Source organism: Pseudomonas sp. CG7, from assembly GCF_023701885.1.
Lineage (GTDB): Bacteria > Pseudomonadota > Gammaproteobacteria > Pseudomonadales > Pseudomonadaceae > Aquipseudomonas > Aquipseudomonas zanjanensis.
On record NZ_JABAEE010000022.1, the window covers coordinates 28,616 to 84,161 of the forward strand.

Below are 55,546 nucleotides of genomic sequence, written 5' to 3' on the forward strand. Positions count from 1 at the left end.
CACAACGTGCTGCGCCTGTTCGAGGCCACCGAACCCTGGTTCAACTTCGGCGCGCAGGATGTCTGGAGCCTGTTCCATTCCTACGCGTTCGACTTCTCGGTCTGGGAAATCTTTGGCGCACTGCTCCACGGTGGCGAGTTGCTGATCGTGCCGTATGACATCAGCCGCTCACCGCAGCAGTTCCATGAACTGCTGTGCGACGCCGGGGGGACTGTGCTCAACCACAGACCGTCGGCGTTCAAGCAACTGATGCACGAAGCTTGCGCCGATGACCGGGCCAACGCCTTGCGCTACGTGGTGTTCGGCGGCGAGGCGCTGGACGTCAAGTCCTTGCGCCCCTGGTTCGAGCGCTTCGGCGATGCCGCGCCGCAACTGATCAACATGTACGGCATCACCGAAACCACCGTGCACGTGACCTACCGTCCGCTGTCGATAGCGGACCTGGAACAGGACGCCAGCAGCCCGATTGGCGAGCCGATTGCCGACCTGTCCTGGTATCTATTGGACGGCGATTTGAACCCGGTGCCAAAAGGTTGCATCGGTGAGTTGTACGTCGGTCGCGCAGGCCTGGCCCGGGGCTACCTGAATCGTGGCGACCTTACCGCGTTGCGGTTCATCCCCGACCCGTTCGGCGAAAGCGGCGCACGTTTGTACCGCACCGGCGATCTGGCGCAGTACCGCAGCGACGGCGTGATCGAGTACGTCGGTCGCATCGACCATCAAGTGAAGATCCGCGGTTTCCGCATCGAACTGGGCGAGATCGAAGCGCGCCTGAACGCCTTGGCTTCCGTGCGTGAAGCGTTGGTGCTGGCCCAGGATGGACCGAGCGGCCAGCAACTGGTGGCTTACGTGATCCCGGCCCGCGCCAGCGAAGCCCCAGCCGACCTGCGCGAGCAGATCAAGACTCAACTCAAAGCCGACCTGCCGGACTACATGGTGCCGACGCACCTGTTGTTCCTCGAACAATGGCCACTGACCGCCAACGGCAAGCTCGACCGCAAGGCCTTGCCCACCGCCGACGCCAGCCAGATCCAGCAGGACTACGTGGCGCCGCGAAGCGAGCTGGAACAACAGATCGCCGCGATCTGGCAAGACGTGCTCAAGGTCGAGCGGGTCGGCTTGAGCGATAGCTTCTTCGAACTGGGCGGCCACTCGCTGCTGGCGACGCAGATGGTGTCGCGCATTCGCCAGGCCCTCGGCCTGAACCTGCAACTGCGCCAGTTGTTCGAGAACGCCAGCCTTGAGGCTTGTGTGGCGGCGCTGATAGACGGCGACGTGGCACGGCCGGCGAGCATCCCGCGTCTTTCCCGGGACCAGGCGCCGCTGCCGCTGTCCTACGCCCAGCAGCGCCAGTGGTTCCTCTGGCAGATGGAGCCCGACAGCGCGGCGTACCACATTCCGGCGGCGCTGCGGATTCAGGGCAACCTGGACCTGGAGGCTTTGCAACAGAGTTTCGCCGCCCTGGTGCGGCGCCACGAAAGCCTGCGTACCACCTTCGACCAGGTCGATGAGCAAGCGTTCCAGGTCATTCACCCACAGATGAACCCGGTGGTAATCCCGCAGATGCTCGAGGGCGGCAATGAACAGATCCAGGCCTTCGTCCGCCAGCAGATCGCCCAGCCCTTCGACCTGCAAAACGGCCCGCTGCTGCGGGTCGGCCTGCTGCGGGTGGCGGCCGACGAGCACGTGCTGGTGCTGACCCAGCACCACATCGTCTCCGATGGCTGGTCGATGCAATTGCTGGTGCAGGAACTGATGCAGGGTTATGCCGCGTGCCGCCAGGGTGAGTCCCTGGCATTGGCCGAGCTGCCGATCCAGTACGCCGATTACGCGGTATGGCAACGTCAGTGGATGGACGCCGGCGAGCGGGAACGGCAACTGGCCTACTGGACCGATGTGCTGGGGGGCGAGCAGCCGTTGCTGGCGCTGCCCACCGACCGGCCGCGCCCGACCCAGCAGAGTTTTGCCGGCGCCCGCCTGGCGATCAACTTGCCGCAGGCCTTGGGCCAACGGCTGCGACAGCTGGCCCAGCGCGAAGGCTGCACGCTGTTCATGGTCTTGCTGGCCTCGTTCCAGGCCTTGCTGCACCGCTACAGTGGCCAGTCGGACATTCGTGTCGGCGTGCCCATCGCCAACCGCAACCGGGTGGAAACCGAAGGCCTGATCGGCTTCTTCGTCAACACCCAGGTGCTCAAGGCCGAGGTCGATCCGCAGCAGCGTTTCAGTGAATTGCTGGCGCAGGTCAAACAAGCGGCCATCGGCGCCGAGGCCCATCAGGACCTGCCGTTCGAACAACTGGTCGAAGCCCTGCGGCCTGAACGCAACCTGAGCCACAGCCCGTTGTTCCAGGTGTTGTACAACCACCAGAGTGTGGCTCGCCAGGCACTGCCGGCGCTGCCCGGTCTGCTGATCAAGGCCCAGGAATGGGAAAGCCAGACTGCCCAGTTCGACCTGACCCTCGACACCCTGGAAGCCGAGGGTGAACTGGGTGCGGCGCTGACTTATGCCACTGACTTGTTCGACGCCAGCACCGTGCAGCGCCTGGCCGAACACTGGCTGAACTTGCTGCACGGCATCGTCGCCAATCCCGGCCAACGTATCAGTGAATTGCCGTTGCTGACGGCCACCGAGCAACAGCAACACATCGCCCAATGGAACCCGACACCGCGCAGCTTCCCGGGCGAGGCCTGCCTGCATCAGCGCATCGCCGAACAGGCGCGCTTGCGTCCCGACGCCATCGCGTTGCGTTTCAACGCCCAAGTCCTGACCTACGGCGAACTCAACGCCCAGGCCAACCGCCGCGCCCATCAGTTGATCGCCCACGGCGTCGGCCCGGATGTGCTGGTGGGATTGGCCGCCGAGCGGGGCTTCGACATGCTGCTGGGCTTGCTGGCGATCCTCAAGGCCGGCGGCGCCTACGTGCCGCTGGACCCGACGTATCCCCAGGATCGTCTGGCCTACATGATGCAGGACAGCGGCATTCGCTTGCTGCTGACCCAAGCGGCCCTGGTCGATCAGTTGCCAGTGCCGGAGGGCGTGCAGACGCTGCTGCTGGATGCCGATGTCAGTGCTTTCACCGACAGCGATCCGCAGGTGGCGATGGACGCCGCGAACCTCGCCTACGTGATCTACACCTCCGGTTCCACCGGTAATCCAAAAGGCACCTTACTGCCGCACCACAACGTGCTGCGCCTGTTCGAGGCCACCGAACCCTGGTTCAACTTCGGCGCGCAGGATGTCTGGAGCCTGTTCCATTCCTACGCGTTCGACTTCTCGGTCTGGGAAATCTTTGGCGCACTGCTGCACGGTGGCGAGTTGTTGATCGTGCCGTATGACGTCAGCCGCTCACCGCAGCAGTTCCATGAACTGCTCTGCGACGCCGGGGTGACGGTGCTCAACCAGACACCGTCGGCGTTCAAGCAACTGATGCACGAAGCCTGCGCCGATGACCGGGCCAACGCCTTGCGCTACGTGGTGTTCGGCGGCGAGGCGCTGGACGTCAAGTCCTTGCGCCCCTGGTTCGAGCGCTTCGGCGATGCCGCGCCGCAACTGATCAACATGTACGGCATCACCGAAACCACCGTGCACGTGACCTACCGTCCGCTGTCGATAGCGGACCTGGAACAGGACGCCAGCAGCCCGATTGGCGAGCCGATTGCCGACCTGTCCTGGTATCTATTGGACGGCGATTTGAACCCGGTGCCAAAAGGTTGCATCGGTGAGTTGTACGTCGGTCGCGCAGGCCTGGCCCGGGGCTACCTGAATCGTGGCGACCTTACCGCGTTGCGGTTCATCCCCGACCCGTTCGGCGAAAGCGGCGCACGTTTGTACCGCACCGGCGATCTGGCGCAGTACCGCAGCGACGGCGTGATCGAGTACGTCGGTCGCATCGACCATCAAGTGAAGATCCGCGGTTTCCGCATCGAACTGGGCGAGATCGAAGCGCGCCTGAACGCCTTGGCTTCCGTGCGTGAAGCGTTGGTGCTGGCCCAGGAAGGACCGAGCGGCCAGCAACTGGTGGCTTACGTGATCCCGGCCCGCGCCAGCGAAGCCCCAGCCGACCTGCGCGAGCAGATCAAGACTCAACTCAAAGCCGACCTGCCGGACTACATGGTGCCGACGCACCTGTTGTTCCTCGAACAATGGCCACTGACCGCCAACGGCAAGCTCGACCGCAAGGCCTTGCCCACCGCCGACGCCAGCCAGATCCAGCAGGACTACGTGGCGCCGCGAAGCGAGCTGGAACAACAGATCGCCGCGATCTGGCAAGACGTGCTCAAGGTCGGGCGGGTCGGCTTGAGCGATAACTTCTTCGAGTTGGGCGGCGACTCGATTGTCTCCATCCAGGTGGTCAGTCGCGCCCGCCAGGCGGGCATCCGCTTTACGCCCAAGGACCTTTTTCAGCATCAGACCGTGCAGGCGCTGGCAGGTGTCGCCCAGACCGGTGGGGAAGCGTCGGCAATCGATCAGGCGCCGGCCGAAGGGTCGACGCCGCTGCTGCCGATTCAACAGGCGTTTTTCGCCGAGGCGATTCCCCAGCGTCATCACTACAACCAGTCGGTGCTGTTGCAACCGGCCAGTGCGCTGCAAGCATCTTTGGTGGAGCAGGCTTTGCAGGCGTTGGTGCTGCACCACGACGCCTTGCGTTTGTCCTTCAGTGAAACCGCCGAAGGTTGGCGCGCCGAGCACCGTGAGGTGGCGGCGCAACAGCAAGCTTGGGCGAACGACGGTTTGCTGTGGCAGCGTGACGTGGCTGATGCCAGCGCGCTGGAAACCCTCGCCAACCAGGCCCAGCGCAGCCTCGACCTGCACGCCGGGCCGCTGTTGCGCGGCGTCCTGGCGACCTTGGCCGATGGCAGCCAGCGCCTGTTGCTGGTGGTCCATCACCTGGCGGTGGACGGTGTGTCGTGGCGAATCCTGTTCGATGACCTGCAAACCGCCTACCAGCAGTTGCTCGCCGGCCAAAGGCTGCAACTGCCGGCCAAGACCAGCTCGGTCAAGGTGTTTGCCGAGCACTTGCAGGCCCACGCCCGCAGCGCGGAACTGCAGCTGCAATTGGCCTACTGGCAAGGGCAACTGCACGACGCCCCGACCGACCTGCCGTGCCTCGACCCCGAGGCGATCGGGCAAAACCATGAGGCCGTCACCGTTCATACACGGCTCGACGCGCACTTGACCCGGCAGTTGCTGCAAGAGGCGCCGGCGGCCTATCGCACCCAGGTCAACGACCTGTTGCTCACGGCCCTGGCCCGGGTGATCTGCCGCTGGACCGGTCATGACAGCCTGTTGCTGCAGCTCGAAGGCCATGGCCGCGAAGAGCTGTTCGCCAATGTCGACCTGACCCGCACGGTGGGGTGGTTCACCAGCCTGTTCCCGGTGCGGTTGTCGCCGGCCGTCGAACTGGCGGACTCGATCAAGTCGATCAAGCAGGGGCGGCGGACGATTCCCGACAAAGGCGTGGGGTTCGGTGCGCTGCGTTACCTGGGCGACGACGCCAGCCGGGCGGCCCTGGAAGCACTGCCGGTGCCGCGCATCCCGTTCAACTACCTCGGTCAGTTCGACGGCAGTTTCGATCAGGACCAAGGCGCGCTGTTCAGCCCGGCCAGCGAAAGCGCCGGTGACGAGCAAAGCCCGCTGACCACCTTGGGCAACTGGCTGACGCTCAACGGCCTGGTGTTCGCTGGCGCGCTGCGGTTGGGCGGGACGTTCAGCCAGCGACAGTTCGAGCCGGCGACCATCCAGCAATTGGCCGATGACTACGCCAGCGAGCTGGCGCTGTTGATCGCCCATTGCTGCGACCCGACGAACCAGGGCATGACGCCGACGGATTTCCCCCTGGCCGGCCTGACCCAGGCGCAACTCGATGGCCTGGCGCTGTCGGCGCGCGGCGTGGAAGACCTTTACCCGCTGGCACCGATGCAGCAGGGCATGTTGTTCCACAGCCTCTACGCGGCGGGCAGCGGCCAGTACATCAACCAGATGCGCCTGGACATCGAAGGCCTCGACCCCCGGCGTTTCGAGGCCGCCTGGCAAGCGGCGGTCGATGCCCATGACATTCTGCGCAGCAGTTTTATCTGGCAGGGCAGCGAGCGCCCGGTGCAGGTGGTGCACAAGCAGGTGCGCGTGCCGTTCGCTTCGCTGGACTGGAGCGCCCGCACTGATGCCAGCCAGGCCCTGGACGCGCTGGCGGATGCCGAGCGCGAGCAGGGCTTCGACCTGGCCTGCGCGCCGTTACTGCGCCTGGTGCTGGTGCGCACCGCCGAGCGGCGTTATCACCTGATCTACACCCATCACCACATCCTGATGGACGGCTGGAGCAACTCGCAGTTGCTCGGCGAGGTGCTGCAACGCTATGACGGCCAGGCCCCGCCGCGCCCGGCCGGGCGCTATCGGGACTACATCGCCTGGCTGCAAGGCCGCGACGCCCAGGCCAGCGAAACCTTCTGGCTGGCGCAACTGCAACCCCTGGAGGCGCCGACCCGTCTGGCCGAGACCCGTTTCGCGCCGCTGCAATCGGTGCTGGAAAGCAGCCACGCCAGTCACTATCACCACCTGACGCCGGAGCAGACCCAGCGCCTGAGCGAGTTCGCCCGCCAGCAGAAGGTCACCCTCAATACCGTCGTCCAGGCGACCTGGCTGTTGCTGCTGCAGCACTACACCGGCCACGCCACCGTGGCCTTCGGCGCCACCGTGTCGGGGCGTCCGAGCGAGCTCAAGGGCGTCGAGCAGCAGATCGGCCTGTTCATCAACACCTTGCCGGTCATCGCCAGCCCGCGTCCGGAGCAAGCGCTGAGCGGGCTGCTGCTACAGATCCAAGGCCAGAACGTGGCCTTGCGCGAGCACGAACATACGCCGCTGTTCGAGATCCAGCGCTGGGCCGGGCAGGGCGGCGACGGTTTGTTCGACACCTTGCTGGTGTTCGAAAACTACCCCGTGTCCCAGGCCCTGCAAGAGCAGGCGCCCTCGGGCTTGAGCTTCGGCAGCGTGGCCAGCCAGGAACAGTCTAATTTCCCGTTGACCCTGGCCGTCAATCTAACTGACATCCTGAGCCTGCACTTCACCTATGCCCATGCTGCTTTCCCTACACACACCGTCGAGCGCCTGGCTGAGCAGGTGGCACACGTGCTCGCGCAGATGGTGAGCCTGCCGGCTGGCGGTTGCGTGGGAGACATCCAACTGCTGGATGCGACGACCCGCGACAGGCTGCTGGGCGACTGGAACGCCACGTCGGTGGTGGAGCCACCTCGGCGCCTGGTCCATCAATGGATCGAGGCCCAGGCCCAAAGCAGCCCCGACGCGGTCGCCCTGGTCAGCGAGCAGGAAACGCTCACTTACGCCGAGCTCAATGCCTGGGCCAATCGCCTGGCCCATGGCTTGATCGAACGCGGCATTGGCCCCGATGTATTAGTGGGCCTGGCGTTGTCGCGCAGCGTGCAGATGGTGGTCGGCTTGCTGGCGGTGCTCAAGGCCGGTGGCGCCTACGTGCCGCTGGACCCGGCCTATCCCCGGGATCGCCTGGCGTACATGGTCGAGGACAGCGGCATCGCCTTGCTGCTCACCGAAACCGAGGTGCTGCCGCTGTTCGGCAACGCTGCCGTGGCCGCGCTGCTGTTGGATCAACCCGGGCAATGGCTGGCCGGCTACAGCGAGCGCGACCCTGGCGTGGTCATCGACGGCGAAAACCTCGCTTATGTGATCTACACCTCCGGCTCCACCGGCAAGCCCAAGGGCGTGACCTTGCGCCATGCCGCCCTGAGCAACCACATGGCGTGGATGCAAGGTTGCTTGAAACTGACGGCCGCCGACCGCGTCCTGCAAAAAACCGCGATCAGTTTCGATGCCTCGGTCTGGGAGTTCTGGCTGCCGTTGATGAGCGGCGCGCAACTGGTGCTCGCCAACCCGCACCTGAACCTCGACCTGACCACCCTCTGGGCCGACGTGGCGCGGTGGCGCATCAGCGTGCTGCAAATGGCGCCGTCGCTGTTGCAGGCGTTGCTGCCAGTGGCGACCCGCGAACAGCTGGCCTCCCTGCGCCTGCTGCTGTGCGGTGGCGAAGCCCTCAGCGCGCACCTGTCGCGCCAGGTCATGGCGCTGTTCGAGGGTGAACTGCGCAACCTGTATGGCCCGACCGAAGCGACCATCGACACCAGCAGCCATGCCGTGGTGCGCGACAGCGAGGACGACGCCGAGCGAATCATCGCCATTGGTCGTCCCATCGATAACGTGCGCACCTACGTGCTGGATGCGGCATTGCAGCCTTGCGCCGTGGGCGCCGTCGGCGAGTTGCACATCGCCGGTGATTCCCTGGCCCGTGGTTACCACCAGCGACCGGCCCTGAGCGCCGAGCGCTTCATTCCCGATCCGTTCGCCCCCGTTGCGGGCGGTCGCCTGTATCGCACCGGTGACCTGGCGCGTTATGGCGCGGACGGGGTGATCGAGTACCTCGGCCGGATCGACCATCAAGTGAAGATCCGTGGCCTGCGCATCGAACTGGGGGAAATCGAAGCGCGCCTGCAGGCCGATGCCGAGGTGCGCGATGCGGTGGTGCTGGCGCGGGACGACGTGAGCGGACCGAACCTGGTGGCCTATCTGGTCGGCCAGGACGGCTCCCTGGATTCGGCCAGCCTGGGCGACCGACTCAAGGCGCGACTGGCGGCCCAGGTGCCGGACTTCATGGTGCCGACCCATTGGGTCTTCCTCGACCGCTTGCCACTGACCCCCAACGGCAAGCTCGATCGCAAGGCCTTGCCGGCACCGGACACCCGTGCCCTGCAACCGGCTTACCTGGCGCCCCGGAGCGACCTGGAATGCCGGGTCGCGGCGATCTGGCAAGACGTGCTCAAGGTCGAGCAGGTCGGGCTGGGCGACGACTTCTTCGAGCTGGGCGGGCATTCGCTGCTGGTGGTGAGCGTGGTCTCGCGCCTGCAACTGGAACTGGGCCTGGCCTTGACCCCGCAACTGATTTTCCAATTCCCGGTACTCGGCGCGTTCGTGGCGCAACTCGAGCCTGCCGGCGAACCCATGAGTACGTCGAAATTGAGCAAGCTTGAAGCGCTGCTCGATGAATTTGAGGAGGTTTGATGGACACCGCTGTCGCACAACGTATTGCCAGGCGCTTCATAACGCTGCCGCTGGAAAAACGTCGCTTGTACTTGCAGAATATGCTCGAAGAGAACGTTTCCCCGGCGAACCTGCCCATTGCGCCTGTCAGTGCCGAGTTCGACACGTTGTCGCTGTCGTTTGCCCAGGAACGCCAATGGTTCCTCTGGCAGTTGGACCCCGACAGCGCGGCCTATCACATGCCCACGGCCCTGCGCTTGCGCGGGCCGCTGGACATCGCTGCCCTGGAGCAGAGTTTCACGGCGTTGGTGGCGCGTCACGAGAGCCTGCGCACCACCTTCCAGATCCATGGCGAGCAGGTCGTGCAGCAAGTGCACGCGGCGGCGCCGGTGCGTTTGCAGGCCGACACCCTGGAACCATTGCCGGACGAGACGCAGCTGCGCCGGTTGATCGAAGCAGAAACCCGCCAGCTCTTCGACCTGCAACAGGGGCCGCTGCTGCGCACGCGCCTGCTGCGGTTGGCGGCGGATGACCACGTGCTGATCGTGACCTTGCACCACATCGTTGCCGATGGCTGGTCGATGCAGGTGATGGTCGAGGAATTGGTCACCGGCTACGCCGCCTTCAGCCAGGGCCGCGCGCTGGAACTGCCGGCGCTGCCGATCCAGTACGCCGACTACGCCATCTGGCAGCGGCACTGGATGGAAGCGGGCGAGCGCGAACGCCAGTTGGAATACTGGACCGCACGCATGGGGGGCCAGCAACCGGTGCTGGAGCTGGCGACCGACTTCCCCCGTCCGGCGGTGATGAGCTATCGCGGCGCGCGGCTGCAGCTCGCCATCGACGCGGTGCTGGCCGGCGACCTCAAGCACATGGCCCAGCGTGAGGGCGTCAGCCTGTTCATGATTTTGCTGGCCTCGTTCCAGGCGCTGCTGCATCGCTACAGCGGCCAGAACGACATCCGCGTCGGCGTGCCGACGGCCAACCGCAACCGGGTCGAGACCGAGCGCCTGATCGGCTTTTTCGTCAATACCCAGGTGCTCGACAGCGATGTGCAGAGCGAGGATGCGTTTGGCGCCTTGTTGCAACAAGTGAAACAGACAGCCCTGGGCGCCCAGGCTCACCAGGAGCTGCCGTTCGAGCAATTGGTGGAAGCGTTACAGCCTGAGCGCAACCTGAGCCACAGCCCGCTGTTCCAAGTGATGTTCAACCACCGGACCCAAGGCCCGGCGGGCGAGGGGCCGGTCGGTGCGTTGCAAGTCGAGGGGCTGAGCTGGGACTCGCACACGGCACAATTCGACCTGACCCTGGAAACCGTCGAGCATGGCGAAGGCCTTTCGGCTGCACTGATCTATGCCACCGACCTGTTTGGCGCCGAGACGATTGCGCGCATGGCCGGGCATTGGCAGAACCTGTTGCGCGCCATCGTGGCCGACCCGGCACAGCGCATCGGTGAATTGCCGTTGCTCGACGCGGCCGAGCGCCAGGCCTTGCTCGACGACGGCCAGCGCACCGCGGTGCCGGCGCCCGAGGCGGGTTTTGTCCACCAACTATTCGAAAGACAAGCGGCGCGCACCCCGGACGCTCCGGCGCTGGTGATCGACGGCGAGCGCTGGAGCTACGGCCAACTCAATGCCCGGGCCAATCAACTGGCGGGGAAACTGCAGAGCCTCGGCGTGACTTCCGACGTCTTGGTGGGCATTGCCGTGGAGCGCAGCGCGCACATGCTGGTGGGCCTGCTGGCGATCCTCAAGGCCGGCGGCGCTTACTTGCCGCTGGACCCGGCGTTCCCCCAGGATCGCCTGGCGTACATGATCGAAGACAGCGGCATCGAGCTGCTGCTGACCCAACGCTCGTTGCTCGACCAGCTACCGCTGTCCTGTGGGAGCGAGCTTGCTCGCGATGGCGGTGGTGCAGTGAATGACGATGTTGGGTGTGCCGACGCTATCGCGAGCAAGCTCGCTCCCACAGGGGGCGGGGTTGGCGTTAAGACATTGATATTGGACCAGGAGGGTGACTGGCTCGACGGCTATGGCTGCGAGGCGCCGGCGACGCGCCTGGATGCGGAGCACCTGGCCTACGCGATCTACACCTCCGGCTCCACCGGCAAGCCCAAGGGCGTCATGGTGCGCCACGGCGCGCTGACCAACTTCGTCGCGAGCATGGCCAAGGCACCGGGCATGACGGCCCAAGATCGGGCGTTGTCGCTGACCACGTTCTCGTTCGATATTTTCGGCCTGGAAATCTACGTGCCGCTGATGGTCGGCGCATGCATCGTGCTGACCGGCCACCACGTCGCCCAGGACCCGTACGCGGTGTTGGCATTGATCGAGGCCGAGCAGGTCAATGTGCTGCAGGCCACGCCGTCGACCTGGCGCATGTTGCTGGACAATGAACACGCCCAGGGGCTGCGCGGCTGCAAATGCCTGTGCGGGGGCGAGGCGTTGCCCCGGGAACTGGCCGTGCGCATGCTCGCCCTCGGCGGTGAAGTGTGGAACCTCTACGGCCCGACGGAAACCACCATCTGGTCGGCCTTGCACCCGTTGCAAACCCAGGCCGCGCAACCGTGGCTCGGCGGGCCCATCGACAACACCACGCTGTACATCGTCGGTGCCGACCTGATGCCGGTGCCTTATGGCGTGGCCGGGGAATTGCTGATCGGCGGCCAGGGCCTGGCCCGTGGTTATTTCCAGCGCCCGGCGCTGACCGCCGAACGCTTCGTGCCCCATCCGTTTGTCGCCGGCGAGCGCCTGTATCGCACCGGTGACCTGGCGCGCCAGCGTGCCGACGGGATCCTCGAATACCTCGGGCGCATCGACCATCAAGTGAAGATCCGCGGCTTTCGCATCGAGCTGGGAGAGATCGAGGCACGCCTGCTGGAACAGGACAGCGTGCGCGAAGCGGCGGTGCTGGCCCAGGACGCGCCGGGCGGCCAGGCGTTGGTGGCGTACATCGTGCCGAGTACAGAGCTGAGTGACCTGGACGCCACCGCCCAGAGCGGCCTGCGCGACAGCCTCACCACACGGCTCAAGGTCAACCTGCCCGACTACATGGTGCCGTCCCACGTGGTGCTGTTGCCGCGCTTCCCGCTGACGCCCAACGGCAAGCTGGACCGCAAGCAATTGCCCAAGCCCGATGCCAGCCAATGGCAGAAAACCTATGTCGCGCCGCAGACGTCCATGCAGCAGGCGGTGGCGACGATCTGGGCGGATATCCTCAAGGTCCAGCGGGTCGGCCTGGACGACAGTTTCTTTGAACTGGGTGGCCACTCCTTGCTGGCGACCCAGGTGATGTCACGGATTCGCCAGCAACTGAATATTCAGGTGCCGTTGCGCCTGTTGTTCGGCCATCACAGCCTGCGGGCGTTTGTCGAGGCCATGGGCACGGCATCGGCGCACGATGAAGCGAGCATCCCTCGCATTGCTCGCGACCAGCCGCTGGCGCTCTCTTTTGCCCAGCAACGGCAGTGGTTCCTCTGGCAACTGGAACCCACCAGCAGCGCCTATCACATTCCCACAGCGCTGCGTTTGCGCGGCGCCCTCGACCGTGTCGCGCTGCAACAGAGCTTCGATGCCCTGGTGGCGCGTCACGAGAGCCTGCGCACCCGCTTCGTGCTCGACAACGAGCGCCCCCTGCAAGTGATCGACGAACCGGCGCCGCTGGCCCTGGCGGTCGAATCAATCGACGCCACTGTCGATGACCAGGCCTTGCGCGGCTTGATCGAAGCCGAAACCCGGCAGTTGTTCGATTTGCAGCGCGGCCCGTTGCTGCGGGTCAAGTGGCTGCAACTGGGCGCTGATGACCATGTGCTGATCCTGACCCAGCACCACATCGTCTCCGACGCCTGGTCGATGCAGATCATGGTCGACGACCTGCTGCAGTTGTACGCAGGTTTCAGCCAGGGCCAGGCCGTGGAACTGGCGCCGCTGCCGATCCAGTACGCCGACTACGCGCACTGGCAGCGGCAATGGCTGGCGGCGGGGGAGCAGCAGCGTCAACTCGATTACTGGATCGAGCAGTTGGGCGGCGAGCAACCGATTCTCGAACTGCCGACCGACCATCCGCGCCCGGCCCAGCAAAGTTATCGCGGCGCACGGCTGCCCATCGTCATCGAACCGGCGTTGGCCGAAGGCCTCAAGCGCCTGGCCCAGCAGCACAACAGCACGCTGTTCATGCTCTTGCTCGCCGGCTTGCAGACCTTGTTGCACCGCTACAGCGGCCAGGACGACATCCGCGTCGGCGTGCCGATTGCCAACCGTAACCGGGTGGAAACCGAGCGCCTGCTGGGCTTCTTCGTCAACACCCAAGTGCTCAAGGCCGACATCGACGGCAACCTGCGATTCGACCAGTTGCTCGATCAGGTCAAGCAACGCGCATTGGGTGCCCAGGCCCACCAGGACCTGCCATTCGAACAACTGGTGGAACGGCTGGAGCCAGCGCGCAACCTGAGCCACACGCCGTTGTTCCAAGTGATGTTCAACCATGCCAGCGATGCCCGCCGGGACCTGTCGGCGTTGCCGGGCCTGAACCTGGAGCAACTGACCTGGGATGCAGGCACCGCCCAGTTCGACCTGACCCTGGACACCTTCGAATACGCCGATGGCCTCAGCGCCGCGCTGACCTACGCCAGCGACCTGTTCGAGCCGAGCACCATCGCCCGCCTCGGCGAGCACTGGCGGAACCTGTTGCGCGCCATCGTCGCCAATCCGCCCCAGCGCATCGCCGCACTGCCGATGCTGGACGGGGCGCAGCGGCGCCTGATCGTCGAGGACTGGAACCGCACCTTCGCCGATTACCCGAACCATCTCCCGGTGCATCAGTTGATCGAAGCCCAGGTCGAGCGTGACCCCCACGCCGAGGCGCTGGTGTTCGAAGGGCAGTCGCTGAGCTATGCCCAGCTCAACGCCCGCGCCAACCAGTTGGCCCACGCCTTGATCGCCCGCGGCGTCGGCCCGGATGTGCTGGTGGGCATCTCGGTGCAGCGCAGCGTGGAAATGGGCGTTGGCCTGCTGGCGATCCTCAAGGCCGGCGGCGCCTACGTGCCGCTGGACCCGGACTACCCGCCGGAGCGCCTGGCCTACATGATCGAGGACAGTGGCATCGAGTTGCTGCTGACCCAAGGCTCATTGCTCAATCAGCTACCCCTGTCCTGTGGGAGCGAGCTTGCTCGCGATAGCGGTGGTTCAGTCAATGGCGATGTTGAAGGTGAGGGCCTCATCGCGAGCAAGCTCGCTCCCACAGGGAGGGGGGGCCTCAAGGCATTGGTGCTGGATGGGGACGACGACTGGCTGCGAGACAATGCCACCGACAATCCACCACGCCGGGCCGTCGCCGAGAACCTCGCCTACGTGATCTACACCTCCGGCTCCACTGGCAAGCCCAAGGGCGCCGGCAACAGCCATGGCGCGCTGACCAACCGCTTGTGCTGGATGCAACAGGCCTATGGCCTGGGGGCCGGTGACAGCGTCCTGCAGAAGACACCGTTCAGTTTCGACGTGTCGGTCTGGGAGTTCTTCTGGCCGTTGATGACCGGCGTGCGCCTGGTCGTCGCGGCACCGGGCGATCATCGCGACCCGCAAAAACTGGTCAGCCTGATCGAACGGGAAACCATCACCACCCTGCATTTCGTGCCGTCGATGCTGCAAGCGTTTGTGCTCGACACCAACGTCAGCCGTTGCACCAGCCTGGCTCGCATCGTCTGCAGCGGCGAAGCCCTGCCGGTGGATGCCCAGCAGCAGGTGTTCGCCAAGTTGCCCAATGCCCGGCTGTATAACCTCTACGGTCCGACCGAAGCGGCCATCGACGTGACCCATTGGACCTGCCGCGACGAAGGGCGCGATGCGGTGCCCATTGGCGAGCCGATTGCCAACCTGATGACCTACATCCTCGACGATGAGCTGAACCCGGTGCCGAGCGGCGTCAACGGCGAGCTGTACCTCAGTGGCCAGGGCCTGGCCCGCGGTTATCATCGCCGTCCCGAACTGACCGCCGAGCGTTTCGTCGCCAGCCCGTTCGTGGCCGGCGAGCGGCTGTACCGCACCGGCGACCTGGCGCGTTATCGCCCGGACGGGGTGATCGACTACATCGGCCGGATCGACCATCAGGGGAAGGTCCGCGGGTTCCGTATCGAGTTGGGGGAAATCGAAGCACGTTTGCTCGAACACGGGGCGGTGCGCGAAGCGGTGGTGGTGGCCCAGGACAGCCGCAGCGGCAAGGTGCTGAGCGTCTACGTGGTCGCCCAGGCCGAGGCAACCGGCGCTTGGTCCCAATTGCGTGAAGCGCTGCTGGCCCATTTGCGCCTGAGCCTGCCGGAACACATGGTGCCGACGCACCTGACCCGCCTGGAACACATGCCACTGAGCCCGAACGGCAAGCTCGACCGCAAGGCGCTGCCGGCGCCGGACCTGGCCGAGCGCCAAGAGGCGTTCACCGCACCGGTCAACGCCACCGAGCGGGCGCTGGTGCAGATCTGGCAAGGGGTGCTCGGCGTCGAGCGGGTGGGCACCGCCGACAACTTCTTCGCCCTGGGCGGCGACTCGATCAACTCGATCCAGGTGGTCAGCCGGGCGCGTGCCCAAGGCATCGGCCTGACCCCCAAGGACCTGTTCCTGCATCAGAACATCCAGGCCCTGGCGCGGGTCGCCACCGCCACCGACGAAGGGCTGATCGACCAGGGGCCGGTCACCGGCGACAGCCTGCTGGTGCCGATGCAGCACTGGTTCTTCGCCAGTGATATCCCGCACCGCGATCACTGGAACCAATCGGTCCTGCTGACCCCGCGCGAACCGCTGGGCATCGCGCACCTGCAACAGGCCCTCGCTCACGTGGTGGCCCATCACGATGCCTTGCGCCTGCGGTTCACCCGGGCCGACGATGGCCGTTGGCACGCCAGCCATCAGCCCATGGATGAGCAGCCCCTGGAGATCTGGCAGCGCACTGCGCAGGATGCCACCGAGATCGTCGCCATCGCCGACCAGGCGCAACGCAGCCTCGACCTGCAACACGGCCCGTTGCTGCGTTGCAGCCTGATCGCGGTGCAGGACGGCAGTGCGCGCCTGCACCTGGCGATTCATCACTTGGTCATGGACGGCGTGTCGTGGCGGGTACTGCTGGAAGACCTGCAAAACGTCTATCGCCAACTGCGGGCGAACCAGGCGCCGGCCTTGCCGGGCAAATCCACGGCGTTCAAGGCCTGGGCCGCCCGGTTGCAGGACTACGCCCACAGCGAAACTCTGAACAAGGAACTGGATTACTGGGTCGGGCAATTGGATCAGCCCTTGCCGCCGTTGCCACGGGCCCGTCCCGAGGGCAGCCAGGCTGCGGTCCATGGCCGTTCGGTGAGCACGCGCCTGGATGCCAACCAGACCCAGCGTTTGCTCAAGCAAGCGCCGACGGCCTATCGCACCCAGGTCAACGATTTGCTGCTCAGCGCACTGGCGCAAGTGGTCTGCCAATGGACCGGGCAACCGGCCTGCCTGGTGCAGCTCGAAGGCCATGGCCGCGAAGAGCTGTTCGAGGGCGTCGACCTGAGTCGCACCGTCGGTTGGTTCACCAGCCTGTTCCCGGTGTTGCTGACGCCGGCGAGCGACCCGGCCGAGTCGATCAAGCGGATCAAGGAACAACTGCGCGCAGTGCCGAACAAGGGCCTCGGGTATGGCGTGCTGCGTTACCTCGGCGCCGAAGCGGTCCAGCAACGGCTGGCAAAACTGCCGCCAGCGCGCATCACCTTCAACTACCTGGGGCAGTTCGACCAGAGCTTCGATGAGCAGGCACTGTTCGTCCCGAGTGAGGAGGGCAGTGGCGCGGGGCACGGCGACGACGTGGCGCTGGGCAACTGGCTGACCATCGACGGGCGGATTTTCAACGGCCAGTTGTCCCTCGATTGGAGCTTCAGTGGCGATGTCTTCGACGAGGCCACGCTCCAGCAGTTGGCCGATGCCTACGCGGTGGCGTTGCAGCAACTGATCGACCATTGCTGCACCGACGGACACTTGGGCCTGACACCTTCCGACTTCCCGCTGGCGCGCCTGAGCCAGGCGCAACTCAACGGCCTGCCGGTGCCGGTGGCGCAGGTGGAGGACATCTATCCACTGTCGCCGATGCAGGACGGCATGCTGTTCCATACCCTGGCCGACGACAGCTCCGGCTTGTACATCAACCAGATCAGCCTGCCGGTGCACGGCCTGGACACCGAGCGTTTTGCCCGGGCCTGGACCTCGGTGATCGAGCGCGAGGACATCCTGCGCACCAGTTTCCACTGGCAGGATGGCTTGAGCGCGCCAGTGCAAATCGTCCATCGCCACGTTGAATTGCCGCTGCTGGTCGAAGACTGGCGTGGACAGGACATCAGCGAGCAGGCGATCAGCGCCCGGGCGACCGCCGATTACCTGGCCGGTTTCGACTTGAGCCGCGCGCCCCTGCAACGGGTGCTGTTGCTGCGCCTGGAAGATGATCGCTACCAGATGATCTGGACCTGCCACCACATCCTCATGGATGGCTGGAGCAGTTCGCGGTTGTTCGGTGAAGTGCTGCAATTCTACGCCCACGGGCAGGTGCCCAACCGCAATGGTCGCTATCGCGAGTTCATCGAATGGCTGCAACGCCAGGACCAGGGTGCGCTGGAACGCTTCTGGCGCAGCCGCCTCGATACCCTGGAGCAGGCGACCTCCCTCAACCAGGCGATGTTCCCCCGGCATGTCGAGGCACTGCCGGGGCACGAGGCGTTGTATTCGCGCTGGGACGTGACGCAGACCGCTCGCCTGCAACAGGCCTGCCGCGCCTTGCAGATCACCCCCAATACCTTGATCCAAGGGGCGTGGCTGCTGTTGCTGCAACGCTTTACCGGGCAGGACACCGTGGTCTTCGGCGCCACCGTCGCCGGGCGTCCGGCGGGGCTGGTCAACGCCGATAACATTCTCGGCCTGTTCATCAACACCTTGCCGGTGATCCAGACCCTGGATCCCGAGCAACCACTGGATCAATGGCTGCAACAGTTGCAGGCCTACAACCTGGACCTGCGTGAGCATTCCCATGCGCCACTGGCGGACATCCAGCGCTGGTCGGGCCTCGGCGGGCAGGGCTTGTTCGACAGCATCATCGTGTTCGAGAACTACCCCATCGACGAACGCCTGGGCGAGCAGCAGGACACCGGCCTGAGCTTCGGCGAGTCGCGCAACCATGACGTGACCAACTTCCCGATGGACCTGGCGGTGAACCTGGGCGAAACGTTGTCCATCGAGTACCTGTTCCTGCGCAACGCCTTCAGTATCGAAGCGGTGGAACGCATCCGCCGGACGATGGAAGACACCCTGGAAGCGATGATCCATGCACCCCACGCGTGCCTGGGCAATTTGCAGCGCTTGTCGGTGGAACAATGGCAGGCCTTCGAACAATGGAGCGCGGCGCCGAACGGCTGCTATCAGTCGCAGTTGTTGCCGGAGCTGATTGGCCGGCATGCCCAGTCGCGACCGCAGGCCACGGCGCTGGTGTGTGGCGACGATTCGTTGAGTTACGGCGAACTGGAGTGCCGGGCCAACCGCCTGGCCCACCGCGTGATCGAACTCGGCGCCGGCCCGGAAGTGGTGGTCGGCGTGGCCCTGGAGCGTTCGGTGGACATGGTCGTGGCGCTGCTGGCGGTGATGAAAAGCGGCTCGGCGTATGTGCCGCTGGACATCGATTATCCACCCGAGCGCCTGGCGTTCATGATCGACGATTCGGCCATGGCGCTGTTGCTGACCCACAGTTCGGTACAGGCACTCCTGCCTGATTTCAACGGTTTGCCGCGCCTGGCCATCGACGGTTTCGACAGCCGTGGCTATAGCGATCAGCCGCCGCGCAGCGGTTTGCTCGGCGGCAACCTGGCTTACCTGATCTACACCTCCGGTTCCACCGGTCGACCCAAAGGCGTCGCCGTGGCGCACGGGCCGATGAGCATGCACTGCCAGGCCATCGCCGGGCTGTATGACATGGACGAGGACACTCGTGAATTGCACTTCATGTCGTTCGCTTTCGACGGTGCCCATGAACGCTGGCTAAGCACGTTGTTCAGCGGCGGCACCCTGGTGATTCGCGACGGCGCGCTGTGGACACCGGAGCAGACCTTCGACGCCTTGCACCGCCATGGCATTACCATCGCCTGCTTCCCGCCGGCCTACCTCAAGCAACTGGCCGAATACGCCGCCCACAGCCAACTGGCGCCACCGCCGGTGCGGGTGTACTGCTTCGGCGGCGATGCGGTGCCGGACCAGACCTTCGAGCAAGTGAAGGCGGCGCTGCGCCCGCAATTTTTCACCAACGGCTACGGCCCGACGGAAACCGTGGTCACCCCCATGCTGTGGAAGGTGCCGGCCAGCCAACGTTGCGAGGCCGCCTACGCGCCGATCGGGCGTGCGGTGGGCGAGCGCGCCTTGTATGTGCTCGACGACCACCTCAACCCGTTGCCGCCGGGCATTGCCGGCGAGTTGTACATCGGTGGCGCGGGCATCGCCCGTGGTTATCACCGTCGCCCGGACCTGAGTGCCGAGCGCTTCGTGCCGGACCCGTTCGGCCAGCCGGGCGATCGCCTGTATCGCAGCGGCGACCTGGTGCGCCAGCGCGCCGACGGCGTGCTCGATTACGTCGGGCGTATCGACCACCAGATCAAGGTGCGGGGCTTCCGCATCGAACTGGGGGAAGTCGAGGCCAGCCTGCGGCAACTGGACGACGTCAGCGATGCGTTGGTGATCGCCCGGGACAGCACCTCGGGCAAGCAACTGATCGGCTACGTGGTTACCCCCGATGGCGTGGCCATCGGCGATCGGCTCAAGGCCGAGCTGCGGGCGCAATTGCCGGACTACATGGTGCCGGCCCAGGTGATCTGCCTGGAGGCGTTGCCGGTCACGCCGAACGGCAAGCTCGATCGCCAGGCCCTGCCGGAGCCGGAGTTCAAGGGCAGCGAGTATGTGCCGGGGCGCAACCGCGATGAGCAACTGTTGGCCGAGGTCTGGGCTGAGGTGTTGCAAGTCGAGCGGGTGGGTATCACCGACAATTTCTTCGAATTGGGCGGTGACTCGATCCTCAGCCTGCAAGTGGTCTCGCGGGTACGCAACCATTCGGAACTGAAGATGGAGCTCAAGTTGCGGGACCTGATGCGTGGCCAGACCATCGAGGCGATTTTCGACCAGCGTTCGAACCCGCGCGCCGTGACGGCCGAGGATGTGACCCAGGTGGCCGCCGAAGGGCAGTTCAACCTGATTCCGATCCAGCAGTGGTGGTTTGACCAGCGCATGAGCGAACCCCATCACTACAACCAGGCACTGATGCTGCGGGCCCGCCAAGGGTTGAACCTGACGGCGTTGGAATTGGCGTTGCGCGGCATGATGCAGCAGCACGACGCCTTGCGCCTGCGCTTCAGCGAAGCCGGCGGACGTCACCTGCAGCATTACCAGGCGCTGGAAGACATGCAGGCGCAGTGGGCCAGCGAACCCTTGCTGTGGCAGCACAGCGTGGCCGATGAGGCTGAACTGGAGTTGTACGCCGAACAGGTGCAACGCAGCCTCGATCTGCACAACGGCCCGGTGTGGCGCACCGCGCACGTGACCTTGGGCAACGGTGAAATCCGCGTGTTGATGGTCATTCATCACCTGGTCATCGACACGGTGTCGTGGCGTTTGCTGCTGCAGGATTTGCAGACCGCTTATACGGCCTACAGTGAGGGCCAGGCACCGAACCTGCCGATTCGCACCAGCAGCTACCGGGCCTGGGCCGAGGGCCTGCAAGCCTATGCGCTGGATTATCCGGCGCAGGAAAAAGCCTGGTGGCTGGAACAGATCGACCAGCCGGGCAGCGAGTTGCCGTGTGACAACCTGCGGGGCAAGAACCAGGTGCAGTACCAGTCGGTGGCGCATTTGAGCTTGTCGGAGCAGCACACCCAGCAGTTGCTCAAACAAGTGCCGGCGGTCTACCAGACGCAGATCAACGACGTGTTGATGGCGGCGCTGAGCCGGGTGTTGTGCCGTTGGAGCCAGCAGCCTTCGGTGCTGATCCAGTTGGAGGGGCATGGTCGCGAGGACTTGGTCAAGGACATCGACCTGAGCCGCAGCCTGGGCTGGTTCACCAGCATGTTCCCGGTGCGACTGGCCCCGAACCCTGAAGCCGATATCGGCACGTCGGTGCGGGCGGTGCAGCGGCAGTTGGCCGCGGTGCCGAACAAGGGCTTGGGCTACGGTGTGTTGCGCTACATGAGCGGCGAGCCGATGGCCGCCACCTTGGGGCGTGCGCCCCAGGCCCGGGTGACCTTCAACTACCTGGGGCAGTTTGACCAGAGCTTCGACGACAAGGCATTGCTGGTGCCGGCGGCGGAAAGCTACGGCAGCTGCTACAGCCCCCATGCCGCGCTCGGTAACTGGCTGGAAGTGGTGGGGCAGGTGTACGACGGGCGCCTGGCGCTGCGTTGCATCTTCAGCACCCGCCGCTACCGTGCCGAGACTGTCGAGGGTTTGATGCGTGCGTACCAGGAGGAACTGGAAGCGTTGATCGAGCACTGCGTGGCGCAGGCGGCTTAAATCTTGCCTCTGTGGCGTGGGAGCTTGCTCCCGCTGGGTCGCGAAGCGGCCCCAAGCATTTTGTCTTGGAACAAAAACTTGGGCCTGCTGCGCAGTCCAGCGGGAGCAAGCTCCCTCGCCACAGGGTTTTGCATGAGCCTGAGGGCTCATCTTTTACCCCTGGTTTTTCATAAGGAACCCCTGCGATGTCCCTGCATCCGGAACTCAATGCCTTCCTCGACCTGGCCGAAGAAAGCCAGGCCGAGGGCCCCGGGCCGTTTCACCTGTCGACACCGGCCCAGGCCCGCGAGGCGTTCGAGCGCACCACGGTGCAATTGCGCTGGAGCGCTCCGGCGAATGTGCAGTGCGCCGCTCACTCATTCACGACCCGTGACGGCGTGACGCTGGCGCTGCGCCTGTACCGTCCCGCCACGGCTTCGGCCCAGGCGCTGCCGGTGCTGGTGTACTTTCACGGCGGTGGTTATGTGGTCGGCAGCCTGGACTCCCACGACGGCGTCTGCCGCGAATTCTGCGCGCGGACACCCTGCGCGGTGTTGTCGGTGGGCTATCGCCTGGCCCCGGAACACACTTTCCCGACCCCGCTGAACGACGGCGCCGATGCCCTCGACTGGCTGGCCCGGCGGGCCCACACCGAGGGTTTGGATATCAGCCGCGTGGCGTTCGGCGGCGACAGTGTCGGCGCGACCCTGGCGACGGTGCTGGCGCTGCAATCGGCCTTGGAACCCGCCTCCCTGGCGGTCAAGCCGTGCTTTCAATTGCTCTGCTACCCGGTGACCGATGCGTCCACCAGCAGCCCGTCCACCGAGTTGTTCGGCGAAGGTTATCTGCTGGAGAGCGACACCCTCGAGTGGTTCTACCGGCACTACGCCAATGAGCCCACCGATCGCCTGGACTGGCGGTTCTCGCCGTTGCTGGCGCCCGGTTACCCAGGCCTGGCCCCGGCCCTGATCGCCCTGGCCGGCCATGACCCGCTGCTGGACGAAGGCCGCGCCTACGCCCGGCGTTTGCAGGAGCAGGGGGTGAGCGTGGAACTGATCGAATACACCGGCCTGATCCACGACTACCTGCGCTTGCAGAGCGTGGTGCCGGAGATTGACGAGGTGTATGGGCAACTGAGCCAGGCGCTGCGGGTTGCACTGACTGCCTGAAGGCCCACCGTTCCCTGTGGGGTGGCCTCAGGATTTGCACACGCCACAAATCCCTTGTGGGAGCGAGCTTGCTCGCGAAAGCGGTGGGTCAAACGACATCGATGTTGACTGTACTGCCGTCTTCGCGAGCAAGCCCGCTCCCACAGTGTTTTTGGGATGACTTCAAGATTTGCAGGCACAAAAAAACCGGGCCAGGCCTAATGCCTGTCAGTTAAGTGGATAGCACGGGCAAACACACAAACCGTGGCGAGGGAGCTTGCGCCCGCTGGGCTACGTAGCAGCCCCAAAAACAGGGCCGCGTCGCGCCCCAGCGGGAGCAAGCTCCCTCGCCACAGGGTTACTGCCGGGCTTTATTTCGCTTAACTGATCGGCATTAGGACCAGGCCCGGTTTTTTTGTGTGCGGTATTGCTTAGAAGTCGTAGGTCACGTCCAGCGAGGCCACGCGTTCCTGGCCGTAGTAGCAGCCGAACGAGTAGTTGCAGTGGGACACGTACTCGCGGTCGAAGACGTTCTGCACGTTCAGGCTGGTGGTGACGCCACGCAGGCTCGAAGTGGCCTTGCCCATGTCATAGCTGATCGTGGTGTCGAACACGGTGAAGGCCGGTACGTCGAACGAGTTGGCCGCGTCGCCCGGCTTGCGGCCGGTGTGACGGGCGCCTGCGCCGAACGTCAGGCCATTGAGGGTGGCCTGGGTGAAGTGATAGTCAACCCACAGCGTGGCGGAGAACGGTGCCTGTTGCTCGCTGCGGTTGTCCTCGTTGCCGTAGTTGTCCTTGGTGTAGAACGAGTCGAGGTAGGTGGCGGCGGCCATCACGTCGATGTTGTCGAGGGTGGATTTGACTTCCAGTTCAACGCCCCGTGAACGCACCTGGCCCGACTGGATCGAGTTCTGCGGATCGGAGGGATCGGCGGTGACCAGGTTCTTCTGTTTGATCTGGAACACCGAGGCGGTAATCATCGTCTTGTCGAATGGCTGGTACTTCACACCCACTTCGTACTGCTCGCCTTCGGTCGGCTTGAACGACTCGCCAGCGGCGTCGGTGCCCACGGTTGGCAGGAAGGATTCGGAGTAGCTGATGTAGGGCGCCAGGCCGAAATCGGTGACATAGGTCAGGCCGATCCGACCGGTGAACTTGTTGTCACGCAATGAGGAGACGGTGCCCGCCAGCAAGTCCTTGTTGTCCACTTCGGCCCAGTCCTGGCGGCCACCCACGGTCAGGATCCACTGGTCCAGCTTGATCTGGTCCTGCACGTAGACGCCGGTCTGGCGCACGGTGTTGTCCCATTGGGTGTCCAGCGTCGGCGTTACGCTGCCGGTGTCGTAGTTGTTGTTATTGCCGTACAGGTCGATCGGCACCACGTTGTATGCGTTGTAACCGTCGTACTTGCGGTTGAAATGACGATAGTCCACGCCCGCCAGGGTGGTGTGCTCCAGGGCGCCGGTGTTGAATTTGTATTCCACGTTGTTATCGACGGTGTAGGCGGTGTTGTGCTGTTGCCAGTCGAGTTTTACGCGGTTGGCCCGGGTCTGGTCAGTCACGCCACCGGTGGTGACGAAGCTGCGCAGGTAGAAACCCCGGTACTGGTCACGCACATCGGTGTAGCGGGCAGTGGAGCGGAATTTCAGGTCATCGGTGAGGTTGTGGCTGAAGTCGTAGCCGAGGATGAACTGGTCACGCTTGTAGTCGTTCCACCGCGTGTCGCCGGAGAAAAAGTCCCGGTCGATCCGCTGGCCGTTGGGGCCGCGCTCCAGGGAACCGATCCGCGGCAGCGCCTGGTAGTCTTCCAGGCCGTCGTCCTTCTGGATCTGTGCCAGCACCGTCAGCGAGGTGTCTTCGTTGGGGGCCCAGGTCAGGCTCGGTGCCAGCAGCATGCGCTCGCTGTGGGTGTGATCGACCTGCTGGTTGCCTTTTTTCGCCACGCCGATGACGCGGTAGCTGAATTCCTTCTGGTCGTCGATCGGGCCGCTGGTGTCGAACGCGCCGTTGACCCGGTCATAGCTGCCCGCGCCCAGTTTGATCTGGCTGCGCTGTTCAGTGGTCGGGCGCTTGGAAACCATGTTGATCAGGCCGCCCGGCTGGTTCTGCCCGTACAGCACCGACGAGGGGCCCTTGAGCACTTCGATACGCTCCAGGGTATACGGATCGATTTGCGGCGCCCCCCCCAGGCTGCCGGCATAAGGCAGGTAGGCACCGTCGAGGTACAACGGGGTTGGCGAGAAACCACGGCTGGTGATTTCGTCGGCGATGGCGTTGCGGTCGGTGAAGCCGCCGGTGTTCAGGCCCGGCGTGTAGCGCAGGGCCTGGGTCAGGTTGCGCGCGCCCTGGACGGCGATCTGGTCGGCGGTGACCACGTTGATGGTCTGCGGGATTTCCAGGATCGGCGTGTCGGTCTTGGTGCCGGTGGCGCTGCGGGTGGCGACGTAGCCGTCCACCGGGCCGTAGGCCGATTCCGCGGTTTTACCGGTGATGGTCGTGGCGCCCAGTTCCAGCGAATCCCCCGACGTCCTGGCGCGCACGCTGGCCGTGTTGCCCTGGAGGGTGAACATGACGCCGGTCCCCACCAGCATCTGCGACAGCGCTTGCGCCGGCGACAATCGGCCACTGACCGGCTGGCTGCGCAGGCCCTGGACATCATCGGCGCTGTAGAGCACTTGCATGTTCGTTTGATTGCTCAACGCCTGCAGGGCACTCGCCAGCGACTGCGCCGCAATGTTGAGGTCGACTTCCTGTGCCTGGACCTGTGCGCTGAACGGCATGGCCAGTGCCAGGCTGAACGCGGTGGCGCTGAAGCCTGGTTGCAGCAGGCGCCGCATGATCAGTGCCTTGGTAAAACGTGGAATCCCCGGAGTTGCTGGCATGTGTTTCACTCTTGCAGGTTTTAGTTTTAATAGGGTGTAGTTGTGATCAATTCTTAATTAGGACGCACCACCCCAGAAAAACCAGAATGAGAATCGTGATTATTTACGCGGGTTGCAGTTCGGTGATGACGCGGCCGGCTTCCATGCGCACCAATTGGTCGGCCACGTCGAAGTAACGATCGTCGTGGGAAATCACGATGATGGTCTTGCCCAGGCGCTTGAGATCCGGCAGCAGCTCGGTGTAGAAAATTCGCCGGAAGGTCGGGTCCTGGTCGGCCGCCCACTCGTCGAAGACCAGCACCGGACGCTCTTCCAGCCACGCATTGACCAGCGCCAGGCGCTTGCGCTGGCCGGTGGACAGGTCGGTGGTGGTGAAGGCGCCGTCGCGCACGCTGACCTTGTGGGCGATCTCCAGGCGTTGCAGGTATTGGTTGGCGTCGTCCGGGATATGGGTGTCGCCCTGGACGATGTCGTCGAACAGGTAGTAGTCGGCAAAAATCGTCGTGAACAACTGGCGATAGTCATCGCGGGTCACGGCCGTCACGGCGTGGTCGTTGAGACGGATTTCCCCTTGCTGCGGCGCGTAGAGGCCCAACAGCAGCTTGATCAGCGTGGTCTTGCCACAGCCGTTTTCACCCACGATGAACACGATGTCGCCCTGGTCGATCTTCAGGTTCACCGGCCCCAGGCGGAACGGCGCGGCGCCTTCCACCGCCGGGAAGCTGTAGGCCACATTGCTCAGTTCCAGTGTCTGCACCGGCGTTTTCGGCTGGCCTTGGTCGTTGAGTAGCAAGTGGGGTTCAGGGGATGAAAACTGTTCCGACAATTCGGCGATGCGGCGGAAGGCGATTTGCGCACGGCTGACGATGGGCAGGGTGCCGATCAGGTGTTCCAGCGGGCCTTTCATGTACAGCAACACCAGCACGAAACCGCTCATCACCGCTTTGTCGGCGCTCGGCCACAGCGACTGCAGGGCCAGGGCCAGGCCGATCACCACGAAGAACAGCATCGAGCCGAAGGTCTTGGCGATCACGAAAATGTTCACCGAGCGGATCTGCGTGTCGCAGATCTTGTCGGCGGTGTGCTCGATGCCCGAGACGAACATGCGTTGCCGACGAGGGCGATGGATGCGCAGCTCCTTGGCGCCTTCGGCGATGGCGTTGTAGTGCTTCTGCAACTCGTCCTCGGAGTCGCGCGCCTCCATGAAGCCCTTGATCCCCCGACCGCGGGCGATGTACTGCACCACGGTGCCGATGATGATCGCCACGACCATCATCAGGAACATCGGCCACGACAGCATTGCCAGGTACCCCATGCACCCAAGGGTGACGGTCAGGGAAATGGCCAGGGGGGCGAAGGCGAAGGCGAAATCGCTGATAGTGTCGACGTCGTGGGTCAACACCGGGATCAGGCGATGGCTGCGGTAGCGTTCGATCTGCTGGATCGGCGCCGACAGGACTTTTTCCCCCAGTTCCTTGCGCAGCTTGGCGATGATCTTCTGGCCAACGTAGTTGGTGCCGATGTCGGAACAGATGGAGCTGATCAGGGCCAGCAGGCACAACCCGGCGAACACGCCCACCACGGTGTGGCTCAGCCCGCCTTCGGCGTGCAGCACCTGGTTGATGGTGGCCAGCAGCACGGTGACGCTCAGGCCACCGACCATGCCCAGCAGGATGGCGCCGATGACAATCAGCCGGAAGGGTTTGAGCAGGGTGAACAATTCATTGATCACCCCGCGTTTTGGTTGGCTCATGGAGGTTTCCCTGCAAGATGAAAAGGACGAACGCCATCGCGGGGACATTCACCGCATGGGCTGGAGGACGGCGGCACGCCGGGTTGGGTCGCGCCCATCTGTAGAACGATTGGACGGGAGGGGGATTTAGCGAGGAACCGGCTGACACACAATTGTGGTGAGGGAGCTTGCTCCCGCTCGGTTGCGCAGCGACCGTAAAAACTTGGGGCCGCTTCGCCCGAAGCGTCGGACCGGCCCAGCGGGAGCAAGCTCCCTCGCCACAGGTGTGTTCGCAGCCCTGGTATGGGCTGTGTTCATGGAGTCCAGGATTAAAAAGGCCGGCGCCCAACAGCGCCGGCCTTTTTTGATCGTTTTCGCGAATGATAAGTAAAGTCATTCCGGTTTTGGCAGATGCTGCGTCTTATTTAGGTATGTGGGCACATCGGGTCGGCCACGCCCTGACACATTGCCCTGGGGCAATCGACGGTGCGGGTTCACGTGTGCCGGCGAGCGGCGGGCCCTTCGGCCCCATGGACTTTTACTTCGACCAATAATAGAGAGCACGATGTCATCCATTCATGAGTTGAAACCTCTGTTCAAGGCACTCGTCATGTCCCGCGGCCTGCGTTCGCGGCGGGTGTTGGCAGGTTTGGGGTGGGTCTGTGTACTGCCCCTCAGCACTCAGGTAATGGCGCAAGACGTCAGCATCGACAGCCCTGCCACGGGAGGCCTTGAGCTGGGTGCGACCACCATCAGTGCTCAAGCGTTGGACGCGACAACCGAAGGCAGTCATTCCTACACCAGCAAGGCCGTGACCCTCGGCAAGGGCACCCACACCCTCAAGGAAATTCCCCAGTCGATCACCGTGATGACGCGCAAGCAGATGGATGACCAGAACCTGGTCAGCCTCAAGGACGCCGTCAACCAGACCACCGGCATCGTCGGCCTGCAGGGCGTCGGCCAAGGCATGATCCTGTCGTCACGGGGTTTCCAGATCGACGATTGGCAATACGATGGCGTGCCGATCCTGCGCAATAACTATTCGCTGGGCAACTGGGCGACCCAGGACCTGATCTTCTTCGACCGCCTGGAAATCATGCGCGGCGCGGCCGGCTTGCTGCAAGGCACTGGCAGCCCCGGCGGTGCCGTCAACCTGGTGCGCAAGCGTGGCCAGCATGCCCCGACCGTAACCCTGACCGGCAAGGCCGGCTCCTGGGATCACTACGGCCTGCAACTGGACGCCGGCGGCCCGCTGAACCAGGCCGGCAATATCCGCGGCCGTGTCGTCATCGACGAAGACCAGAGCAATTCGTTCGTCGATCATGCGTGGAGCAAGACCCACTCGCTGTACGGTGCGCTGGATGTCGACCTGAGCGAAGACACCACCCTGGGCCTTGCAGTCAGCCAATCCAACGGCGAATCGCGCGGCAACATCCGTGGCCTGCCACGCTACGCCGACGGGGCGATGCCGGACGTGTCGCGTTCGACCTATACGGGAGCGCGGTGGAACCGTTCGGAAATCGATGTCACCACCTACTACACCGACCTGGAGCATCGGTTTAACGATGACTGGGCGTTCAAGGTGGGTGCCGTGTACATGACTGAAGACAACCAGGCGAAAAACCAGCGAGTGCAAAGGGGTGGTGGTCTATTGCCTGATGGCAGTGGCGTGCAATATGCCGATTTCGTGACTGATTTCCAGTCCACGAAGTCTGGTCTGGACATGAACCTGATCGGCAAGTTCGAAGCCTTGTCGATGGAGCAGGAAGTCATGCTCGGCGGCAACTTCTCGCAGTTGGAGACGGATGATCGCTACGCCCGTACATTCAACAGCACCAGCGACTCCATCTTCGACCTGAACAATAACCGTCCGGACATCAGCTATGAGAGTCTGATCAACAGCCCGGGCGGGCGGGGCGTCCTCAGTAAGTACGATATCCGCCAGAAGGGTGTGTATGGCACTTGGCGCGTCAAGCCGATCGATGATCTGACGCTGGTGCTGGGTTCCCGGGTCAGCTGGTATGACTTCAGCTACAAGTCGAGAACCGAAGACTCAGCCGGTATTACCCCCTACACGGCAAACACCGGAACTGAAACCGGGGTGGTCACGCCCTACGGCGGTATCATCTATGACCTGAGCCGTGAGTGGGCGGTGTACGCCAGCTACACCGATGTATTCCAGCCCCAGACCGAGGTCGATAGCAGCGGTTCGGTGCTCAAGCCCATCGTTGGCACCAACTACGAAGTCGGCCTCAAGGGTGAACTGATGGACGGTCGGGTCAATACCTCCCTGGCTGTCTTCCGTTACGATCACGAGAACCGCGCCATCCAAGACATCGCCGGCGGGATGGTATGTGAGGGCGGGTATTGCTCGGCAGCCTCGGGGAAAGTGCGCAGCCAGGGTTTCGATGCGGAAATCAGTGGTGAAGTGGTAGACAATCTGCAGTTGTTCGCGGGCTACACCTACAACACCACCAAGTACCTGGAGGAGCCGGGGAAGGACGGTGTTGTCTTCAGTAGCTGGACGCCGAAACACATGCTGCGCGTATGGGGCAACTACCAACTGACCGGCGACTGGAGCCGTGTCAGCACTGGCCTGGGCTTCACCACCCAAAGCCACACACTGGTTTACCAGGAAAAGACCGACGTACCGGGTTATACCGTGTGGAATGCCCGTGTCGGCTACCAGCTGACGCCGGAAATCGCTTTGGCGCTCAATGCCAACAACCTGTTCGACAAGACGTACATAACGCCCGCTTACAACCAGCTTGATGGCAACAACAACTTCGGTGATCCGCGCAACCTGATGTTCAACGTGAAGTACACCCCGGAGTTCTGATTCTTGCGGGAATGAAATAGACCTGCCTTGTGCGTGATGCTGTTCACTTAGACAAAACGGCGCTTCTTCAGAAATGGGAAGCGTCGTTTTTTTTGTCTTCGTTTTTTTGGGGTTACAGTCGATGAAGAGGGTGGATGTGCCGGCCTCATCGCGAGCAAGCTCGCTCCCACAAGGGACTTTTGATGCTCATCGGTCTTGTGTTCCCCGCAAGCATAATGTGGGAGCAAGCTTGCTCTCACAGGGGGCGCCTACATATCCCGCGCCACCCGAAAGCCGATCCAGTCGCCGCGGTCGCCTGGCACCAGTGCGTTGCGGTTGCCGGAGCGGGAGAACACCGGCGCCTCGCCCCAGTCGTTGCCGCGGATGCGTTTGAATTCGCATTTTCCGGTCAGCCAGGCGCTGCCGTCGCTCGGGGCGCCCACGTAGTTTTCGTTGTAGCAATCGGCGGTCCATTCATAGATGTTGCCGTGCATGTCATACACGCCGAAGGCATTGGGTGCGAAGCTGCCGGCCGGGGCGGTGAAGTTGTAGCCGTCGGCCGCGCCGTAGGTGTTGGCATGCTGGGCGATGCTGTAGTCCTTGCCCTCGTCGAACGGGAAGGGGAACGGCCCGGTGCTGCCGCCACGAGCCGCATACTCGCGCAGGGATTCGCTGACCAGCCGGTATTGCTTGCCGGTCTTTTTCGAGAGCCAGGCCACGTAGGCATTGGCCTCGGCGAAGTCCATGCACACCGCCGGGTGCCGGTCGGTGTACTGCTTGCGCGGGTCGCTGCCCTGGTAGTCCGGGATGCCGGCCTTGCATGCCCGGCCGGGGCGCTCGTCGCCGTCGGGCATCGTGTAGCCGGTGTCGCGCAGGTAGGCGAACCATTCGCCCTTGAGCACCTGGAAGCGACTGATCGCCAGCGGTTTGGCGAACGTCACCGGGTGTATCGGGCCTTCGTCGGGCTCGCGGCCTACTTCGTCTTCCGGGGTGCCCATCTGGAAGGTGCCGGTGGGCAGCACGACCATTTCCGGACAGTCCTTGCAATCACGAAAGACCTGGCCCGCTTGAGACGCCTGGGCGCCGGAGGGCAGCAGGGACGCGAGGGCCAGTACCGGGAATAACGTCAACGAAAAACTGTTCATCCATCTCTCTCGATAAGTCAGGTTCAGAGTGTCTTGCCCAGCAACCCCATGAAGCGATCGATCTCGGCTTCGGTGTTGAGCAGCCCCGGTGCGGTGCGGACCCCCGGCCCCGCGTCGCGATGCACGGCGTCGGCGATCACGTGGTTTTTCATCAGGTAAGCGGCGACCTCGTCGCTGTCGCGGCCCTGGACCCGGAAGAAAGTGAAACCGGCGGACAGCTCCGGGCTCAGTGGGGTGACCAGTTCGATCTGCGGCTGAGCCACCAGTTGTTTCTTCAAGTAGCTGTTGAGGGCATGGATGCGCGCCTGGACCTCGGCCTTGCCCAGTTGCAGGTGCAACTTGAACGCCTCGGCGGCCGCCCAGCGATGCGCGAAGGCGTGGTAGCCCCCCGGGGTCATGGTGGTGGAAAACGCCGTGGCTTCAGAGAACGTTGGGATGATCGGCGTGACGTACTTGAGCTCTTCGCTGCGGCTGCACACCAGGCCCGTACCGCGCGGGCCGAACATCCACTTGTGGGTGCCGGCGATGAAAAAATCGCAATTCATGGCAGGGAAACTGAGGTCTTCGACGCCGAAACCGGGCACGCCGTCCACTACATAAATGATCCGCTGCTCATCGCTGCGACCCTGGTTGTGCTTGTCCACCAGGGCGCCGATCTTGTCGATCGGCAGCTTCACGCCGCTGCCCGAGTGCACCCAGGTCATGCCCAGCACGCGGGTTTCGGGACGGATGTTGCGGTCGATGGCCGTGAGGATCTGTTCGTGGCTGGCGTCGCGGGCGTTGTCGAACAACTTGATCTTGCGCACCCGTGTGCCCGTCCGTTGGGTGCGCAGGTCGAGAATGGTGTGGGTGGCGTAATGCTCATGCGCGGTGGTGAGGATTTCCTGGTCGGCCGCCACCTGGACACCGCCGTAGATGCTCGACAGGCCTTCGGTGGTGCTGCCGGTGAGGGCGATCTGCGCAGGATTCGCTTGCAGGTAGCGGCCGGCCCAGGTGCGGACGTTTTCCTCGCGTTCTTCGGTGACGCCCAGGTCCCAATCCATCAACAGCCCAGGGTTGTTATCCAGGGCCGCGCGGTGTTTTTCGATGGCCTCGCGCACGGGGCGCGGGTGGGTGGTGACCAGGAAGTTGGAGAAGTGCAGGAAGTCCGGGTCCTGGTTGAACAGCGCGCGCAACTGCGCCCATTTGTCCTTGGGCAGCGGTGGCAGTGGAGCGGCGCTGGCTGTGGCGGGCAGGCCGGCGGCAAGGGGCAGGCCGGCGGCGAGGATCCCGGCCTGCTTCAGGAAGGTGCGACGCTCATTCATGGCTGGGCCGCCTCCTGGGTCGAGGCGATGGCGGGGCGGGCGGCTTTCTGGACCTGATCCCAGACCCGCAGGAAATTGCCACCCCACAGTTTGGCGATGTCGGCTTCCGAGTAACCGCGGGTCAGCAGTTCGGCGGTGACATTGCGAATGTCGCCGACGTTCTCCCAGCCTTCCACACCGCCGCCTTCGTTGAAGTCCGAGCTGATGCCGACGTGGTCTATGCCGATCTTGCGCACGGTGTAGTCGATGGCGTCCCCCAGGTCCTTGAGGCTGGCCTTGGGTTCTTCTTCGAGAATGCCGTAGAGCTGGCCGGCGTATTCGCCGAACTTTTGTTCCGGCCACGCGGCGATGATCGGGTCGCCGGGCATCAGCGCCATCGCCAGGTTGGGCAGTGGCGGCAGGTCGAAGCGTTCGCGCAGGGCGTTGAGTTTGGCCTGGGTCTTTTGCGTCAGCGGCCGCAGGTACTGGGAGAAACCGACGACCTGCACCACGCCGCCGCTGGCCTTGATCAATTGCATTTCCTTGTCGCTGAGGTTGCGTGGGATGTCCACCATCGCCCGCGGCGCCGAATGGGAGGCCACCAGCGGCGTGCGGCTCAGTTGCGCGACTTGCTCCAGGGCCTGGGTCGACATCTGTGACACGTCGATGATCACGCCCAGGTCGTTCAAGCGCGTCACCGCCTGCTTGCCGATGTCCGACAGGCCGCCGAGGGCGTCGGGCGAGTCGTTGAAGAACGGCAGCGGACGGGAGGAGTCGGCCCAGTCGTTGTTGCCGATGTAGCTGAAGCCGAACATGCGCATGCCCCGCGCGGTCCACAGGTCCAGCAGGCTCAGGTCGTGGCCGAGGGGATAGGCGTTGAGCATGCTGATGAAGATCGCGAACTTGCCTTCGCCGTGCAGGCGACGGAAATCATCCGGGGTGTAGGCAATGGCGACCTGGTTGGGGAAGTCGCGGACCAGGCCGGTGATGATCTTGTAGCGCACTTCCTGCTGGTTGCGCGCTTCCTCGACGAAGCCGGCGGTGGGCTTGTGTGGCGCGTTGGGCCCGTTCCACATTTCGGGCCAGCCGAACACCGGCAGGGCCGCACCGGACAGTTGCCCGCGGTTGGCTTTCACCAGGTCGAACTGGCCGCTGCCGTCCTTGTCCGCTTCATTGCCGGCGGTGCCGAAATCCAGCGGCACGGTGATATGGCTGTCGAAGGAAAGCAGGCGTTCGTGTAGCTCCCTGGCCTCTTTCATCACTTTGACCGGATAGCCGGGATTGTCCCGCCACCAATGGTCCCAAGCCGCGACGCCAGCACCGACGGCCAACGCCAGGGCCAGGGGCAGGCCGATGAAAAGAGCCTTTTTCGAACGAGGTGTTGTCATTGCCGATCTCAGTCAGGTTCGCCTTGGAAGGACAGGCGCGGGGGCCTTTGCTATCTGGGGAGAACGAGTGGTCGGGCGGGAAATTTAGGTGGGCTCGGGGCCGCCATCGCGAGCAAGCTCGCTCCCACAGGTGACCGCATTCCAATTTCATTGTGGGAGCAAAGCTTGCCCGCGAGGCGACCTGTTTCTGCTGGATGTACTCAGATCCCCTGTGGGAGCGAGCTTGCTCGCGAAGGCGGCCTCACACCTCCCTATAAATTTGTCAGCCCACCCAACGTTCTAGCATGGATAAAGCCCACCCCAGGGCGAACACAGGTAAGGCAATGACGATTTCTCGACGATGGTTCATGGCAGGCCTGGCGCTGACCGGTGCCGCCGTGCCTGCGGTGTATTACGGGCATCGCGAACTGACCCGGCCGGACCCGACCATCACCCCCGGCGAGGCCTCGTTCGACGTGGCCGACGTGGCGGGCCAGCGCCGTGCCGATACGTTGCGGGGCATCTGGACGATCCGTTTCACCGGCCGTGACGCCGGCCTCGAAGGCTTGCCCCAGGACGATCTGCAGGTCTTCCTCGACATCGGCCAGAGGGGCCGTGGCCTGGTGGGTTACCTCGACAGCGCCGTTCGCTTGCGTGGCGCCGATGAACCGCGTTACCGGGTGTTGGGCGATTTGGCCGGCGCCGACCCGAAGCAACTGAGCTGGCGGCTGACAGGGGCTCAGCACGACGCGCCGGACTATGAATTCATCATGACCCTGGACGAAGTCTGGGCCGGTTTCGGCAATGCCGGCAGCGCCACCCTCAGCGGCCGCGTGTTGCGCCTGGACCGTCCCCTGGCGCTGCCTGAACAGGACAATCATTTCATCGCCATCAAGCAACGCTTCCCCGAGGCCCGGGAGCGCACGCCGCTGAGCCCGGCGCTGCTGGCCTGGCTGGTGTCGCCCGAGCATCGGCTGTTCCACCAACTCTGGCACGCCTCGCGGGACAAATGGCACACCCTGGACGAGGACAAGCGCAATGCCCTGCGCGGCATCGGCTGGCAGCCCGGCCCACGGGACCAGGAGCGTGATGCCCGTGGCCCGCGCAAGGATCGCAACGGTTCCGGCGTGGATTTCTTTTTCATGCACCGGCACATGCTTGGCACGGCCCGTTCGTTCCAGCCGCTGCCGTCGTGGCCGCGCTTCCCCTTGCCGCAACCGGCGCTTGCGCGCGAGCGCCTTGGGTTCGCCCGCTACCTCGACAACCACGATGGCACGGCCTTGCCGCCGACCTGGCTGGCCGATGGCGACGAGCAGTACGCCCAGTGGGTCAGCGACATCAAGACCGCCGAGACCTATCACAGCAATTTCCAGGTCTGGGAATCGCGCTACCGCGACCCGCGCTACTTGTCGAAACTGACCCTCGGCCAGTTTGGCTCGGAAGTGGAGCTGGGCCTGCACGACTGGCTGCACATGCGCTGGGCCTCGGTGCCCCGTGACCCTTCCAACGGCCACCCGGTGCCGTTCGCTCGCGCCCCGGACGACTTCGCCGCGCGCTGGTACGCCCCGGAAAACGACTTTCTCGGGGACCCGTTTTCCTCCCACGTGAGCCCGGTGTTCTGGGCCTTCCACGGCTGGATCGACGACCGCCTCGAAGACTGGTTCCGTGCCCACGAACGTTTTCATCCGGGGGAAGTGAGCCGACTCGCCGTCAACGGCGTGCCCTGGTGCGCCCCGGGCCGCTGGGTCGAAATCGCCGACCCCTGGCTCGGCCCGGACACCCACGGTTGCAGCACCACGCCGGGGTTGCAGGTTGGACGTTCGGTGGAGATGGACCCGGAAACCATGAAGCTGGCCCTGCGCATCACCTTCGGCAGCGATGACAAAAAGCTCTCTGAACTGTTCCGCCGCGTGCCGCAGCGGCCTTGGTATGCGCGTAATCTCAAGTCCAAGCCGGTGTGAACCCTGGCCCGAACTGACCGAACACGGCTGTGTGAATGGCTGCTTTTGTGGCGAGGGAGCTTGCTCCCGCTGGGCTGCGAAGCGGCCCCAAAACCAGCCACCTCAAAAACATCTGACCCACCGAGGTGCTTGCCATTGGGGGCTGCTGCGCAGCCCAGCGGGAGCAAGCTCCCTCGCCACAGGTGTCACTTGGCTTGAGATTTGTTGTGAAGGTTTTATCGCGGCGCGGCGATGTCCAGGGCACGGTTCGCCAGCAGCTCACTCAGCTCGACCATCTGCTGGATCGCCAAGGCAAAACTTCGCCGTGCGCCTTCCAGATCAAACGCCAGTTCGTTGGCCATGACGTTGACCGAGGCGAGGGTTTCGCTGAGGTTGGCCAGCAGGCATTCCAGGTCTGCACTCTCTGCAACGGTGAACAATTGGCCCGGTGGTGGCTTGGGTGTTTCAGGTTTGGGGTCGAGGTAGTAGGCGAGGGCGCGGTCGGCGGCTTCGTCGAGTTTTTTGGAATCGTCTGCGGGAGGGTTGGGGGTGGTCTTGAACATGGTGCAGCTCCTGGTTATTTACAAGGCGTTGCCAGACATCACTTGCAGATGATGGGTGGCAGCTATGCGCGGGTCTGCAAGACCGGGAAACCAGGAACCCGGCAGACCCGAAGGTCTCCCGCACACAGCCGCCATTGAGCGACACGGATGTGTCGATTGGCTTGTGGCTATGCGCCTGGTATTTCGTCGGGCTTGCAGACCCGATCACTGATGGGCAGTGACAGGGAACAAGTTATCGATGGGAGGTTAGGCGCACAAGCCGGCGGATTCTGGCGTAGTTGTAGGCAATGACGCAAGGCAGCGTAGCCTCGCTCGGGAGTCCTACATGGCCCGATAAACAGAACCAAAGCCGAACACCGTTTATGAGAAGTGGAGAGTTATCTGTGGCGAGGGAGCTTGCTCCCGCTGGGCTGCGAAGCAGCCCCCAAAACCAGTCACCCCAAAACACCTGACCCACCGAGGTGCTGGCCATTGGGGCTGCTGCGCAGCCCAGCGGGAGCAAGCTCCCTCGCCACCGGTGTCACTTGGCTTCGAGGGGAGGCGCAAGGCCTACATCACCCGCCAACCCCCACCCAACGCCCTGTACAACGCCACGCTCGCCTGCACCCGCGCCAATCGCAATTGCACGTTCATGTCCTGGGCGGCGTACAGCGTGCGTTGGGTCTCCAGTACCGTGAGCAAATCTTCGGCGCCGGCCTGGTAGCGGCGTTGGGCGATGTCGAAGGCGGTCTGGGCCTGGTGCAGTTCTTCGCTTTGCCATTGCCGTTGGCGGTCGCGGCCGTTGATGCCGTTCAGGGCTTTTTCGACGTCGGCGAAGCCGTTGATGATGGCGGCGCGATAGAGCTCCAGCAGTTCCTCCTGGCGGGCGCTGGCTTTGTCCCGTTCGGCCTTCAGGCGGCCGTTGTTGAAGATCGGCGCGGCCAGGCCTGCGCTGAGGTTGTAGACGTTGTTGCGCAGCAACTGGTCGGCGATGTCGGCGCCGGTGGCGAAGCTCAGGCCCAGGGGCAGGGTGGGCAGCATGGCGGCGCGGGCGACGGCAATGTCGGCCTGGGCGGCGGCGAGGCGGGCTTCGGCGGCGGCGATGTCGGGGCGGCGGCGCAGCAGTTCGCTGGGCACGCCGGCGTCGATGGCGGGCCAATGCAGGCGGGCGAAACTGTCGTCGTCGAGCCTGACCGACTGCACCGATTGCCCCAGCAGCGTCGCCAGGGTGATCAACGCTTCGCGGGCTTGTTGTTGCACTTGCGGCACGCGGCGTTGTTGGGCCGCTACCAGGCTTTTTTGCTGGGACAGTTCCAGGGCCGTGGCGCTGCCGGCGTCGTAGCGGGTCTGGACCAGATCGAGTACACGCTGGGCGTTGTCCAGGTTCTGTTCGGCGATGCGCTGTTGCTCGCGCAGGGACAACGCCTGGGTGTAGCTGTTGGCGACGCCGCTGAGCAGGGTCAACTCAACGGTCGCGCGGTCGAACTGGCTGGCCGACAACGTCTTTAATGCACTGTCCCGGGCCGCCCGTTTGCCGCCCCAGAAGTCCAGCTCATAGGTGGCGCTGAGATTGGCGTCGTAGTAATCGATGGTCCGGTTGTCTCGATCCACATCCAGTTGGCTATAGCCCTTGCCGCGCATCAATTCCTGGCGATTGCCGTTGAGCCCCGCCGTGACCGCTGGCAGCAATGGCGCGCCGGCGATCACGGCGCTGGCCTCGGCCTGGCGCACCCGGGCCATGGCGGCGGCCAGGTCGTGGCTATCCAGGCGCGCCTGCTCGATCAAGCGATTCAATTGCGGGCTGCCGAAGTGCGTCCACCATTGCAGGTTTACCGCTTGGGCGCTGGGTGTATCGAGGCTCTGCCAAGCCTGGGGCGGTTGAATGCCGCTGTCGGGCGTCGACAATGGAGTGGCGCAGGCCGCCAGCAACAGGCTGGCGGCCAGGAGGGTCAGGTGCGCTTTCATAAAGTGGGGTTCATTCACTGGTGAGGGCCGCCACCGGGTCGAGGCGGGCGGCCTTGCGGGCAGGCATGAAGCCGAAGACGACGCCGGTGACCAGGGCGCAGCCAAAGGCGCCGAACACCGCCAGCCATTCGAAGGCCACGGCGATCTTGCCCAGCAACAGGGCGCCACCCACCAGCAGGGCCAGGCCGATGCCGGCGAGCCCGCCGACCACCGAGAGCATCACCGCTTCGGTGAGGAATTGGCGCAGGATGTCCCGTTGGCGGGCACCGGTGGCCATGCGGATACCGATCTCGCGAGTGCGTTCGCGCACGGTCATGAGCATGATGTTCATCACGCCGATGCCGCCCACCAACAGCGAAATAGCCGCGATAGCGCCGAGCATCAGCGACAGCGTGCCTTGGGTGCGGGCTTCGGCCTGGATCATCGCGGCGTTGTTGGTCAGCTCGAAATCCTGCTTGCCGTCGTGCAGGCGCAACAGCGTCCGGGAGACCGCCTGCTCGGCCTCCTGGACCTTGCCGGCGTCCCGGGCGGCGATCACCACGTATTCGGGATGGCGGGTGCCGAACAGCCGCACGCTGGCGGCGGAGTATGGGATGGCGACGCGATTGTCGGCGTCCGAATCCCCGGAGCTGGCGCCTTTTTCCGCCAGTACGCCGACTACCTGGAATGGCATGTTCTCGATCAGGATGTAACGGCCGATGGGGTCGGCGACGTCCTTGAGCAGTTTCTCCCGGACCTTGTGGCCGATCACCGCCACCGCCGCGGCGCCGCGTTCGTCGGCATCGGTAAAGTAGCTGCCCTCGGCCACTGGCCAATTGAAGATGATCGGGAAGTTGGTGTCGTTGCCGCCGACGTAGCTGGTGTGGTCGAGGGTGCCGAAACGCACGCTGGCTTCGGCGCCGTTGACCGGCATGATGCGCTGCACCTCGGGCAGGGCGGCGAGGGCGGCCAGGTCGTATTCGCTGATGATGCCCTTGGTGGCGCGCGGCGAGGGCGCGCTACCGTTGAGGTAGATGATGTTCGAGCCGAAGGCGCCCATCTGCGCCATGACCTGGCGCTTGCTGCCTTCGCCCACGGCCAGCATCACCACCACCGAGGCCACGCCGATGACAATGCCAAGCAAGGTCAGGGCGGTGCGAAAGCGGTTGATCCACATCACCCGCCACGCCGCTTGCACCGCGTCCACCAATTCGCCTTTCCAGGCGCCGTTGTGTTCGCTGCCGGCACTCAGGCGCTGGCGCAGGTCCACGGCTTGCAATGCCTTTGGGTTGGCGTGCACCTCGTGCGGCAAAGCGGTGGCGCTGTCGCTGATGATCCGCCCATCGCGGATTGCGATGATGCGCTGGGCCCGGGCCGCCTCTTCGCGGTCGTGGGTGATCAGGATCCCCACGTGGCCCTGGCTCGCCAGTTCGTCGAGCAAGGCCATGACCTCGATGCCGCTCTGGCTGTCGAGGGCGCCGGTGGGCTCGTCGGCGAGGATGATGTGGCCACCGTTCATCAAGGCCCGGGCAATCGACACCCGTTGCTGCTGCCCGCCGGAGAGTTGATGGGGACGGTGGCCGGTGCGGCTGGCCAGGCCGAGGCGGTCAAGCAGGGCGCTGGCCCGGGCGTGGCGCTCGGCGGCGGAAGTGCCGGCATAGATCGCCGGCATCTCGACGTTTTCCTGGGCGGTGCCGGAGGGAATCAGGTGATAGCCCTGGAACACGAAACCGAACGCTTCGCGCCGCAGCCAGGCCAATTCATCGCTGCCCAGATTGGCGACGTCTTCGCCCGCGAAACGGTACTCGCCGCGGGTGGGGCGGTCGAGGCAGCCAAGGATGTTCATCAAGGTGGATTTACCGGAGCCGGACGCCCCGACAATCGCCAGGAACTCCCCGGCGTGAATGGCCAAGTCGATGCCGCGCAGCACCTCCACCCGAGGGCTGTCGCCGCCGCCGTAGGCCTTGCGAATGTCCCGCAGTTCGATCAGGGGCGTGTCCATTCAGCCTCCGCTGCCGCTGGCCGAGCCGATCAGCACCCGGTCGCCTTCGCTCAGGCCGTCGAGAATCTGCGTGCGCAGGCGATCGCTGACGCCCGTGCGAACGGTGCGCGGCTGGACATCGCCATTGTCGGCCAGCACCTGCACCTGATTGGCCTCTTGTAGGGCCGCGATGGGCACGGTCAGCACGTCCTTGGCTTGGGCGGCAACGAAAAACACCTGGGCAGTCATGTCGGTCATCAAGGCGCGGTCGGCGTTGTCCACGTCCAGCAACACGGTGTAGAGCACCACCCGTTCGCTGCCGCTGCGGCCACCGGTGGGGCTGCCGCCCTGGCTGGCTTCCAGCGGGCGCGGCGGCACCGGGAGGATCTGGCGCACGATGCTGCTCCAGCGCCGGTTGCCGCCGGCCAGGGTGGTGAAGTAGGCGGTCATGCCCGGCTTGACGTGGCCGATATCGGCTTCCGACACTTCGGCCCAGACCGTCATCGGCGACAGCCGGGCGATGCGCAGGATCAACGGCGTCTGCTGCTGGGCGTTGAGGGTCTGGCCTTCCCGGGCGCCGACGGCGACCACGGTGCCGCTCATCGGCGCATAGATGCGTGTGTAGCCCAACTCGGCCTCGTCGCTGCGCAGGCTGGCCTGGGCCTGGCGGATCTGGGCCTGGAACATGTCGATGCGTGCCTGGGTCGCGCGCACTTCGGCCTGGGCGGTCTGCACGTCTTCCTCGCGGGTGGCGCCACCGGCCTTGAGTTGCTGTTGGCGACGGAATTTCTGCTGCGCCAGGTCGTGCTGGGCGCGTTGCTCCTGAAGCTGGGCCTTGAGGTTTTCGATGGAAAAGCGCCCGGCATCGAGCTTGGCTTTTTGCGTGGACGGGTCGATTTCCACCAGCAACTGGCCTTCACGGACCTCGTCGCCGGCTTCCACGTGAATCTTCTGGATCTGCCCGGACGCCTGGGCGCCGACGTCGACATAACGCCGCGGTTGCAAGGGGCCCAGGGCGGTGACGCTGTTTTCGATATCGCCCCGGGTGCCGGGGGCAGTGACCAGGGGCGCACGACTTGGCGCGACCGCTTGCCACGCGGCGAAGGCCACGGCCGGGAGCAGGGCGAAGGTGAGAAGCCAGGCGCGTCGGGTAGGGCGGGGACGTTTCATGCAGGGTTCCGGCCGGGGATATCGGGCCCGTCGCGCGGAGGGCCGGGACGGGAGGCTGTTCTGGTAGACGAGCGTTCCGGGCGGGAATTTACTGGTGTGAAACACTTGGTAGCAGGTTGGAAAAAGTCAATTGCAGCGCCACAGCCCCTGTGGCGAGGGAGCTTGCTCCCGCTGGGGCGCGAAGCGGCCCTAAAACCTGAATCCCGGTTATGTCAGATTCAAGGGTGTTACCTGCCTTGGGCCTGCTGCGCAGGCCAGCGGGAGCAAGCTCCCTCGCCACAAAAGCAATACCTGGCGGCAGTTGAGGTAAACGAATCAGCCTTGATACAAACCAACGCTTTAAATCTATATGAGAATTACTATAAATTACGCGATTGAATCTGCCACTATCGTGCCATGCCCTTTTCAGGCATGCCGGGTGGCCCAGGGATAGCTGTCGCAGTCATTGCGCACGGGAGTCATGTTGGAAAACTACTATCGCGAGCTGGTGTGTTTCCTGAACGCCAGGCTAGGCAACCGCCAGGCGGCCGAGGATGTGGTGCATGACGCTTATGTGCGGGTGCTGGAGCGTGCCAGCGACACGCCCATCGAACAGCCGCGGGCGTTCCTCTACCGCACGGCGTTGAACCTGGTGATCGACGGGCATCGGCGCAATACCCTGCGTCAGGTTGAATCCCTGGATGTGCTGGACAGCGAAGAACGCTTCTTCACCCCATCGCCCCATATCAGCTTCGACCATGGCCAGCGCCTGGACATGCTGCAACGTGCCCTGGCCGAGCTGCCGCCGCTGTGCCGCGAGAGTTTCCTGCTGCGCAAGCTCGAAGGCCTGTCCCACCCGCAGATCGCCGAGCGCCTGGGCATTTCCCGGGCGCTGGTGGAAAAACACATCGTCAACGCCATGAAGCACTGCCGCGTTCGCGTGCGACAGTGGGACGCGCCCTGATTCGATCGTCACCGGTCACCCGGCGGTAAATTTTTTTTCATTGTCCTCGTTCCTCTCAACAGACGACTTGCCGGCGCCTCGAACGCCGGTCAGGTTCCCCAGGCTTTTCGTGCCCTGTTGAGGGGCTTTTCCAGAGGACACTGGACATGACACAGGCAATTGCATCGCCCACCGTTCACGACTTGATCGGCATCGGCTTCGGCCCTTCGAACCTGGCGCTGGCCATCGCGCTGCAGGAGCGGGGGCCGGCCCAGGGTGAACTGGACGTGTTGTTCCTCGACAAGCAGACCGACTACCGCTGGCACGGCAACACCCTGGTGACCCAGAGCGAGTTGCAGATTTCCTTCCTCAAGGACCTGGTGACCCTGCGCAACCCCACCAGCCCGTATTCGTTCGTCAAATACCTCAAGCACCACGGCCGCCTGGTGGATTTCATCAACCTCGGCACGTTCTACCCGTGCCGCATGGAGTTCAATGACTACCTGCGCTGGGTGGCCGGACACTTTACCGAGCAGAGCCGTTATGGCGAGGAAGTGCTGCGCATCGAACCGGTGCTGCATAACCAGCAGGTCGAAGCACTGCGGGTGATTTCCCGCGATGCCCAGGGCGAAGAGTTGATCCGCACCACCCGCTCTTTGGTGGTCAGTGCCGGCGGTACCGCGCGCATCCCCGAGGCGTTCAAGGCGTTCAGGGATGATGCGCGGGTGTGCCACCACTCCCAGTACCTGGAGCGCATGGCGAGCCAGCCGTGCGTGAAGGGCCAGTCGATGAACATCGCCATTATCGGCGGCGGGCAGAGCGCGGCGGAGGCCTTTATCGACCTTAACGACAGCTTCCCTTCGGTACAGGTCGACATGATCCTGCGCGGCTCGGCCCTCAAACCGGCGGATGACAGCCCGTTCGTCAACGAAGTGTTCTCTCCGGAATTCACCGACCTGGTGTTCCAACAACCCCACAGCGAGCGCGAGCGGTTGGTCAACGAGTACCACAACACCAACTATTCGGTGGTTGACATCGACCTGATCGAACGCATCTACGGGATTTTTTACCGCCAGAAAGTCTCCGGCATCGCCCGTCATGCGTTCCGCACCCTCACCACGATTGAGAAAGCCACGGCCACCGACGCGGGCGTGGAACTGGCGGTGCGCAACAACGCCACTGGCGAGCTGACGGTGCGCCGTTATGACGCCGTGGTCTTGGCCACCGGTTACGAGCGGCAGATGCACCGCACCCTGCTGGAGCCGCTGGCGCAGTACCTGGGGGATTTCGAGGTGGATCGCAACTACAAGCTGATCACCGACGAGCGCTGCAAGGCGGCGATCTACATGCAGGGCTTCTGCCAGGCCAGCCATGGCCTGAGCGACACCCTGTTATCGATCCTGCCGGTGCGTGCCGATGAAATTGCCGGCTCGCTGTATGAACATGGGAACAATCGTGGGCAGGCGCGTCCGGTGCGCGATCGATTGCTCGCCGCTGTGTAGGCCAGACCTGCGCCAAGTGTCAATCAATGCAAAAACCCCCTGTGGGAGCGGGCTTGCTCGCGAAGGCGGTGTGACAGTTGGCATCAATGTCACTGACCCACTGCCTTCGCGAGCAAGCCCGCTCCCACAGGTCATAGATTTGGCCCTGAAGGGGGCGATCTGGGTCACTCGCAGGAAATTCTTCAGAAACTTCCTACACTCATGTCATGCGTCTGTTCGACAGGCGCATCGACGGTTCGCTGTTCCCTCGTATTGGCAGTCTGAACCCCCAACCGGTCACCCTGACTGAAGTCGGTGGTTTCCGGGCCGACTACGCCACGCGAAACACCTCGAACAGATGAAGCTCCTTCTACGCACGGGCCTGGTGGCGCTGCTGCTGGGCTCATTGGGTATGGCGCCACAGGTGGGCGCGGCGCCTGAGTCGTTGCAGGTGCTCGGGCGCTCCCATGTGGATGATTATTCGGTGTCCCTCGACGCCGCCGACTGGGGCTGGTTGCGCCAGAAGGGCACGTTGCTGCTGGGCGCCTCGGCGCCGGACTATGCGCCTTTCAGCATCACCGGCAATGGCCTCGACTACGAAGGCCTGACCGCGGACTACGCACAATTGCTGGGGCAGCTCCTGCACATCAAGGTGCAGGTCCAGCGCTACCCGTCCCGTGCCGAATCGCTCCAGGCCCTGCGCGGCGGTGAGATCGACCTGCTCGGCACCGCCAATGGCTTCGAAGCCGCCGATCCGGACCTGGCAATGTCCCAGGCCTATGCCGATGACTTGCCCACCCTCGTGGCCCGCATCGACGACAGCCAGGATTTGCCCACGGACCTGGCCGGCAAGCGCGTGGCGATGCTCTATCACTACTTGCCGCCGGAGACGGTCGAGGCGTTTTATCCCGACGCTGCCTTTCAATTGTTTCCCTCGACCTTGAGCGCCATCGGTGCCGTGGCGTTCGGTCAGGCCGACGTCTACCTGGGAGACTCGATCAGTTCCAACTACCTCATCAGCAAGAATTACCTGAACAACGTCCAACTGGCCGATTTCTCGCGCCTGGAGGTGCAGCCGTTCGCCTTTGCGGTCAGCCGCGACAACGCGCGGATGCTGCGCATCGTCAACGCCGCGCTGCAAGCCATTCCTGCCAGCGAACGCATGATCATCCTGCGGCGCTGGAGCGCCGGCGGGGCGAGCATGCCGGGGCAGCAGGCCTTGCATTTCAGCGTCAAGGAACAGCGTTGGCTGGACGCCCATCCGCGGGTCAAGGTGGCGGTCAACGAAAACTTCCTGCCGCTGACGTTCTTCGACGAGCAAGGCCATTTGCGCGGCATCGGCGCTGATGTGCTGGCCCGGATCAGCTTGCGCACCGGTTTGAAATTCGATGTCCAGCGGGGCGATTCGGTTGACGATTTGATCGGCCAGATCAAGAGCGGCAAGGCCGACGTCTTGGCCACCGCCATCCCCAGCGCCGAACTCGAAGCCGAGCTGCGTTTTACCCGACCCTACCTGGCGAACCCGTTCGTACTGGTGGTGCCGCTCAGGGCCAAGGCGCTGACCCTGGACCACATGGCCGGCAAGCGCCTGGCGCTGGTGCGTGGCAACGTGCTGCGGGAGTTCCTGCTGGAGCAGTTCCCCCGGGTGCAGTTGGTGGCGGCGCAGAACGCGGCCGACGCCATGGCCATGGTCGCCGCCGGCACGGCGGACGCGGCGATCAATCCGCTGATCAGCGCCCGCTACATGATTTCCCGCCAGTACCGCGACACCCTGCAAGTCACCAGCACCGTGGGCACTTTGCCCGCGTACGTTGCCCTGGCGACGAACCCGGACGCCTTGGCGCTTCATTCGATCCTGGACAAGGCGTTGTTGAGCATTTCTCCCGAGGAAATGGACGAGCTGACCAACCGCTGGCGCAGTGAAGTGGTGATCGACAACAGTAATTGGCTGCGCAACCGCACCACGATTCTCCGAGGGTTTACCGTTGCTGCGTTGCTGTTGCTGGTGGCCTTTGGCTGGGGCGTTTATCTGCGGCGGCTGCTGGAACAGTTACGCGTGGCCAAGGAAAGCGCCGACGAGGCCAATCGGGCCAAGACCACCTTCGTGGCGACCATGAGCCATGAGATCCGCACGCCGATGAATGCGGTGATCGGCCTGCTGGAGCTGGCCCTGAAAAAAGCCGACCAGGGCGTCGTGGACCGCTTCGCCATCGAAGTCGCGTCGGGCGCCGCCCATGGCATGCTGGACTTGATCGGCGACATCCTCGACATCGCCCGCATCGAGTCGGGCAAGCTGTCGCTGGCGCCGCAACGGGCCAATTTACGCGGGTTGATCGAGTCGGTGGCGCGGATCTTCGAGGGCCTGGCCTGGCAGAAACACCTGCGCTTGCATTGGGTACTGGATGCTACGGTCGATTGCGACGTGTTGGTCGATCCGTTGCGTTTCAAGCAGGTCGTCTCGAACCTGCTGAGCAACGCCATCAAGTTCACCGACCAGGGCGAAGTGCGCCTGAGTGTGCGCGGCGAGTTGAACCCTGAGCACAAACACTTGGGCATTTGCCTGCGGGTCGAGGACACCGGTTGCGGTATTTCCCCCGAGGACCAGCGCCGCCTGTTCAGCCCCTTTACCCAGGCCGGCCATCACCCCCAGTCGGCCCGCAGCGGCTCCGGGTTGGGGTTGGTCATCAGCCGCACGTTATGCGAAATGATGGGCGGCACCCTGGCATTACACAGCGTGCCAGGGGAGGGCACGCAGGTCGAAGTCTTGCTGGACTTGCCCATACTCGACACGCTGTCGACGCTGGCGCCCAGCCAGGACGAGGCGCCGCTGCCGGTCCGGGCGCTGAGTATCCTGGTGGTCGACGACTACCCGGCCAACCGCTTGCTGCTGTCTCAGCAACTGGGCTACCTGGGCCATCGTGTCCAGGAGGCACAGAACGGTATCGACGGCCTGCAAGCCTGGCGCAGCGAACATTTCGATGTGGTCATCACCGACTGCAACATGCCCTTGATGAGCGGCTACGAACTGGCCCGGGCCATTCGCGACGAAGAGCGCGAGCGCAACCTGTCGCCGGTGGTGATCCTGGGGTTCACGGCCAACGCCCAGCCTGAGGAAAAGCAGCGCTGCGCCGAAGCCGGGATGGACGATTGCCTGTTCAAGCCCATCGGCCTCAAGGCACTCAATGCGCACCTGGCCTCGGTCACGCCGGATGTGCGGGCGCCCCAGTCCAGCGATGGCATCGACTTGGCCGGCCTGGAACAACTGACCGGCAGCGACGCGGCGGCCATCAAGGCATTGCTGGAAGAACTGGTCAGCAGCAATGCCGAAGATCAAGTCCGACTGCTGCACTTGGCCACCCGACAAGACTTGCCGGGCCTGGCGGACCTGGCGCACCGGATCAAGGGCGGGGCGCGGATCATCCAGGCGCAACGCCTGGTCTACGCCTGCGAGGCGCTGGAAGAGGCTTGCCGAGAAGGCAACGTGTCGCTACTCACCGAAGCCGTGGAAGACCTACGCCAAGCCATCGACCACCTGGCGGAACAACTGAAAAAACCTACATGGAAGGGGTAAAAACTGAGTAGGAACTGTAGGAGCCGTAGGAGCTGACGAGTGCAACGAGGCTGCGATCTTCCCCCTGACACCCGAATCCCAAGCGAAAGATCAAAAGATCGCAGGCTTCGCCAGCTCCTACAGAATCCGAGTAAAGGATCGGTTTCCTCACCGCAGGGGCTGTGTCTGGCTTCATTTTAGGAATAGTCCTACATCGCCCTTCAAACACTTCCTCTAGCCTGAGCGCTCTTAATGTTCTTGAGCCGGTGCCTACCTGGCGCGTTGCTATTGGAAAGCTTGCCATGCCGAACAAAGCACTTCGTATCCTGCTTGCCGACACTCAACATACCCATCGAATCGTGCTGGAGCGTCTGTTCAATCAACAAGGCTACTTCCGGATTGTCCCCGTGAGCCATTTGCAAGAGTTGCTGACGCTGGTGGAGTACGGCAGCGAGCCGTTCGACCTGATTGTCGTCAACGCGCAGTTGGCAGGCGAGGCGCTGGATTTGCACGATTTTGTTGTCTATAACCCACAGGTTCGCCACGGGATGCTTTACAACGCGCAACCGGCCAGTCAGTCGCCGGTGCCTGTCGCACGTCGATCGAACCTGCATTTGAGCCCGGCGCCCCTGCCGGACCTCGCTTCGCTGCGGCGTTTGATGGAGCGGGTTGATCCTCAGGTCCCTGAGCCGTTGCAGGCGTGGGCGCGTCCCCTCAGGCAGGGTCATGGACACTGAACCGGACCGTTGGTCCGCACTGTCAGGTCTGACAGGTGGCAAGGCCAGGTACTTGTGCAAAAAGAGTCCTGTGCGGTCATGGCGCCGGTGCCGTTTGTATTGTTTTGGGGAGTTGCCTTGAAAGACGTGTTGATCGTGGATGACCACCCTGTCATACGAGGGGCGCTGCGGCTCATATGCCAGAATGAGGCGTTCACCCACATCCGGGACGCCAGCAGCGCGGCCGATGCCAGGGGCCTCATCAAGGAACGCGCGCCAGACCTGGTGATCCTGGACCTGGTGATGAACGGTTTCGATGGCCTGGACCTACTGGGCTGGATCATGGCCCAGTTTCCTGAATGCAGCGTGTTGGTGTTCACCTCCCAGGATGCACAGCACTTCTGCAACCGCTGCATCTCGGCCGGGGCCCGGGGTTTTGTGACCAAGAAAAGCGACCTGAAGGAGCTGGCCAAGGCCATCCAGGCGCTGAAATCCGGGTATGCCTATTTCCCGCAGATGCCCGTCCGGCTGGATTTCCTGCAACGCAGCGAGCAGCAGGCCTTGGAAAGCCTCTCCACCCGCGAGCTGTCGATCTTGCGCATGCTGTCCATGGGCATGCGTGGCAAGGACATCGCGCAAAGCCTGTTCCTGAGCCCGAAAACCGTCAGCACCTACAAGAGCCGCCTGTTGGAAAACCTCGGCTTGCAATCCCTGGTGGGGCTGTCGGAGTTTGCCAAGCGCAATCACCTCTAAATGGACTGACCCCAAACCTTGTGGGAGCGAGCTTGCTCGCTCCCACAGGGTTTTTTATTGGTCGTTCTCTAGATGGAACGCTAAAGCCGGTTTTTGCCGTCTAGTGCTTCAAGGGTGTCGGTTTTAAGCTATCTCCATCGAGTTGCAACACCTGATTTGGAGACACGGCATGAAAAACATCATCGGCCTCTACACCAGCCCGCGGCCCCATTGGGTCGGCGATGGCTTCCAGGTGCGCACGCTGTTTTCCTATGACAACCTGGGCAAGCACATCAGCCCGTTCCTGCTGCTGGACCACGCCGCCCCCACCGAATTCATGCCCACCACCGAGCGGCGTGGTGTCGGCCAGCACCCGCATCGTGGATTCGAAACCGTGACCATCGTCTACCAGGGCGAACTGGAGCACCGAGATTCCACCGGCAGCGGTGGCAAGATCGGCCCCGGCGACGTGCAATGGATGACTGCCGCTTCCGGCATCATCCACGAAGAGTTCCACTCCGAAGCCTTTGCGCGGCAGGGCGGCTTCATGGAAATGGTCCAGCTATGGGTCAACCTGCCCGCCAAGGACAAGATGGCCCCCGCCGGCTACCAGACGATCCTCAAGGGCGACATTCCGAACATTGCCCTGAAGGACAACGCCGGCAGCCTGCGCCTGATCGCTGGGCGCTTCGAAGGGCATCACGGCCCGGCGCGGACCTTCACGCCCATCGACGTTTGGGACATTCGCTTGAATGCCGATAAAAACCTCACCCTTGACCTGCACGAAGGGCACAACACCGCCCTGGTGGTGCTGCGGGGCTCGGTCCAGGCCAATGGCCGTGAACGGATCGAGGCCGGGCAGATGGCCCTGTTCGACCGGGCCGGCGACCAATTAAGCCTGCAAGCCAATAACGACGCGGTGGTGCTGCTGCTCAGTGGCGAGCCGATCGACGAGCCCATCGTCGGCCATGGTCCGTTCGTGATGAACAGTGAACAGGAGATTCACCAGGCCTTCGAGGATTTCCATTCCGGACGCTTTGGCCGGATGCAAGACTGAACGCAAAAACCACAGCCACCCTGACTCCATTGTGAGAGCGAGCTCGCTCCCACAGGACTTGAGTGTGATCTCTACAGCGTCTTCAATCTGTGCCAATCTTCGCCAATCGCCCTCCTGGAGCTGTTCCGATGCTGTTTCTGATCTCTGAGCACCCGTTGCTCTGTGCCCTGGCGCTGTTGGTGTTCGACCTGTTGATGTGGCACTTGGTCAGTGCGGATCGGATCTATTGGAAAGTCGGCGCAAGGCTGGTGATTTTTTCGCTGTTCAGCGTGCTGCTGTTCAACGAAGGCCTCAACCCCATGGTACCGGCGCAGTGGGTCGACGATGTGCCTCGGCACCTGGCGGCGACCGGTTTGCAGATCACCTGGTGGCTGTTCGCCGCGCGAACCCTGACGGTGCTGATCGTGGCGGCGTTGATGCAACGGGTCGGCCACACCGGGCGCTTGTTGCAGGATTTGCTCGGCGCGGTGATTTTCCTCATCGCCGTCATCGCGGCACTTGCCTATGTGCTGGATCTGCCGGTCAAGGGCGTGCTGGCGACGTCGGGCGCAATGGCGATCATCGTTGGCCTGGCCTTGCAGAGCACACTCAGCGACGTGTTTTCCGGGATAGTGCTCAATACCACCAAGCCCTACCAAGTCGATGACTGGATTTCCATCGATGGCACCGAAGGCCGGGTCACCGACATCGACTGGCGTGCCACGCGATTGCAGACCTCCCAGGGCAGCATGGCGGTGATCCCCAATTCGCTGGCGGCGAAAGCCAAGATCGTCAATTTCAGCCGACCCAGCGACATGCATGGCTTGGCCATCAGTCTCCAGGTCAGCCCCCATGCGCGTCCGCAAAAGGTGATCGACGCGTTGGAGCGGGCAATGATCGGTTGCCGTGCGCTGCTCGCGACTCCGGCGCCCTGTGTCACGCTCAAAAGCACCGGTAGCGGCGGGGCGGAATACGAGATCAGCGGATTCGTGGCGTCGATGGGGCAGAAGCGGGAGGTGCGCAATCAACTGTTCGACCTGGCGTTCCGGCATTTGCAAGCGTCGGGCGTGAGTCTGTTGTCCTCCAGCGAAAGCACTGCCTCCATCGGCGTGTCGCGCCCTCGGGCGCTGCTGGAAAACTCGAGCATTTTTTCGACGCTACGCCCGGACGAAAAAGATGTTTTCAGCCAGAACATGACATTACAAAGCTTCCGTGCCGGCGATGTGATCCTGGCGGCGGGAGAGGTCAGCGATCATCTGTTCATCATTGAGTCCGGGGTGGTCAGCGTGACCCTCATGCGCAACGGCCAGCCACTCGAGGGCGGGCGCATGGGGCCGGGGGAAATGATCGGTGAAGCCGGGATCGTCGCCGAGCAGGCGGCGCTGGCTAATTTTAACGCCAAGACCTTCTGCACCCTTTACCGCATCGAGAACAGCTACCTCAAGCCGTGCCTCGAAGCCCGTCGCGACATCAACGACGCGATGAAAAACCTGCTGGACGTACGCATGCACCTGGCCCAGAACCTGACCCGCGAAGCCCCCAAGCCGATCGCCAAGAAGCGCTTTTTGCAATGGTTGCGCAGCCGGGCCTAGCAATATTCGGAATGCTCATAACTAAGGCAGCAGAAGATTGTATTCTGTTGCTATTGATTTTATCCTTTTCGTGTGTTTTTCCGGTGTTTCGCCTAAAGAAATATTCCCCGGGTGTACCCGGTGAAGATGAGAAATGAAGTTGGCGAATTTTGGCATGGAGTTCTGTAGTAAAAATCTAATATATAAATCCAAGTCTTCAGCCATTCTTAAGTTTTCGTTGAAACCTCCGACTTTTTCGAAAAGCGCTTTCCTAAACAAGACGTTCCCTTGAAGGAAGTGTTTGCCTTTGACGATGGCATCAAGCATTTCATTTGGCGTATTAAAGTTCCATCCGTAGTAGTCTTCACCGCTTCGATATTTTCCATTTTCTTCGATGCGAAGAAAATCCGCAATGAACCAGTCGGTCTGTAAGTGGCTGTTTGTCATTACGAGGAAATTGTATATTGTTCTCTGGAGCGCTATGTCATCACTGTCCAAGATGAATATATATTCGCCTTTTGCTTTGGTGATGGCTTGGTTTTTTGAAAATGACTGCCCTTTGTTTTTTTTGCCGTAGACATAGCTAAGGTTATCCCATTTCGAATTTTCAAATATTGTCTCTGTTTTGTCGGTTGAATGGTCGTCATAAATGATATGTTCGAAGCTTGCGTTGGAGAGGGGCGTTGTAATATTTTTTTGAATGCTTTCTATAGCCTCCTTAAGGTATTCTTTTCGATTATAGGTCGCTGTTATGACGGATATGTTCATCGGTGTGGTCCGTTTCCAGATGTAATTGCATACGTTGCCTTTCTTGCTTTTTACTTTTTTTGGTTGAATGTCCGAGCTTATTTGAGAGTCTGAAACTCGGAAAGCATCATTTCGTCGTGGCCCCTATCAAATCTCGCGTGCTCTCATCGATAATTAAAGATGATACCTTGGGGGGGTAGTCGTGCTGAGTTAAAATTTTTCTGGTTTTGTCGTGTAAGCATTTTTATCGTGGTGTTTCATTTTGAGATGAGGATAGTTTTTGTTGTTCAGTATCGGCTACTGTAATAACTGACAGTTTCGATGAGCGGCAGGGGGGTGGGTTCGCAACGTTGCCTAAGCCTTAAAAACTGCCCCCTCGATCATGGATCGTGTTTGACTGAAGCCTGAAGCGTAATCCACCTCGACCTGTTCGAAAAAAGTCTGGCAAGGTGAAAGCTACGTCACGATGTGTCTCGCTCGCTTGTCTCGTGAGATGGGTGGGCGCAGCTGTCATGAAAAAACACCATCTTCGGCCGAACACTCGTTTGCTGAGCGACAACGCAGCGTCGAAGACGCCGCGGGCACTTCCTCGCCACAAAGGCTTGCGTCCATTTCCAGGTTGAGCCTCGGTCTTCATTGGCCACCCGAACTTCCCAACAATTGGCTATTTGTACCGCGCCCCTGCACCGCTAACGTAGCGCTACACCCAATTGCTGTCCTGGAGTTCACCATGCAACCGCGCATCGATTTCTACACCGCTTCCCCCGACGCTTTCAAAGCCATGCTGGCCCTGGAAAACGCCGCCTCGAACCTGGGCCTGGAGAAGTCCCTGCTGGAGCTGGTCAAGCTGCGTTCCTCACAGATCAACGGCTGCGCCTTCTGCATCGACATGCACACCGCCGATGCCCGCAAGGACGGCGAGACCGAACGTCGCCTGTACGCCGTGACCGCCTGGCGTGAAGCGCCATTCTTCACCGGCCGCGAGCGCGCCGCACTGGCCTGGACCGAAGCCTTGACGCGCCTGAGCGACACCCACGCGCCGGACGCCGACTATGCCTTGCTGAGCGAACATTTCAGCCCCAAGGAAATGGTCGACCTGACCGTGGCGATCAACGCCATCAATGGTTGGAACCGCTTGGCGGTGGGCTTTCGCAAGATGCCTGAGGCCTGAGACGCCTCGATCCAGAAAGAATAAGCTGTGGGAGCCTCTGTGGGAGCGAGCTTGCTCGCGATAGCGGTCTGACAGTTCATGCACCATTGATTGATACACCGCCATCGCGAGCAAGCTCGCTCCCACAGTTGATCATCGAAACGCTTCCTCCCAGCCGCTCAGGCTCCAGTCATCCCGCGCTGGGAACTTCGCCCGTTTGATCTTCTTCTACCTACAACAGGCGGCGTCAGCCGTCTTTTGCAAAGGAGTCGATCATGCAAGTTCAAGTCAATAGCAACGATATCGAAGGCAGCGCCCGCCTGCAGGAGTGGGTGGGCGGTACGGTGGTGGACACGCTGCAGCGTTTCGAGGGTCAACTGGCCCGGATTGAAGTTCATGTCAGCGATGAGAATGCCCAAAAGGGCGGCGCTGCCGACAAGCGCTGCCAGATCGAGGCACGCTTGCAAGGCCTATCGCCGATGTCGGTCTCCCACAAGGCCGCAAGCCTTGAACTGGCCGTGGAGGGCGCCGCCGAAAAAATGCTGCACGCGCTCGATCATCAGATCGGCAAACTCAACCCCGCCGTCGAACCGATGGGACGCGTGACTGCGCCCACTGATGAAGCGCCACCCGAGGTGGTGGACGCGATGCTGGAGGAAGATTTCCTCGAAAACCAAGAGGCGCGTGGCAAAGAATAAGGAGGCGATCATGACCGCTCATCAACCTTTCAGCCGGCAGGTATTGGCCGAACTCCTGGCGTTCGACGAACAGCCGAGCCTTTCGTTGTACATGCCCACGCACCGTACATTCCCTGAACGCAGCCAGGACCCGATCCGCTACAAGAACCTGGTGCGTGATCTGCAGACGCAACTGGAGCAACAGCACCCGGACCTTGACGGTGCGCCGTTGCTCCAGTCTTTTCACGCGTTGGTGGACGACCAGGACTTCTGGAATTCCAATCGGGACGGCATTGCGGTGTTCGGCGCCCGCGACTACTTCAAAGTCATTGCGGTGAATCAGCGCTTGCCGCAACGCGCCGTCGCCAACAGTCACCCTTATCTCAAGCCGTTGTTGCGGCTGGTCCAATCCACCGACCGTTATCAAGCGCTGTGCCTGACCCGCAACGAAGTCTGGCTGTATGAAGGCTCCTCGGAGCAGTTGGAGAAAATCGAGCTGGCCGAACAGGTGCCGCGCAACCAGAACGAGGCCCTGGGCGACGAGCTGACACCGGGCAACCAACAGGGTTTTCCTAACGGTTTCAGCCGCAGTGGCGAGCGTGGCGATGGGATGATGCATGAGGCCGCCGGCGGCGGTAAGCAGGACGAAATCAACCTCGACCGCGAGCGCTTTTTCCGCGTCGTGGATAAAACGATCCTGCAATACCATTCGCAACCTTCAGGGTTGCCGATGATCCTGGTGGCCCTGCCGGAAAACCAGGCCGTGTTCCGTGCCGTCAGCCACAACTCGCAACTGCTGGCCCAGGGGATCGAGATTGACCCGTCCAGGCTTGGCGTCGAGGCGTTGCGTGTCCACTGCTCGAAGCTCATGGCCCACAGCTATGCCGATCACGTTGTCGACAGCTTGAATCGCTACGGCATCGCGGTGGGGCAGGGACGGGCACTGGATAACCTGGCCGACATCGCCAAGGCCGCCTGGGAAGGCCGCGTCGCGCTGCTGCTGGTGGAGGCCGAGCGCCAGGTTCCTGGCCAGCTCGACTTGGACAAGGGGCGGTTGCTGATTGACGAGAGTGGTGACGAACTGGCTCCGGATGTACTGGATGAGCTGATCCTGGCCGTGACCCGGCAGGGGGGCGAAGTGGTGGTGATTCCACCCGAGCATGTGATGCCGACCGACACGGGCGCGGCGGCGGTGTGCCGGTTCTAGTTTAATCGCGGTTAGCGCTGGCCCCTGTGGGAGCGGGGGGGGGGGGGGGGGGGGGGGGGGGGGGGGGGGGGGGGGGGGGGGGGGGGGGGGGGGGGGGGGGGGGGGGGGGGGGGGGGGGGGGGGGGGGGGGGGGGGGGGGGGGGCGGGGCGGGGGGGGGGGGGGGGGGGGCGGCGGGCCGGGGGCAGGGGAGGATCGGGTCGCGGGGCGTGGCGGAGGGGGCGGC

At 63.4% G+C, this 55,546-nt stretch carries 25 protein-coding genes; 15 read left to right on the forward strand and 10 right to left on the reverse strand.

The window, feature by feature from the left end; all coding sequences use genetic code 11:
* The 3 genes from HGO40_RS30525 to HGO40_RS11765 form a co-directional block, all read left to right on the forward strand.
* Positions 1-9,081, forward strand: a 9,081-nt coding sequence (locus tag HGO40_RS30525; RefSeq protein ID WP_284739077.1) for a non-ribosomal peptide synthetase, incomplete at its 5' end; no start/stop codon positions are given.
* Entirely contained in the window at positions 9,081-21,602 is a 12,522-nt protein-coding gene (locus HGO40_RS11760; RefSeq protein WP_250963133.1) for a non-ribosomal peptide synthase/polyketide synthase, read from the forward strand. The genes HGO40_RS30525 and HGO40_RS11760, both read left to right, overlap by 1 nt.
* 185 nt (positions 21,603-21,787) lie before the next feature.
* Complete coding sequence (locus tag HGO40_RS11765; RefSeq protein ID WP_250963134.1) at positions 21,788-22,750, forward strand: alpha/beta hydrolase; 963 nt, start codon at positions 21,788-21,790, stop codon at positions 22,748-22,750.
* A 410-nt stretch (positions 22,751-23,160) separates the two neighbouring features.
* On the opposite strand, the gene HGO40_RS11770 is transcribed toward HGO40_RS11765, so the two are convergent.
* Together HGO40_RS11770 and HGO40_RS11775 are read right to left on the reverse strand one after the other, a co-directional pair.
* Positions 23,161-25,611, reverse strand: coding sequence for a TonB-dependent siderophore receptor (locus tag HGO40_RS11770; protein ID WP_250963135.1), 2,451 nt, complete (start codon positions 25,609-25,611; stop codon positions 23,161-23,163).
* Between the two features lie 103 nt (positions 25,612-25,714).
* The gene (locus HGO40_RS11775) at positions 25,715-27,364 is read right to left on the reverse strand and encodes a cyclic peptide export ABC transporter (protein WP_250963136.1); all 1,650 of its coding nucleotides are present in this window, start codon (positions 27,362-27,364) and stop codon (positions 25,715-25,717) included.
* 544 nt (positions 27,365-27,908) lie between these two features.
* Here HGO40_RS11775 and HGO40_RS11780 point away from each other — a divergent pair.
* A complete protein-coding gene (locus HGO40_RS11780; RefSeq protein WP_250963137.1) occupies positions 27,909-30,182 on the forward strand; it encodes a TonB-dependent siderophore receptor in 2,274 nt (757 codons plus the stop codon).
* Positions 30,183-30,430: 248 nt separating this feature from the next.
* Here HGO40_RS11780 and pvdO read toward each other — a convergent pair whose 3' ends face one another.
* Genes pvdO through pvdM form a run of 3 tightly spaced genes read right to left on the reverse strand, consistent with a single transcriptional unit; the run spans position 30,431 to position 33,977 of the window.
* Entirely contained in the window at positions 30,431-31,306 is an 876-nt protein-coding gene (gene pvdO / locus HGO40_RS11785; RefSeq protein ID WP_250963138.1) for a dihydropyoverdine dehydrogenase, read from the reverse strand.
* Positions 31,307-31,329: 23 nt separating this feature from the next.
* Positions 31,330-32,610, reverse strand: coding sequence for a pyoverdine-tailoring periplasmic protein PvdN (gene pvdN / locus HGO40_RS11790; RefSeq protein WP_250963139.1), 1,281 nt, complete (start codon positions 32,608-32,610; stop codon positions 31,330-31,332).
* Positions 32,607-33,977 carry a pyoverdine-tailoring dipeptidase-like protein PvdM gene (gene pvdM / locus HGO40_RS11795; RefSeq protein ID WP_250963140.1) on the reverse strand — a complete coding sequence of 457 codons (1,371 nt, stop codon included), beginning with the start codon at positions 33,975-33,977 and terminating at the stop codon, positions 32,607-32,609. The genes pvdN and pvdM overlap by 4 nt, the downstream gene beginning before the upstream one ends.
* A 323-nt stretch (positions 33,978-34,300) precedes the next feature.
* Between pvdM and pvdP the strand changes: the two genes are divergently transcribed.
* On the forward strand, positions 34,301-35,917 hold the full coding sequence (pvdP, locus tag HGO40_RS11800; RefSeq protein WP_250963141.1) for a pyoverdine maturation tyrosinase PvdP: 1,617 nt from the start codon (positions 34,301-34,303) through the stop codon (positions 35,915-35,917).
* Positions 35,918-36,132: 215 nt separating this feature from the next.
* On the opposite strand, the gene HGO40_RS11805 is transcribed toward pvdP, so the two are convergent.
* The 4 genes from HGO40_RS11805 to HGO40_RS11820 all read right to left on the reverse strand — a co-directional run bounded on the left by HGO40_RS11805 (position 36,133) and on the right by HGO40_RS11820 (position 41,533).
* Positions 36,133-36,459 carry a DUF6124 family protein gene (locus tag HGO40_RS11805; RefSeq protein ID WP_250963142.1) on the reverse strand — a complete coding sequence of 109 codons (327 nt, stop codon included), beginning with the start codon at positions 36,457-36,459 and terminating at the stop codon, positions 36,133-36,135.
* Positions 36,460-37,008: 549 nt separating this feature from the next.
* Positions 37,009-38,403 carry an efflux transporter outer membrane subunit gene (locus HGO40_RS11810; RefSeq protein ID WP_250963143.1) on the reverse strand — a complete coding sequence of 465 codons (1,395 nt, stop codon included), beginning with the start codon at positions 38,401-38,403 and terminating at the stop codon, positions 37,009-37,011.
* Between the two features lie 10 nt (positions 38,404-38,413).
* Positions 38,414-40,384 carry a MacB family efflux pump subunit gene (locus HGO40_RS11815; protein ID WP_250963144.1) on the reverse strand — a complete coding sequence of 657 codons (1,971 nt, stop codon included), beginning with the start codon at positions 40,382-40,384 and terminating at the stop codon, positions 38,414-38,416.
* Positions 40,385-41,533 carry an efflux RND transporter periplasmic adaptor subunit gene (locus HGO40_RS11820; protein WP_250963145.1) on the reverse strand — a complete coding sequence of 383 codons (1,149 nt, stop codon included), beginning with the start codon at positions 41,531-41,533 and terminating at the stop codon, positions 40,385-40,387.
* 460 nt (positions 41,534-41,993) lie between these two features.
* Between HGO40_RS11820 and HGO40_RS11825 the strand changes: the two genes are divergently transcribed.
* From HGO40_RS11825 to HGO40_RS11855, 7 genes are all read left to right on the forward strand, one after another.
* Positions 41,994-42,476, forward strand: a complete 483-nt coding sequence (locus HGO40_RS11825; protein ID WP_186708687.1) for a sigma-70 family RNA polymerase sigma factor — start codon at positions 41,994-41,996, stop codon at positions 42,474-42,476.
* A gap of 146 nt (positions 42,477-42,622) precedes the next feature.
* A complete protein-coding gene (locus tag HGO40_RS11830) occupies positions 42,623-43,957 on the forward strand; it encodes a lysine N(6)-hydroxylase/L-ornithine N(5)-oxygenase family protein (RefSeq protein ID WP_250963146.1) in 1,335 nt (444 codons plus the stop codon).
* A gap of 337 nt (positions 43,958-44,294) precedes the next feature.
* On the forward strand, positions 44,295-47,507 hold the full coding sequence (locus HGO40_RS11835) for an ATP-binding protein (RefSeq protein ID WP_250963147.1): 3,213 nt from the start codon (positions 44,295-44,297) through the stop codon (positions 47,505-47,507).
* A gap of 281 nt (positions 47,508-47,788) precedes the next feature.
* Positions 47,789-48,223, forward strand: coding sequence for a PleD family two-component system response regulator (locus tag HGO40_RS11840; protein ID WP_250963148.1), 435 nt, complete (start codon positions 47,789-47,791; stop codon positions 48,221-48,223).
* Between the two features lie 117 nt (positions 48,224-48,340).
* Positions 48,341-48,955 (forward strand): response regulator transcription factor, encoded by a 615-nt coding sequence (locus HGO40_RS11845; protein ID WP_250963149.1) that lies wholly within the window; start codon positions 48,341-48,343, stop codon positions 48,953-48,955.
* Between the two features lie 169 nt (positions 48,956-49,124).
* Positions 49,125-49,991 (forward strand): pirin family protein, encoded by an 867-nt coding sequence (locus HGO40_RS11850; RefSeq protein ID WP_250963150.1) that lies wholly within the window; start codon positions 49,125-49,127, stop codon positions 49,989-49,991.
* 128 nt (positions 49,992-50,119) lie between these two features.
* On the forward strand, positions 50,120-51,562 hold the full coding sequence (locus tag HGO40_RS11855) for a mechanosensitive ion channel family protein (protein WP_250963151.1): 1,443 nt from the start codon (positions 50,120-50,122) through the stop codon (positions 51,560-51,562).
* 21 nt (positions 51,563-51,583) lie between these two features.
* Here the strand turns inward: HGO40_RS11855 and HGO40_RS11860 are convergent, their stop codons facing one another.
* Positions 51,584-52,309, reverse strand: a complete 726-nt coding sequence (locus HGO40_RS11860; protein WP_250963152.1) for a glycosyltransferase — start codon at positions 52,307-52,309, stop codon at positions 51,584-51,586.
* 709 nt (positions 52,310-53,018) lie between these two features.
* Between HGO40_RS11860 and HGO40_RS11865 the strand changes: the two genes are divergently transcribed.
* The 3 genes from HGO40_RS11865 to HGO40_RS11875 all read left to right on the forward strand — a co-directional run bounded on the left by HGO40_RS11865 (position 53,019) and on the right by HGO40_RS11875 (position 55,322).
* Positions 53,019-53,459 (forward strand): carboxymuconolactone decarboxylase family protein, encoded by a 441-nt coding sequence (locus HGO40_RS11865; protein ID WP_053123536.1) that lies wholly within the window; start codon positions 53,019-53,021, stop codon positions 53,457-53,459.
* 254 nt (positions 53,460-53,713) lie between these two features.
* A complete protein-coding gene (locus HGO40_RS11870; protein WP_250963153.1) occupies positions 53,714-54,136 on the forward strand; it encodes an HPF/RaiA family ribosome-associated protein in 423 nt (140 codons plus the stop codon).
* 10 nt (positions 54,137-54,146) lie between these two features.
* Complete coding sequence (locus HGO40_RS11875; protein ID WP_250963154.1) at positions 54,147-55,322, forward strand: baeRF3 domain-containing protein; 1,176 nt, start codon at positions 54,147-54,149, stop codon at positions 55,320-55,322.
* Positions 55,323-55,546 lie beyond the last annotated feature (224 nt).

Bases quoted from the DNA above. Each gene is read 5' to 3' on its own strand.
- HGO40_RS11760 (WP_250963133.1), top strand. From the start codon at position 9,081: ATGGACACCGCTGTCGCACAACGTATTGCCAGGCGCTTCATAACGCTG.
- HGO40_RS11765 (WP_250963134.1), top strand. From the start codon at position 21,788: ATGTCCCTGCATCCGGAACTCAATGCCTTCCTCGACCTGGCCGAAGAA.
- HGO40_RS11770 (WP_250963135.1), bottom strand. From the start codon at position 25,611: ATGCCAGCAACTCCGGGGATTCCACGTTTTACCAAGGCACTGATCATG.
- HGO40_RS11775 (WP_250963136.1), bottom strand. From the start codon at position 27,364: ATGAGCCAACCAAAACGCGGGGTGATCAATGAATTGTTCACCCTGCTC.
- HGO40_RS11780 (WP_250963137.1), top strand. From the start codon at position 27,909: ATGTCATCCATTCATGAGTTGAAACCTCTGTTCAAGGCACTCGTCATG.
- pvdO (WP_250963138.1), bottom strand. From the start codon at position 31,306: ATGAACAGTTTTTCGTTGACGTTATTCCCGGTACTGGCCCTCGCGTCC.
- pvdN (WP_250963139.1), bottom strand. From the start codon at position 32,610: ATGAATGAGCGTCGCACCTTCCTGAAGCAGGCCGGGATCCTCGCCGCC.
- pvdM (WP_250963140.1), bottom strand. From the start codon at position 33,977: ATGACAACACCTCGTTCGAAAAAGGCTCTTTTCATCGGCCTGCCCCTG.
- pvdP (WP_250963141.1), top strand. From the start codon at position 34,301: ATGACGATTTCTCGACGATGGTTCATGGCAGGCCTGGCGCTGACCGGT.
- HGO40_RS11805 (WP_250963142.1), bottom strand. From the start codon at position 36,459: ATGTTCAAGACCACCCCCAACCCTCCCGCAGACGATTCCAAAAAACTC.
- HGO40_RS11810 (WP_250963143.1), bottom strand. From the start codon at position 38,403: ATGAAAGCGCACCTGACCCTCCTGGCCGCCAGCCTGTTGCTGGCGGCC.
- HGO40_RS11815 (WP_250963144.1), bottom strand. From the start codon at position 40,384: ATGGACACGCCCCTGATCGAACTGCGGGACATTCGCAAGGCCTACGGC.
- HGO40_RS11820 (WP_250963145.1), bottom strand. From the start codon at position 41,533: ATGAAACGTCCCCGCCCTACCCGACGCGCCTGGCTTCTCACCTTCGCC.
- HGO40_RS11825 (WP_186708687.1), top strand. From the start codon at position 41,994: ATGTTGGAAAACTACTATCGCGAGCTGGTGTGTTTCCTGAACGCCAGG.
- HGO40_RS11830 (WP_250963146.1), top strand. From the start codon at position 42,623: ATGACACAGGCAATTGCATCGCCCACCGTTCACGACTTGATCGGCATC.
- HGO40_RS11835 (WP_250963147.1), top strand. From the start codon at position 44,295: ATGAAGCTCCTTCTACGCACGGGCCTGGTGGCGCTGCTGCTGGGCTCA.
- HGO40_RS11840 (WP_250963148.1), top strand. From the start codon at position 47,789: ATGCCGAACAAAGCACTTCGTATCCTGCTTGCCGACACTCAACATACC.
- HGO40_RS11850 (WP_250963150.1), top strand. From the start codon at position 49,125: ATGAAAAACATCATCGGCCTCTACACCAGCCCGCGGCCCCATTGGGTC.
- HGO40_RS11855 (WP_250963151.1), top strand. From the start codon at position 50,120: ATGCTGTTTCTGATCTCTGAGCACCCGTTGCTCTGTGCCCTGGCGCTG.
- HGO40_RS11860 (WP_250963152.1), bottom strand. From the start codon at position 52,309: ATGAACATATCCGTCATAACAGCGACCTATAATCGAAAAGAATACCTT.
- HGO40_RS11865 (WP_053123536.1), top strand. From the start codon at position 53,019: ATGCAACCGCGCATCGATTTCTACACCGCTTCCCCCGACGCTTTCAAA.
- HGO40_RS11870 (WP_250963153.1), top strand. From the start codon at position 53,714: ATGCAAGTTCAAGTCAATAGCAACGATATCGAAGGCAGCGCCCGCCTG.
- HGO40_RS11875 (WP_250963154.1), top strand. From the start codon at position 54,147: ATGACCGCTCATCAACCTTTCAGCCGGCAGGTATTGGCCGAACTCCTG.